This is a genomic window from Pseudomonas sp. NY15374 (assembly GCF_048068255.1).
GTDB classification, from domain to species: domain Bacteria; phylum Pseudomonadota; class Gammaproteobacteria; order Pseudomonadales; family Pseudomonadaceae; genus Aquipseudomonas; species Aquipseudomonas machongensis.
The window spans coordinates 1-57671 of record NZ_JBLUPZ010000015.1 but is presented as its reverse complement, the minus strand read 5'-3'; the positions used below and the strand labels follow the sequence as shown (position 1 = coordinate 57671).

Annotated in this window: 47 protein-coding genes (1 of these 47 running past the window's edge); 28 read left to right on the top strand and 19 right to left on the bottom strand. The window is 62.3% G+C overall.

The genetic code is table 11. The features are described 5' to 3' along the window. Both ACNFHO_RS24735 and ACNFHO_RS24730 read left to right on the top strand, forming a co-directional pair. Positions 1–167, top strand: partial view of a mechanosensitive ion channel family protein gene (locus tag ACNFHO_RS24735; protein ID WP_054894024.1) — the end only. Its footprint begins 676 nt before the window's first position; only the last 167 of its 843 coding nucleotides appear in the window; its start codon lies beyond the left edge, outside the window; its stop codon occupies positions 165–167. 125 nt (positions 168–292) lie between these two features. Next, a complete protein-coding gene (locus ACNFHO_RS24730) occupies positions 293–1537 on the top strand; it encodes an MFS transporter (RefSeq protein ID WP_416767687.1) in 1245 nt (414 codons plus the stop codon). Positions 1538–1672: 135 nt separating this feature from the next. On the opposite strand, the gene ACNFHO_RS24725 is transcribed toward ACNFHO_RS24730, so the two are convergent. Together ACNFHO_RS24725 and ACNFHO_RS24720 are read right to left on the bottom strand one after the other, a co-directional pair. Then, positions 1673–3220 (bottom strand): AmpG family muropeptide MFS transporter, encoded by a 1548-nt coding sequence (locus ACNFHO_RS24725; protein ID WP_054893837.1) that lies wholly within the window; start codon positions 3218–3220, stop codon positions 1673–1675. A gap of 43 nt (positions 3221–3263) precedes the next feature. After that, positions 3264–3617 (bottom strand): MGMT family protein, encoded by a 354-nt coding sequence (locus ACNFHO_RS24720; protein WP_151925154.1) that lies wholly within the window; start codon positions 3615–3617, stop codon positions 3264–3266. 153 nt (positions 3618–3770) lie between these two features. Here ACNFHO_RS24720 and ACNFHO_RS24715 point away from each other — a divergent pair, with 153 nt between their 5' ends. The 5 genes from ACNFHO_RS24715 (at position 3771) to groL (ending at position 8374) form a co-directional block, all read left to right on the top strand. Continuing rightward, positions 3771–4778, top strand: a complete 1008-nt coding sequence (locus ACNFHO_RS24715; protein WP_065864193.1) for a DUF481 domain-containing protein — start codon at positions 3771–3773, stop codon at positions 4776–4778. Positions 4779–4874: 96 nt separating this feature from the next. Continuing rightward, positions 4875–5606, top strand: coding sequence for a HugZ family protein (locus ACNFHO_RS24710; protein ID WP_054893834.1), 732 nt, complete (start codon positions 4875–4877; stop codon positions 5604–5606). A 65-nt stretch (positions 5607–5671) separates the two neighbouring features. Continuing rightward, on the top strand, positions 5672–6133 hold the full coding sequence (locus tag ACNFHO_RS24705; protein ID WP_054893833.1) for an FxsA family protein: 462 nt from the start codon (positions 5672–5674) through the stop codon (positions 6131–6133). A gap of 259 nt (positions 6134–6392) precedes the next feature. Beyond that, positions 6393–6686: a co-chaperone GroES gene (locus tag ACNFHO_RS24700; protein ID WP_029614823.1), complete on the top strand. Its 294-nt coding sequence runs from the start codon at positions 6393–6395 to the stop codon at positions 6684–6686. Between the two features lie 44 nt (positions 6687–6730). Continuing rightward, positions 6731–8374, top strand: a complete 1644-nt coding sequence (groL, locus tag ACNFHO_RS24695) for a chaperonin GroEL (protein ID WP_054893832.1) — start codon at positions 6731–6733, stop codon at positions 8372–8374. 82 nt (positions 8375–8456) lie between these two features. Here the strand turns inward: groL and ACNFHO_RS24690 are convergent, their stop codons facing one another. Further along, positions 8457–9182, bottom strand: a complete 726-nt coding sequence (locus ACNFHO_RS24690) for a phosphatase PAP2 family protein (protein ID WP_416767684.1) — start codon at positions 9180–9182, stop codon at positions 8457–8459. A 189-nt stretch (positions 9183–9371) separates the two neighbouring features. Here ACNFHO_RS24690 and colR point away from each other — a divergent pair, with 189 nt between their 5' ends. The 5 genes from colR to ACNFHO_RS24665 all read left to right on the top strand — a co-directional run bounded on the left by colR (position 9372) and on the right by ACNFHO_RS24665 (position 13138). Further along, entirely contained in the window at positions 9372–10055 is a 684-nt protein-coding gene (colR, locus tag ACNFHO_RS24685; RefSeq protein ID WP_054893830.1) for a two-component system response regulator ColR, read from the top strand. Next, entirely contained in the window at positions 10045–11364 is a 1320-nt protein-coding gene (locus tag ACNFHO_RS24680) for a sensor histidine kinase (RefSeq protein ID WP_054893829.1), read from the top strand. Before colR ends, ACNFHO_RS24680 begins: the two co-directional genes overlap by 11 nt. Positions 11365–11515: 151 nt before the next feature. After that, positions 11516–12196 (top strand): class I SAM-dependent methyltransferase, encoded by a 681-nt coding sequence (locus ACNFHO_RS24675; RefSeq protein WP_112899077.1) that lies wholly within the window; start codon positions 11516–11518, stop codon positions 12194–12196. A 7-nt stretch (positions 12197–12203) separates the two neighbouring features. Further along, entirely contained in the window at positions 12204–12902 is a 699-nt protein-coding gene (locus tag ACNFHO_RS24670; protein ID WP_054893827.1) for a lipopolysaccharide kinase InaA family protein, read from the top strand. After that, entirely contained in the window at positions 12902–13138 is a 237-nt protein-coding gene (locus ACNFHO_RS24665) for a hypothetical protein (protein ID WP_063545994.1), read from the top strand. Before ACNFHO_RS24670 ends, ACNFHO_RS24665 begins: the two co-directional genes overlap by 1 nt. Positions 13139–13184: 46 nt before the next feature. Here ACNFHO_RS24665 and ACNFHO_RS24660 read toward each other — a convergent pair whose 3' ends face one another. From ACNFHO_RS24660 to ACNFHO_RS24620, 9 genes are all read right to left on the bottom strand, one after another. Continuing rightward, positions 13185–16268 carry a multidrug efflux RND transporter permease subunit gene (locus tag ACNFHO_RS24660; protein ID WP_416767680.1) on the bottom strand — a complete coding sequence of 1028 codons (3084 nt, stop codon included), beginning with the start codon at positions 16266–16268 and terminating at the stop codon, positions 13185–13187. A gap of 13 nt (positions 16269–16281) precedes the next feature. Beyond that, a complete protein-coding gene (locus ACNFHO_RS24655) occupies positions 16282–17412 on the bottom strand; it encodes an efflux RND transporter periplasmic adaptor subunit (protein WP_416767678.1) in 1131 nt (376 codons plus the stop codon). 208 nt (positions 17413–17620) lie between these two features. Next, positions 17621–18718: a DUF1513 domain-containing protein gene (locus ACNFHO_RS24650; protein ID WP_054893823.1), complete on the bottom strand. Its 1098-nt coding sequence runs from the start codon at positions 18716–18718 to the stop codon at positions 17621–17623. A 2-nt stretch (positions 18719–18720) separates the two neighbouring features. After that, positions 18721–19785, bottom strand: a complete 1065-nt coding sequence (locus tag ACNFHO_RS24645) for an imelysin family protein (RefSeq protein ID WP_151925147.1) — start codon at positions 19783–19785, stop codon at positions 18721–18723. A gap of 18 nt (positions 19786–19803) precedes the next feature. Next, positions 19804–21231 carry a di-heme oxidoredictase family protein gene (locus tag ACNFHO_RS24640; protein WP_416767676.1) on the bottom strand — a complete coding sequence of 476 codons (1428 nt, stop codon included), beginning with the start codon at positions 21229–21231 and terminating at the stop codon, positions 19804–19806. A gap of 238 nt (positions 21232–21469) precedes the next feature. Continuing rightward, entirely contained in the window at positions 21470–22801 is a 1332-nt protein-coding gene (locus ACNFHO_RS24635; RefSeq protein WP_416767675.1) for an imelysin family protein, read from the bottom strand. Positions 22802–22961: 160 nt separating this feature from the next. Further along, complete coding sequence (locus ACNFHO_RS24630; protein WP_063545989.1) at positions 22962–25013, bottom strand: putative bifunctional diguanylate cyclase/phosphodiesterase; 2052 nt, start codon at positions 25011–25013, stop codon at positions 22962–22964. A 307-nt stretch (positions 25014–25320) separates the two neighbouring features. Next, entirely contained in the window at positions 25321–25917 is a 597-nt protein-coding gene (locus ACNFHO_RS24625) for a superoxide dismutase (RefSeq protein WP_416767674.1), read from the bottom strand. 192 nt (positions 25918–26109) lie between these two features. Beyond that, positions 26110–26709 carry a LysE/ArgO family amino acid transporter gene (locus ACNFHO_RS24620; protein WP_054893817.1) on the bottom strand — a complete coding sequence of 200 codons (600 nt, stop codon included), beginning with the start codon at positions 26707–26709 and terminating at the stop codon, positions 26110–26112. Between the two features lie 126 nt (positions 26710–26835). Between ACNFHO_RS24620 and ACNFHO_RS24615 the strand changes: the two genes are divergently transcribed. From ACNFHO_RS24615 to ACNFHO_RS24605, 3 genes are all read left to right on the top strand, one after another. After that, a complete protein-coding gene (locus ACNFHO_RS24615) occupies positions 26836–27726 on the top strand; it encodes a LysR family transcriptional regulator ArgP (RefSeq protein ID WP_063545988.1) in 891 nt (296 codons plus the stop codon). Between the two features lie 49 nt (positions 27727–27775). Further along, the gene (locus ACNFHO_RS24610; RefSeq protein ID WP_054893815.1) at positions 27776–28771 is read left to right on the top strand and encodes an NAD-dependent epimerase/dehydratase family protein; all 996 of its coding nucleotides are present in this window, start codon (positions 27776–27778) and stop codon (positions 28769–28771) included. 86 nt (positions 28772–28857) lie between these two features. Next, the gene (locus ACNFHO_RS24605) at positions 28858–29676 is read left to right on the top strand and encodes an ATPase (RefSeq protein ID WP_416767673.1); all 819 of its coding nucleotides are present in this window, start codon (positions 28858–28860) and stop codon (positions 29674–29676) included. Positions 29677–29688: 12 nt separating this feature from the next. Here ACNFHO_RS24605 and ACNFHO_RS24600 read toward each other — a convergent pair whose 3' ends face one another. Continuing rightward, positions 29689–30891 carry a DUF2599 domain-containing protein gene (locus tag ACNFHO_RS24600; protein ID WP_416767672.1) on the bottom strand — a complete coding sequence of 401 codons (1203 nt, stop codon included), beginning with the start codon at positions 30889–30891 and terminating at the stop codon, positions 29689–29691. Positions 30892–31357: 466 nt separating this feature from the next. Here ACNFHO_RS24600 and ACNFHO_RS24595 point away from each other — a divergent pair, with 466 nt between their 5' ends. The 5 genes from ACNFHO_RS24595 (at position 31358) to ACNFHO_RS24575 (ending at position 44889) form a co-directional block, all read left to right on the top strand. Then, positions 31358–33367 (top strand): hypothetical protein, encoded by a 2010-nt coding sequence (locus ACNFHO_RS24595; protein WP_063545985.1) that lies wholly within the window; start codon positions 31358–31360, stop codon positions 33365–33367. A gap of 112 nt (positions 33368–33479) precedes the next feature. Continuing rightward, on the top strand, positions 33480–38669 hold the full coding sequence (locus tag ACNFHO_RS24590; protein WP_112899068.1) for a hypothetical protein: 5190 nt from the start codon (positions 33480–33482) through the stop codon (positions 38667–38669). A 93-nt stretch (positions 38670–38762) separates the two neighbouring features. After that, positions 38763–40649, top strand: coding sequence for a hypothetical protein (locus ACNFHO_RS24585; protein WP_416767671.1), 1887 nt, complete (start codon positions 38763–38765; stop codon positions 40647–40649). Next, positions 40646–42493: a hypothetical protein gene (locus tag ACNFHO_RS24580; RefSeq protein WP_416767670.1), complete on the top strand. Its 1848-nt coding sequence runs from the start codon at positions 40646–40648 to the stop codon at positions 42491–42493. The genes ACNFHO_RS24585 and ACNFHO_RS24580 overlap by 4 nt, the downstream gene beginning before the upstream one ends. Positions 42494–42690: 197 nt before the next feature. Continuing rightward, positions 42691–44889: an autotransporter outer membrane beta-barrel domain-containing protein gene (locus ACNFHO_RS24575; RefSeq protein ID WP_416767669.1), complete on the top strand. Its 2199-nt coding sequence runs from the start codon at positions 42691–42693 to the stop codon at positions 44887–44889. Between the two features lie 58 nt (positions 44890–44947). On the opposite strand, the gene ACNFHO_RS24570 is transcribed toward ACNFHO_RS24575, so the two are convergent. The 4 genes from ACNFHO_RS24570 to ACNFHO_RS24555 all read right to left on the bottom strand — a co-directional run bounded on the left by ACNFHO_RS24570 (position 44948) and on the right by ACNFHO_RS24555 (position 49519). Then, positions 44948–46735, bottom strand: coding sequence for a hypothetical protein (locus ACNFHO_RS24570; protein ID WP_063545980.1), 1788 nt, complete (start codon positions 46733–46735; stop codon positions 44948–44950). Between the two features lie 226 nt (positions 46736–46961). After that, positions 46962–48011: an alkene reductase gene (locus ACNFHO_RS24565; RefSeq protein WP_414154191.1), complete on the bottom strand. Its 1050-nt coding sequence runs from the start codon at positions 48009–48011 to the stop codon at positions 46962–46964. 19 nt (positions 48012–48030) lie between these two features. Next, positions 48031–49203 carry an MFS transporter gene (locus ACNFHO_RS24560; RefSeq protein ID WP_054893812.1) on the bottom strand — a complete coding sequence of 391 codons (1173 nt, stop codon included), beginning with the start codon at positions 49201–49203 and terminating at the stop codon, positions 48031–48033. A 13-nt stretch (positions 49204–49216) separates the two neighbouring features. Next, positions 49217–49519, bottom strand: coding sequence for an ArsR/SmtB family transcription factor (locus tag ACNFHO_RS24555; protein WP_054893811.1), 303 nt, complete (start codon positions 49517–49519; stop codon positions 49217–49219). Positions 49520–49671: 152 nt separating this feature from the next. Here ACNFHO_RS24555 and ACNFHO_RS24550 point away from each other — a divergent pair, with 152 nt between their 5' ends. Continuing rightward, the gene (locus tag ACNFHO_RS24550; RefSeq protein WP_112899062.1) at positions 49672–50244 is read left to right on the top strand and encodes an ACP phosphodiesterase; all 573 of its coding nucleotides are present in this window, start codon (positions 49672–49674) and stop codon (positions 50242–50244) included. A 133-nt stretch (positions 50245–50377) separates the two neighbouring features. Here ACNFHO_RS24550 and ACNFHO_RS24545 read toward each other — a convergent pair whose 3' ends face one another. Together ACNFHO_RS24545 and olsB are read right to left on the bottom strand one after the other, a co-directional pair. Then, positions 50378–51169, bottom strand: coding sequence for a lysophospholipid acyltransferase family protein (locus ACNFHO_RS24545; protein WP_416767668.1), 792 nt, complete (start codon positions 51167–51169; stop codon positions 50378–50380). Beyond that, positions 51169–51924, bottom strand: coding sequence for an L-ornithine N(alpha)-acyltransferase (gene olsB / locus ACNFHO_RS24540; RefSeq protein WP_416767667.1), 756 nt, complete (start codon positions 51922–51924; stop codon positions 51169–51171). The genes ACNFHO_RS24545 and olsB overlap by 1 nt, the downstream gene beginning before the upstream one ends. 136 nt (positions 51925–52060) lie before the next feature. Between olsB and ACNFHO_RS24535 the strand changes: the two genes are divergently transcribed. From ACNFHO_RS24535 to ACNFHO_RS24505, 7 genes are all read left to right on the top strand, one after another. Continuing rightward, a complete protein-coding gene (locus ACNFHO_RS24535) occupies positions 52061–52948 on the top strand; it encodes an acyl-CoA dehydrogenase (RefSeq protein ID WP_416767666.1) in 888 nt (295 codons plus the stop codon). A gap of 42 nt (positions 52949–52990) precedes the next feature. Beyond that, positions 52991–54079, top strand: a complete 1089-nt coding sequence (locus ACNFHO_RS24530; protein ID WP_416767665.1) for a serine hydrolase domain-containing protein — start codon at positions 52991–52993, stop codon at positions 54077–54079. Further along, entirely contained in the window at positions 54076–54372 is a 297-nt protein-coding gene (locus ACNFHO_RS24525) for an amidase (RefSeq protein WP_416767664.1), read from the top strand. Before ACNFHO_RS24530 ends, ACNFHO_RS24525 begins: the two co-directional genes overlap by 4 nt. Before the next feature lie 45 nt (positions 54373–54417). Beyond that, positions 54418–54999, top strand: a complete 582-nt coding sequence (locus tag ACNFHO_RS24520) for a YceI family protein (protein WP_054893805.1) — start codon at positions 54418–54420, stop codon at positions 54997–54999. A 1-nt stretch (position 55000) separates the two neighbouring features. Next, entirely contained in the window at positions 55001–56158 is a 1158-nt protein-coding gene (locus tag ACNFHO_RS24515; RefSeq protein WP_054893804.1) for a phospholipase D-like domain-containing protein, read from the top strand. A gap of 79 nt (positions 56159–56237) precedes the next feature. Next, positions 56238–56816, top strand: coding sequence for a DJ-1/PfpI family protein (locus tag ACNFHO_RS24510; protein WP_054893803.1), 579 nt, complete (start codon positions 56238–56240; stop codon positions 56814–56816). Between the two features lie 142 nt (positions 56817–56958). Beyond that, complete coding sequence (locus ACNFHO_RS24505) at positions 56959–57549, top strand: GNAT family N-acetyltransferase (protein WP_054893802.1); 591 nt, start codon at positions 56959–56961, stop codon at positions 57547–57549. The last annotated feature ends 122 nt before the right edge of the window (positions 57550–57671 follow it).

Genomic DNA, 57671 nt, shown 5'->3' with positions numbered 1-57671 from the left:
ACAGTTCGATCACCGTGTCGCTGCGCCTGTGGACCAAGACTGCCGACTATTGGGACGTGATGTTCATGCTCAATGAGCAGGCGCGGGATCGCCTGAAGGCCGAGGGGATCGACATTCCCTTCCCGCAGCGGGTGATTCGCGTGGTGCAGGAGACTGCCGCGCAGTAACCCACGCTGTACAACGGGGCCCCTGTAGGGGCCCTTGTTTTTTGCGCCTTACACTTGTTCACAGCCAAAGCCGGTGATTTCTGGCATATAGCCTGACCCCTTCTGTCTGCACCCGAAACGCCATCATGAAACCATTGTTGTATATCACTCCTCTGCGGGCCCTGTTGTTCGGCCTGACCCTTGCCCTGTTCGAACTGCTGACCTACCTGGCCAGCGATGCCGTCATGCCTGCCATGCCGGTGGTGGTCGACGATCTCAAGGCCAGCCCTGAATTCATTCCCCACGCCCTGAACCTCTACCTGCTTGGCGGCGTAGTACTGCAGTGGCTGATCGGCCCGCTGGCCGACCGCTATGGCCGCCGTCCACTGCTGCTGACCGGCTGCGCCTTCTTTGGTGCGGCATGCCTTGCGACCTTCTGGGTGCACGATATCGGCCTGTTCAATCTGCTGCGCCTGCTGCAGGGCATTGGCCTGGGCTTCGTGGTGACGGTGAGCTATCCGGCGCTCAACGAGGCGTTCAGCGAGGCTGACGCGGTGCGGATGATGGCGCTGCTGGCCAACATTGCGCTGCTCTCGCCGTTGCTCGGGCCGCTGGTGGGGACGTTGATGCTGCAGTGGCTCGACTGGCGCTGGCTGTTCGTCGCCTTCGCGGTGGGCGCGGTGCTGTGCTGGGGGCTGCTGTATCGCCTGATGCCTGAAACGCTCGGGGTCGAGCGCCGTGATGGCTCGCGCCTGGCCTTCACACCCATCCACCTGTTGCCCTTGCTGGCCGGTTACGCGCAGTTGCTGGGCAACCGTCGTTTTGTGGCTGGCAGCGCGGCATTGGGTTTGGTGGGCTTGCCGCTGATCGGCTGGATCGGCCTGTCGCCGGTCCTGCTGATTCATGACGAGGGGCTGAGCACCCTGGAATACGCGCTGTGGCAGTTACCGGTGTTTGGTGGACTGATCCTCGGCAACCTCATCATCAATCGTATTGCGGATCGTTATCCGCTGCCTGCGCTGGTGCGCGGTGCCCTGTGGCCGTACCTGGCCGGGTTGTGCCTGATGGTGCTGGCGACCTGGTTGTGGCCGACGGTGACCAGTGTGGTCGCAGGCATGTCGCTCTATGCACTGGGGTTGGGTGTGGCCAACGCGGTGCTGTACCGCATGACGCTGTTCTCCAGCGAGCAGAGCAAGGGGCTGGTGTCGGCGATGCTGGGGATGATCACCATCGCCTTGCTGGGGCTGGGGGGCGCGGTGTTGGCGATACTGGGTGCAGGGGCGAGCTTGTTGCACTTTGCCTTGGGTGCAGGGATTGCCGGGGCGCTGGCGCTGTGGCCGTTGTGGTTCGTGGTGGGCGGTCGGCCTGGGGAAGGGGCTGTCGTTCAGTAGGCTTGAAAACGGCGTCGTCGTTTTCGCGGGCAAGTCGGGGCGCCGAACCGCCGCTCCCACAAGTACACCATGGGTTTCAAGAGCAGTGGTGTACCTGTGGGAGCGGGCTTGCCCGCGAAAAGGATGAGGTGACTGTCAGGGCTGCTCGGTCACCGAGTTTTCCGCCTGCGCCTGCTTGCCGCGTCCCACTTCCTGGCGCCAGTGCAGCGCGATCAGGATCAGCGTGGGCACGCCCAGCAGGGCCGTGATCATGAAGAAGTTGTGATAGCCGAACTTCTCCACCATCACCCCCGAATAGCCGCCGATCAGCCGCGGCAGCAAGAGCATGATCGAGCTCAGCAGCGCGTACTGGGTGGCCGAGAACTTCAGGTTGGTCAGGCTAGACAGGTAGGCAACGAACGCCGAGGTCGCCATGCCGGAGCTGAAGTTGTCCAGTGAGATGGTCACCACCAGCATTTCCAGGTTCGGCCCCATGTCGGCCAGCATCACGAACAGGATGTTGGTACCTGCCGACGCCACGCCGCCGATGAACAGGATCGGCAGGATGCCGAAGCGCACGATCAGCAGCCCGCCGACACCGGCACCGACCAGGGTCATGATCAGGCCGAAGATCTTGCTGACGCTGGCGATCTGATCCTTGGTGAAGCCCATGTCGATGTAGAACACGTTGGCCATGACGCCCATCACGGTGTCCGACATCCGGTACGTGGCGATCAGCCCCAGCAACAGCAAGGCCTGCCAGCGGTAGCGGACGATGAAGTCGTTGACCGGCGTGAGTACCGGCGCCAGGCCGCGGCGGCCCATGGAAGACAGGCATGCCCAGGTCAGCAGTGCATAGAGGATCAGGCGCAGGAAGGCGCGGTCTTCGAGCAGCAGGTCGAGCATGGTCGAGTCGCCGAACACCACGCTGGCCCAGTCGGTGTTGAACATCTGGGTGAAGCTGGCGGGCACCGACACCAGCAGGATGATCAGCACGAACACCGACACCAGCTGATGCATCAACCCGTAGCGCGCCGCCGACAGCTGCGTGCGCAGCGGCACGGGGGGCTCACGCATCACCAGTGTGGTGAACAGCGCCGGCAGCATGAGGATGCCGAACAGCACGTAGGTGCCGGTCCAGGCTTTGTGCAGGTAGCTGAAACCGGTGGAGCCGAACCATTCGGCGAAGAACAGCGCGCCAGCGGTGGCCAGTAGTGCCGCGACCCGATAGCCAGCCATGTAGCTGGCGGCGAGAGCAGCCTGGCGCTGGTCATCGGCGATTTCCAGGCGGTAGGCGTCGACGGCGATGTCCTGGGTGGCCGAGGCGAAGGCCACCAGTACCGCCAGGGCGATCAGCCAGGACAGGTGTTTCTGCGGATCGCACAGGCCCATGCCCATGAGCCCTACGACGACCAGCACCTGCGACAGCAGCAGCCACGAGCGACGCCGTCCCATGCCGCCGAGCAGCGGCAGGCGCCATTGGTCGAGCAGCGGCGACCAGACCCATTTGAACGCGTAGGCCAGACCGATCAGGCTGGCATAGCCGATGGTCTCGCGGGCGACACCGGCTTCGCGCAGCCACACCGAAAGCGTTGAAAACACCAGCATGTAGGGCAGGCCGGCGGCGAAACCGAGCAACAACAGCACCAAGGTCGACGGGCTGGCATAGGCAGCGAGCGCAGCGCGCCAGGTTTTACGGGGCATGGGCCAACATCTGCCTCAAGTTTGCGAAAACAAAGCGCGCACTCTAACCGCTGTGCTCCATTGGGCGCCAGCCATGGCGCGACATATCCACTCGATTATTGGCCACATTCACGCCCTCTGCGCGCAGCCTGGCGCGTTGTTCGTCACCCGACGGCGTACCCGACGCGAGGCTCAGGCGGCCACCGGCCCCGAGCACCCGGTGCCACGGCAGTCGTGTGTCAGACGGCAGTTGTCCGAGGGTGCGCCCGACCCAGCGTGCAGCGCGGCCAAGGCCGGCCAGTTCCGCCAATTGGCCGTAACTGATCACCTTGCCAGCCGGCACCTGGCCGAGCACCGAATACAGTGCCATTCGTCGGGCTTCGGGATCGTCCGGATGCGGAATCGATTGATCAGACATCAGTCAATTCCTGACCTGAAGGTGAAACAAGATGAAAAGTTGACGGAAATGAGAATTGAACTCGTAGGCATAGGCCCGGTCTGTCCTTGCTCTGGTCGTGGGTATCTGGATAATGCCCGACTTTTTTCGTCCAACCGAACGCAAATTCTGCCTATGTCTTCTAGAGCTTTGCTGTGCCTTTTCGCCGCCACCCTCTCTGCGCCCGTGCTGGCCGACACCGTCTGGATGAAGAACGGTGACCGCCTGAGCGGCAAGATCAAGGTCTTCGACGGCGGCAAGCTGCTGCTCGAAACACCCTATGGCGGCAGTATCGCCCTGGACTGGAAGCAGGTTCAGACCCTCGAAAGCGACCAGGAACTGTTGGTCAAGCAGGACGCCTACTCCGGCGAGAAGGCCAAGTCGCTCAAGGCCGCCGAAGCCGGCAAGGTGACCCTGGCCAACGGCGATGCGCCCAAGACCGTGGAGCTCGCCAGTATCGAGCAGATCATGAAGCCGCGCCCGCTGGTCGAGGACTTCCTGTGGAAAGGTAATGTCGACCTGGCGCTGGACTACAAGCGTGCCGAAAACGACACCGACGACTACGACGTCAGCTTCAAGACCACCGCGCGCCATGGCCGCTGGCGGCACAACGCCGAAGGCGAGTACAACCGCGAAACCAAGGACGATGTCACCACCACCAACAACTGGAGCGCCGAGTACGCGCTGGACCGTTTCCTCACCGAAAAATGGTTCTGGCAGGGACGCCTGGAATACAAGCGTGACCAGATCGAGAATCTGGCACGCCAGCGTACCATCGGTACTGGCCCGGGCTATCAGTTCTGGGACGACGAGCTGGGCGCGTTCTCGCTTGGTTCGCTGATCAACCGCACCGACTACGAATACCGCGATGGCGGCAAGGATAACTTCTATTCGGCAGCGGTGAAGTGGGACTACAACCGCTACCTGATCGGCAAGAAGGTCGAGTTCTTCACCACCGGCGAGCTGGGCAAGCCATTCGGTTCGGTCGCCGATTACTCGCTGGATGCCGAGATGGGCCTGCGCTACAAGGTGACCGAGTGGGCCTCGCTCAACCTCAAGGCCGAGAAGGACCTGATCAAGGGCACCAGCGACAGCGACCTGGACAAGACCCGCTACACCGCAGGTTTCGGTGTGGCCTGGTAAGACCGCTCGCACGGGGCTGTACAGCGCTCCTGTGGCAGGCGGCGGTGATAATGATTATCTTGTCACCCATCCAGTCCGCTGCCCCAGGAGTTCCCCGTGAGTACCAACGCCATCCGCCCCGCCCGGGAACTGCTGCTCGAAGAGTACCGCGGCGTTCTCTCGACCCTGTCCAAGTCCATGCCTGGCTTCCCCTTCGGTTCGGTGGTGCCCTACTGCCTGGACGCCCAAGGGCACCCGCTGATCCTCATCAGCCGTATCGCCCAGCACACCCATAACCTGCAGAAGGATGCCAAGTGCTCGCTGCTGGTGGGCGAGCGTGACGCCGAAGACGTGCAGGCGGTCGGCCGCCTGACAGTGATGGCCGAGGCGCGCAAGCTGACCGACGAAGCCGCCATCGACGCGGCTGCTGCGCGCTACTACCGGTACTTCCCGGATGCCAGCAACTACCACAAGGCCCACGATTTCGACTTCTGGGTGCTGGAACCTGTGCGGCATCGCTACATCGGCGGCTTCGGCGCGATCCACTGGCTCGACGACGTCACCTTGGCCAACCCTTTCGCCGGGGCGGCAGAAGCCAGCATGATCGAGCACATGAACAGCGATCATGCCAACGCCATCGCCCATTACGTCGAGCTCACCGGTCTGCCGCGCAGTGCACCGGCCGAGATGGTCGGCATCGACAGCGAGGGGATGCACCTGCGCATCGGCCAGGCGATTCATTGGCTGGCGTTCCCGAATACTTGCAATACGCCGACACAAGTGCGTGAAGCCTTGGTATTGCTGGCACGCGCCGACCAGTGGCCCACTCCGGCGAAGGTCGAGGGTTGAAATCGCGAGCAGTTGCATCCATCTGAGGTCTTATTGGAAGGTTCTCTTCCGTCGAGGAATCCTTGATGCGTGCTTTTCTACTGCTGTTCCTGATTTTTCCGGTGCTGGAGTTGTTCGTCTTCGTCAAAGTCAGCGCCGCCATCGGTTTCTTCCCGGCGCTGCTGCTGATCATCGCCGGTTCCGCCCTCGGCCTGCTGGTCATGCGCCTGGCCGGTCTGGCGACGGCGCTGCGCGCCCGTGAAAGCCTGCAGCGCGGCGAACTGCCCGCTGAGGACATGTTCCAGGGCCTGATGCTGGCCGTGGGTGGTGGCTTGCTGCTGCTGCCGGGCTTCATCAGCGATGTGCTGGGCCTGCTATGCCTGCTGCCCTTTACCCGCCATCTGGTTGCGCGCAAGTTGCGTCAACGGGCCGAGGCCCAGGCCACGCGCCAGAGGGCGTTCCAGGATGATCCGTTCAACGGGCAGCCGCGCGATGGCGGTCACCGTCCGAATGTGATCGAGGGCGAATACGAGCGCCGCGATCAGTGATCGACAAATGAACCCAAGGGGGCCGCTATGCGGCCCCTGCTTTTTTCGGCGTGTACACGCCGATTAAAAAAATTCCATGGCAAGCCTTGTAATCGAATCGAGCGGCCTCATGTATGTGTCACCGCAAGGTTTCTGGTGGCAACACCAGACATGACACGTGGGGTTCGCAGGCCGCGAGCCCCCTCCGGCAACGCCGGATAGCCTCAACCGCCGGTGTCGACACCGGCCGATGAAAACCACAATTTGGGAGAGATCGACAATGAAGCTTCGTCCTCTGCATGACCGCGTCGTCATCCGTCGCAGCGAAGAAGAATCGAAAACCGCTGGCGGTATCGTCCTGCCGGGTTCGGCCGCTGAAAAACCGAACCGCGGCGAAGTTGTCGCCGTTGGCACCGGTCGCGTTCTGGACAACGGCGAAGTTCGCGCGCTGGCCGTGAAAGTGGGTGACAAAGTGGTTTTCGGCCCTTACTCGGGCAGCAACACCGTGAAAGTCGATGGCGAAGACCTGCTGGTGATGGCCGAGAACGAAATCCTCGCCGTCATCGAAGGCTGATTTCCCCGATTTCCCTGCTAAAGAATTCCAAGGATTAAACGATCATGGCTGCTAAAGACGTAAAATTCGGCGATTCCGCCCGCAAGAAAATGCTCGTTGGTGTCAACGTTCTGGCTGACGCTGTCAAAGCCACCCTGGGCCCGAAAGGCCGTAACGTTGTCCTGGCCAAGAGCTTCGGCGCTCCAACCATCACCAAAGACGGTGTTTCGGTTGCCAAGGAAATCGAACTGAAGGACGCCTTCGAGAACATGGGCGCCCAGCTGGTCAAGGAAGTTGCTTCCAAGGCCAACGACGCTGCCGGTGACGGCACCACCACTGCTACCGTTCTGGCTCAGGCCATTGTCAACGAAGGCCTGAAGGCCGTCGCTGCCGGCATGAACCCGATGGACCTCAAGCGCGGTATCGACAAGGCCACCGCTGCCGTTGTCGCCGAGCTGAAGAACCTGTCCAAGCCATGCGCCGACTCCAAGGCCATCGCTCAGGTCGGTACCATCTCCGCCAACTCCGACAGCTCCATCGGTGAAATCATCGCCGAAGCCATGGAAAAAGTCGGTAAAGAAGGCGTGATCACCGTTGAAGAAGGCTCGGGCCTGGAAAACGAACTGTCCGTCGTAGAAGGCATGCAGTTCGACCGTGGCTACCTGTCGCCGTACTTCATCAACAAGCCTGACACCATGGTTGCCGAGCTCGAAGGCCCGCTGCTGCTGCTGGTCGACAAGAAGATCTCGAACATCCGCGAACTGCTGCCGGTTCTGGAAGCTGTTGCCAAGTCGGGCCGTCCGCTGCTGATCGTTGCCGAAGACGTCGAAGGCGAAGCCCTGGCTACTCTGGTGGTCAACAACATGCGCGGCATCGTCAAGGTTGCTGCGGTCAAGGCCCCAGGCTTTGGCGACCGCCGCAAGGCCATGCTGCAGGACATCGCCGTCCTGACCGGCGGCCAGGTCATCTCCGAAGAAATCGGCCTGACCCTGGAAACCACTACCCTGGAGCACCTGGGTAACGCCAAGCGCGTCATCCTGTCCAAGGAAAACACCACCATCATCGACGGTGCTGGCGTTGACGCCGACATCGAAGCACGCGTCAAGCAGATCCGTGCCCAGATCGAAGAGACTTCCTCGGACTACGACCGTGAGAAGCTGCAAGAGCGTCTGGCCAAGCTGGCTGGCGGTGTTGCCGTGATCAAGGTCGGTGCTGGCACCGAAGTCGAGATGAAAGAGAAGAAAGCCCGCGTTGAAGACGCCCTGCACGCTACCCGTGCAGCCGTTGAAGAAGGCGTGGTGCCTGGCGGTGGTGTTGCCCTGGTTCGCGCCCTGGCAGCCATTACCGAGCTCAAAGGCGACAACGAAGACCAGAACGTCGGTATCTCCCTGCTGCGTCGCGCCGTCGAAGCGCCGCTGCGTCAGATCACTGCCAACGCCGGCGACGAGCCAAGCGTTGTGGCCGACAAGGTCAAGCAGGGTTCGGGCAACTACGGCTACAACGCTGCTACCGGCGAATACGGCGACATGATCGAGATGGGCATCCTGGACCCAGCCAAGGTCACCCGTTCGGCGCTGCAAGCCGCTGCTTCGATCGGTGGTCTGATGATCACCACCGAGGCCATGGTTGCTGACCTGCCGGAAGACAAGCCAGCTGCTGGCGGCATGCCAGACATGGGCGGCATGGGTGGCATGGGCGGCATGATGTAAGCCAGCCCTGGCCCCTAGCTGCATGAAAAAGCCCCGCCTTGTGCGGGGCTTTTTCATGCGCGCGTGTCAGACCTGCGTCGACTCAGGCAATGCCGCGTTCAGCCACGGTCACCCTTGCCATCCCCCTGCGATAGAGCACCAGGTAATAGCAGCCCAATCCGATCAACCAGCAGAACACGGCGGTCCAGACGTTGTGCGAGAGAAAGTGTGCGCCCTGCATCATCCGGCCTACCGATAGCACCACCCCGACACCTGCCGCGAGGGCAAAGGCACCACGTGCCAGGCGTGGCTTGCGGTCACGCAGCACGAAGAACAATGCGAACAGGCTGAAGCCGGTCGCTGCATGGCCGCCGGGCCAGCACAGCCCTGGTTTGTCGGTCGCTGGCCGCGCTTCGAGCAGTTTGCTGTAGGTTTCCTTGCCGCCAAACTGGGTCAGGCTCCACGGGCACTGCACCGCCGTCAGTTGCTTGAGTGGCGTGACAAAACCGGTGGACAGCCCCAGGGCCAGCACCAGGCAACCCAGTTCGCGCCGCCAACTGCCCAGGCGTGACCAGAAGAAACTGGCGATGAACGCCACTACCGCCAGCAGCCCGACACCGATCACCGTCTGCTTGACCCGGTCATGCAGGATGGTCTCCAGGAAGTAGCTATGGCGCCCGATGAATTGACCCACGGACGGATCGAACATCAGGTTGGCCACGTCCATGTCCAGCGATGTGGCCTCGAGCAGCAGCAGAACCAGTGCGGTAGCCAGGGGGATGCCAAGGTACAGCCAGAGGTTGATCGGGCGGGGTCGGGCGGTGTGCATGAAGGCTCCACAGGCAAGGGGGAAGGCACGAAAGATCGGGCATTTTCGGTCCGCGGCTATGCTCTGTGTGTGAAGGATCAGTGAAAAAAGCGTCAGTTACGCTGTTTTTCCACCAAGGCTGGCGATGCCTGGCCAATGGCCGTAAGCTGCGCCTGCCGCGCACAGCGAAGCGCCGCACAGGAGACCCCGATGCGCATTCTACTGGTTGAAGACAACCGCGATATCCTCGCCAACCTGGCTGATTACCTGGGCATGAAAGGCTACACCGTCGACTGCGCCCAGGACGGCCTGTCGGGCCTGCACCTGGCCGCGACCGAACACTATGACCTGATCGTGCTCGATATCATGCTGCCTGGCATCGATGGCTACACCCTGTGCAAGCGCCTGCGCGAAGACGCCCGCCGCGACACCCCGGTGATCATGCTGACCGCCCGCGACCAGCTGGACGATCGCCTGCAGGGCTTCCGTTCTGGGGCCGACGATTACCTGCTCAAGCCTTTCGCCCTGTCCGAATTGGCCGCGCGCATCGAGGCGGTGCTGCGTCGCGCCCAGGGCGGTGGTCGGCGTACGCTGCAGGTGGCAGACCTGAGCTACGACCTCGACACGCTGGAAGTCACCCGTCAGGGCAAGCTGCTCAAACTCAACCCGGTCGGCCTGAAGTTGCTGGCGGTGCTGATGCAGAAGAGCCCGCACGTGCTGCGCCGCGAAGTCCTCGAAGAAGCCCTGTGGGGCGACGACTGCCCCGACAGCGACAGCTTGCGCAGCCATGTCCATCAACTGCGCCAGGTGATCGACAAGCCGTTCGAAAAGCCCCTGCTGCATACCGTCCATGGCGTCGGCTATCGCCTCGCCGAGGGTCGCGATGGAGTTTAAGCAGAGCCTTGCCCAGCGCATCATCATTGCCTTTGCACTGATGAGCGCGCTGGTCGCTGGCGCGTTTGCCTTCGGCATCGTCGCCACTGTTCACCTGGTCGAAGAGCGCCTGATTTCCTCGGTGCTGGGAGGGGATCTGCAGCGTCTGCTGCGCATGGACAGCGTCAGTGACTGGAGCCACCGCCCGCGCCCTGACCAGTTGTTCTACTTCAGCGGCGGTCGCGATGATTTCGAGTTGCCCAAGGACCTGCGTCACCTCGATGCCGGCTTCCATGAAGTGTTCCGCGACCAGCTCTCCTACCACGCCATGGTCGAGGTCGTGGACGGTCGTCGCTATGTACTGTTGCAGGACCAGAGCGATTTCGAGGAGCGTGAGCGGGTGCTGTTCGCCGTGGTGGTGGTGGGCTTCCTGCTCAGCCTGGTGCTGGCGGCATTCCTTGGCTGGCTGCTGGCGCGTCGGGTCATGGCGCCGGTGATTCGTCTGGCGCGTCAGGTTCGCCATCGTGACCAGTTGCTCGGTTTGGCGCCGCCGCTTGCGCCGGACTATGCTGCCGACGAAGTCGGGCAGTTGGCGGTGGCGTTCGACGATACCCTTGGTCGCTTGCGCGATGCGTTGACCCGCGAGCGACTGTTCACCAGCGATGTCAGCCACGAACTGCGCACCCCATTGATGGTGCTCGCGACTTCCTGCGAACTGCTGATGGAGAACACCGGCCTGGACAGTCGGTCACGCGCCCAGGTGGAACGGATCGCCCGTGCCACCGAGGAGATGCGCGAGCTGGTCAAGACCTTCCTCATGCTGGCCCGCGCCCAGCGTGACGAAGGTGCGGTGGCCTCGCGGGCCAGCCTGCGCGAGGTTGCTGATGATCTGATCGGCGTCTGGCGCGACACCATCGAGCAGAAGGGCCTGACGCTCTACTACGATGGCCGTGTCAGCGCCAGCCCAACCTTGTACAACGCCACTTTCCTGCAATCGGTGATGGGCAACCTGCTGCGCAACGCAGCGCATTACACCGATACCGGTTATATCCGCCTGAGCCTCGAGGCCCGCGGTTTCAGTGTCGAGGACAGCGGCGTGGGCATTCCCGAGGAGCAGCGCGAGGCTATGTTCAAGCCCTTCGTGCGTGGCGACGAGCGGCGTGGCGAGGGGCTCGGCCTGGGGCTTTCGCTGGTGCAGCGGATCTGCGACGACCAGGGCTGGCGCGTGACCCTGACCGCCACCGCGCCCCACGGCTGCCGCTTCCAGGTAGACCTGAGCCAGGGCACCGCGCTGGCGCATGAGCAGGAAATCGACACGACACTGCAGTAGAAACCGGGGCCGTACGGCGGCCCCGATGCAGAATATTGTGTAATGATTCGTAAGATTTAACCCTTTCGTGTGACAGTTTTTTCACATGGCGATGACCTGATGCCAACGCTTGCCCACCTAATGTGGTCGGCATTGAGTCAGGAGATGTCCCATGCGTAGCCCTATCAAACTCGAATTTTCCGAAAAGTACGATCAGCAGCACGCCCGTGAGTACTTCATCAAGCATCAGGATGGCCTGGCCCGTCGCCTTTCCCACACGCGTGACGAGCAACTTGCTCGCCGCGCCCTGACACTGGCCGGCGAGCCGGGCCTGGTGCTCGACCTGCCATGCGGCGCCGGCCGTTTCTGGCCGCTGCTGGCAGAAAAACCCAACCGCGTGATCATCGGTGCAGACAATTCCGCTGCGATGATCGAGACAGCCTGTGCGTCGCAACCGCCAGCGGTGGTCGAGCGGGTACGCCCTTTGCAAACCTCAGCCTTTGCCATTGACCTGCCGGACAACTCGGTAGACAGCATTTTCTGCATGCGATTGTTCCACCACATCGGTGATCCGGCCCATCGCAAGACAATTCTTTCTGAATTTCAAAGAGTTAGCCGCGATAGCGTGATCCTGTCGCTGTGGGTGGATGGCAATTTCAAGGCATGGCGGCGCAAGAAGCTCGAACAACGACGCAGCGCCAAGGCGGAGCAGGACAGTTACCAGAATCGCTTTGTGTTACCTGCTGCTACGGTTGAAGAAGAATTTGTGACAGCAGGCTTCAGGATTCAGGAACGTCTCGACTTCCTGCCGTTCTATGCCATGTGGCGAGTCTATGTATTGCGAAAGGGGTGAGGGATTCATGGCAGCAACTCAGGGGCAGGTGTCGCAATTCGACTACTACTGGCAACAGCAGGGGGAATGGGTCGAGGAGCCCAATCAGCGACGTGGCGGTGAAAGTGGCGTGCAGCGCCTGGATGATGGCAACGGCCATCTGCTCTATGCCAAGCGCCAGGTCGGGCATATCTACCGCAGCCTGCTGCACCCCTTCGGCCGCCCCACGGTATTGCGCGAGCTGGACGCCCTGAACAGCTTCGAGCAGTTGGGAGTGCGGGTGCCGCGCATCGTCTTTGCTGGTGCAGAACGCGATGCCGAGCACCAGTGGCGGGCACTGTTGGTCAGTGAAGCGCTGGATGGATTCGTCGATCTCGACACCTGGCACGCCCAGGGCGCTCGCGAGCATTACCCGCAGGTGCTGCATGAGCGCATGCTCAAGGACCTGGCTGACAACCTGGCGCGGATGCATCTGGGGCACTGGCAGCACGGCTGCCTGTACGGCAAGCATGTGTTCGTCAAGGTGAGCGGTGAAGGTGAGCAGGCGCGGGCCGAAGTGGCCCTGCTGGACTTGGAGAAGTGCCGCCGCCGCATCAGTTGCCAGCGCGCGGCCTACAACGACCTGCGCCAGCTGCGCCGCCATTCGTCGTTCAATGAAGCGGAGTGGCAAACCCTGCTCTACTTTTATGAGAGGGCGTTTGGCAGCGCTGTCAAAGGGTTAGGTTGATGAAACTAGAAATAGCTCGAGCTTTGTTCCTGGTGGCCGCGCTTGGCGTGACCAGCGTAGCCGTGGCGGCCTGGGAGGTGCCACGGCCTACCGTGTTCAGCAAGAGCGATGCGGCGGGGCAGTGCGCCACGCCGCGGGTGATAAAGCCAGAGCAGGCGCAGGCCCCGGCCCAGCCGGATCATGATCTGCTGTTGTTCCTGTTCGGGATGCGCCAGGGGCTGCGGCCGTTTGGTTGAGCCCCAGGCACGAGGCCCCGCAGATGCGGGGCCTTGTTGTTTCTGGCTAATGGGTTTGTGGTTTTTCCAGGCTTGAGGTTGTGCCGCCGCTCCCCTGGCGCTCATCCGCCACCGTCCGATGCGCCAGCAAGGTGTATACGCAGGGCAGCACGAACAAGGTGAACAGCGTGCCGATCGACATGCCGGTGGCAATCACGATACCGATGTCGAACCGGCTCACGGCGCCGGCACCCGTCGCCAGGATCAGTGGCACCATGCCGAATACCATTGCTGCGGTGGTCATCAGCACCGGCCGCAGACGGATCGCCGCGGCTTCCTCGATCGCCTCGCGCACCCCCAGGCCCTTTTCCTCGCGCAGCTGGTTGGCGAACTCGACGATCAGGATGCCGTGCTTGCTGATCAGCCCGATCAGGGTGACCAGCCCGACCTGGGTGTAGATGTTCATGCTCGAGACGCCAAGAAACAGCGGCAGCAGTGCGCCACAGATCGACAGCGGCACGGTCACCAGAATCACCAGCGGGTCGCGGAAGCTTTCGAACTGTGCTGCCAGCACCAGGAAAATGATCGCCAGGGCCAGACCGAAGGTCACCCACAGGGCGCTGCCTTCCTGGACGAACTGCCGCGCGGTGCCGGCATAGTCGAAGGCGAAGCCCTCCGGCGCCTCCTCGCGGGCGATGCCGCGGATGGTATCCAGCGCCTCGCCCATGCTGACCATCGGTACGCCCTGGATGATCGCCGAATTCAACTGCTGGAACTGGTTGAGCTGGCGCGGTCGGGCCCGCTCGCTGAGGGTGATCAGGGTCGACAGGGGCAGCAACTGGTCCTGATCGTTCTTCACGTAATAGTTGTTCAGCCAGCCGGCGTTGTCGCGGTAGGCCCGCTCGACCTGGGCGATCACCTTGTAGCTACGCCCTTCGAGGGTGAAACGGTTGATCTCCGCCTCGCCCAGCAGGGTGGCCAGCGTTCCGCCGAGGGTATCCATCGACACCCCCATCTGCGCCGCCTTGGCCCGGTCGATATCGACCACCACTTCGGGCTTGTCGAAGGCCAGGTCGATGTCGAGGAAGGCGAACTTGCCCGAGGCCTGGGCGCGCTCCTTGACGCGCTGTGCCACTTCCAGCAGGGCTGGGTAGTCGCCTGCAGTGTTGAGCACGAACTGGAACGGCAGGCCTTCGCCAGTGCCCGGCAACGATGGCAGGTTGAAGCCGAAGATCTGCAGCCCGCCGATGTCCTCGAGCTTGGCCTGCACCAGCGGCAGCAGTTGCATCTGCGTACGTTCGCGCTCGTTCCAGGGCTTGAGCAGAAAGCCGCCGATACCGCTTTGCACACCATTGAAACCGTTGATCTGGAACGAGGAGTAATACTCGGGGAAGGTCTTGAACAGCGGTGTGAAACGGTCGGTATAGGCGTTGAGGTAATCCAGGTTGGCCGGCTGCGGCGAGCTGCTCATCATGAAGATCACCCCCTGGTCTTCGTTGGGCGCCAGCTCGTTCTGGGTGAACTTGAGCAGTACCGGGATCAGGCACAGGATGATCACGGCGAAGACGATGACCACCGGGCGGCTGTCGAGGGTGCCGTGCAGCAGGCGCTGGTAACGCACTTTCAGACGCTCGAAGATCTGGTCCAGGCGATGGGCCAGGCCTTTCTCGCTCTGCTCGGGGCGCAGCAGCAGGGCGCACATCATCGGTGACAGGGTCAGGGCCACGATGCCGGAGATCACCACCGCGCCCGCCAGGGTCAGGGCGAACTCCTTGAACAGCGCGCCGGTCAGCCCGGTGAGGAAGCCGATCGGTGCGTACACCGCCGCCAGGGTGATGGTCATCGACACCACCGGCATGGCGATTTCCCGCGCGCCTTCGAGGGCAGCGTCGAACGGCGTCTTGCCCTCTTCGATATGGCGATGGATGTTCTCCACCACGACGATCGCGTCATCCACCACCAGGCCGATGGCCAGGACCATGGCCAGCAAGGTCAGCAGGTTCAGCGAATACCCCATCATCTGCATGAAGAACAGCACGCCGATCATCGACAGCGGGATGGTGATCACCGGGATCAGCACCGAGCGCAGCGCACCGAGGAACAGAAACACCACGACGATGACGATCAGCACCGCTTCGCCGAGGGTCTTGATCACTTCATCGATGGAGGCCTGGATGAACAGCGTGGCGTCGTAGGCGATGGAGACTTTCAGTGCCGAGGGCAGCTGGCTTTCCAGGTCTGGCATGATTCGCCGCACCTCCTTGATCACCTCCAGCGGGTTGGCCGATGGCGTGGCCTTGATGCCGATGTACACCGACGGGATACCGTCGAAGGAGCTGACCGTGTCGTAGTTCTCCGCGCCCATCTCGATGCGCGCCACATCGCCGAGCAACACACGACTGTCGCCGACGGTCTTGACCGGCAGGGCGGCGAAAGCTTCGGCGGACTTCAGTTCGGTGGTGGCATTGACGCTGGTGACCACGTATTCGCCCTTCACCTCGCCGGCGGCAGCCAGGAAGTTGTAGCGGCGCACCGCGCTGGTCACATCGGTGGCCGAAAGGCCGAACCCGGCCAGCTTCACCGGATCGACCCAGATGCGCATGGCGAACACCTGGTTACCGAGGATTTCGGCTTCGGCCATGCCTGGCAGGGTCGCAAGCTTGGGCTGGATGACCCGTGACAGGTAGTCGGTGATCTGCGGGTTGCTCATTTCGCTGCTGTAGAAGCTGATGTACATCAGCGCCGAGGCATCGGCCGCCTCCTTGCTCAGGACCGGGTCTTCGGAGTCCTGCGGCAGTTTGTTGCGCACCTCGTTGGCCTTGGCCAGCAGTTGGGTGAACAGGCGATCCGTGTCGGCACCGATGCGCGCGTAGACCGAGATCACCGAAAAGTTCTGGCGGCTCACGGAGGTCATGTAGTCGATGCCGTCGGCACTGGCCAGGCTCTGCTGCAGCGGTTGGGTGATGTAGCCCTGGATGGTCTCGGCGTTGGCGCCGGGATAGGCGGTGGTCACCGTGATCAGGGCGTTTTCCATCTGCGGGTACTGGCGGATCTGCAGCTTGCTCCAGGCCTGGAAGCCGAGCAGCAGGATCAGCAGGCTGACCACGCTGGCGAGTACGGGGCGGCGGATGAATGGGTCGGTGAATGCCATACCAGCCTCCGCGTCAGTGGGGGGGCGCCGCGCCTTGGGCGTCGGCGGGCGACAGGGGCGGGTCCTGGCTGATGCGTATCGCAGCGCCCGGGCTGAGCTTGAGCTGTCCGGCGGTGACCACCTGTTCGCCAGCCTGCAGCCCCTTGCGCACCACCACCACGCCATCGCGGCGCTCGCCGGTCTGTACGGTGCGCTGCTCGGCGACCAGATGTGCCTGGCCGTCGTCGGCCTTCTTCTCGCCGACCACATACACCGAGTTGCCGTAGAGGGTGTAGGTGATCGCGCTCTCCGGCACCACCACCTGCAATTGCGGATCGGGCAGCAATACCAGCAGGCTGGCGAACATGCCCGGTAGCAGCTTGCCATCCGGGTTGGCCAGGGTGGCGCGCAGCAGCAGGTTGCGCGTGCTTTCCTCGACCTTGGGGTTGATTGCGCTGAGGCGGGCAGGGAAGGTCTGGCCGGGGAAAGCCGCCACCTGCACCAGCACCTGCTGGCCGAGGGACAACTGCGGTAGCGCCTGTTCGGGTACGTTGAAGTCGACGTAGAGGCTGGAGAGGTCCTGGAGCGTGGCAATCACCGTGCCGCTGGCCAGATAGTCGCCGACATCCACCTGACGTATGCCGATGGTGCCGCTGAAGGGCGCCTTCATGCTTTTCTTGGCCAGCGAGGCCTTGAGCTGTTCGACCACGGCCTGGTTGCGCCGGTACTGGGCGGTGAGGCGGTCGAATTCACCGCGGGAGATGGCCGAGTCGCCTACCAGTTGGCTGCCGCGGCCGAAATCGACCTTGGCCAGGCCCAGGTCGGCCTGCGCGGTGCCCAGCAGCGCGGCCTCCTGTTCGCTGTCGAGTTCCAGCAGCAGTTGCCCGACCTTGACCTGTTGTCCGGAATCGAAATGCAGGTGCTTTACCGTCCCGGCCACTTCCAGGCTGAGTTCGACGCCCTGCAGCGCCTTGAGGCTGCCGACCGCCGGCAGGCGTTCCTGCCACTGGCGTTGCTCGGCCTTGGCGGCAGCAACGCTGATCGCGGGTTTGGGAGCGGAAAAGACCTGGATCTGGCGGTAGATCGAAAAGGCCTTGATGCCCCCCAGGGCGAGCACGATCAGCAGCACCACGGCCAACATGATCAGCATGCGGCGGCGTAGCATGGTCCGGTTCCTTGGATGTGATTGTTATGGGTATGGCACGACCACGGGCGATCCTGCCCACGTGCGGATGAAGGCAAGTATTGACTGTTTTTCGGGAAGTGGGAGATGTATCGACTGGGCAGGCCCTATCGCAGGGCGAGCCTGCTCCCACTACCCGTGGATGCCAGCGGGCTCGTCCCGCGATAGGGCCGCTGTGGCCAGTGCTGAATCAGACCAGATGCAGGTGATTGTCCCAAAGCCCGGATGGCAGATTCATGGGCTGACCGACCAGCTCGGCCTTGCGGCAGTCGTAATAGCGGCAGCGCCCCTGCCCCGAGGTGACGACGAAGCCGTCCTTCACCGCGCCGACCCCGGCGCAGTCGGGCATCGGCGCATCGAGCTTCACCGCGCCGCTGTCCAGGTCCCAGATGAACAGGCGGTTGGCCCGCGGCGCGGTCAGTGCCACCAGGCGCAGGTCACTGTGCACGGCGACACTGGCGGTGTACTGGGCCATCGACTGCAGTTGCCGCTCCGGCACCGGGAAGGCCTTGAACGCCTCGCCCGGACGCTTGATCGCCAGCAGTTCGGCGGTTTCTTCAGAACCTCCCATGAACTGCTGGCAGGCAAGGACGGTGCCGTCGTTGCCCACCGCGAGATGGCGCACGCTGTTCATCTGCTGGGCCAGCGTCTCCTTGCTAAGCAGCGTGCCATCACGCTGCATCAGCACCAGGCTCGGCTCCATGGCGTCCAGGTTCATCTCTACCCGGCTTTCGGCCTCGGTGCGGATGCCTCCGTTGGCCACCACCAGGGTTTCGCCGTCGGGCATCCAGGCCACTTCATGGGGGCCGACGCCATGGGTGGGAATCTCGCCGCTGTGTACCAGGCGCTGGCCCTCGAAACGGTAGACCCCGAGCACGCCGCGCCCGGGGTCGGTGGTGTCGTTCTCGGTGGCGTACAGCCACTCGCCATCCTTGTGGATGACGGCATGGCCATAGAAGTGCCGGTTCGGTTGCGAGGTGATCGTCTGCAGCAGACGACCGTCGCGCAGGTCGATCAGGTAGCTTTCGGTACCTGGTCGACGGGCGACGAACAGGGCGACCGGCTGTTCGGGGTGATGAATGATTGCATGGCAACGCTGGGCCACTTGGGTGGCAAACACCTGGGTGCCGTCGAGGCGGTAGCCTACGGCATGGTGGCCGCCATCGGCATCGTCACGCGCCGACAGCAGCAGCGGCTCGCTGCCCTTGTTGCGCAGCAGGGTCCAGCCGCCGAGCGTCAGGGCGCTGAGCAGCACGCTACCGAGTTTGAGGGCCTGGCGTCGCAGCATGATCAGTCACCGTCGTTGGCATTGAAGCCCAGCTGGATATTCAACGCCTTGGCCAGCTCGCCTTCGTGCAGGCGGTGGACGACGTTGAGGCTGTCGTAGATCTGGTTGAGGGTCTGCTTGCCGGCATCGTCGGCGAGCAGTTCGCCCAGGGTCTTCTGGTTGTCAGCCAGCAGTTTGGCAGCGCTGGCGTAGGCATCGTCGATCTTTTGCGCCAGCGCGCTCTGATCTTTACCCAGCAGACCGCGCAGGCCTTTGTTGTCGACCCCGGTCCAGACGGTTTCGGCGGCCTTGAGCGAAGCCTCCAGGCTCTTGAGCGAGGAGTGGCTGCGCCAGGCTTCGGCTTGCAGTGGCTGAGGGATACCCTTGCTCTGACGGCCCATGGGGGCGCCGAGTTTCTTCTTCAGCGTGTCCAGGGCGGTGACCTGCGCGCGTAGCAGGTCGGCGATCGCTTCATGCGAGTCGGCGTAGCGCTGGTTGGGGAATTTGGTCATCTGCGACAGCATGCCATCGGTGCTGTTCCAGCTCTTGAGAATGTCTTCGGCCAGGGCTTTCTGGTGCTCGGCGATGGCCACCAGCAGCGGGCAGTAGCGGGCTTTCTGCTCGGCGGTGGCGATGTCCGGCTTGCTGTCGAAGAGGATGTACTCGTAGGCCGACAGGCCACGGACCACGACGCTGGCCTTGCCGAGGCTGTCTGCGTCGACCGGCTTGTCGCCGCTGACCAGTTGCTCGACCTGGCGGCCGACCAGGTTCTTCTTGTCAGGCCAGAACTGCACCTGCCAGGCGCGGTTGCCTTCGGCCAATGGGCCGACCAGCAGCGGCTGCAGTTCGGCCCAGGCCTTCTGCGCGTTGAGGAAGTCGGCGCGGGCGGTGTCCAGGCTCTGCTTGCCTTCGCAATAGGCCAGGGCGCTGGCAGCCAGTTGGCGGTCGGCCTCGACCCAACGGCTGTAGGTCGGCAGGATCACCTGCTGGGCGATGGCGGCGGAGGTCACGGCTTGCGGGTCCTGCGGCGAGCAGGCGCCCAGGGCGATGGCGGCGAGGCTGGTGAACAACAATTTGGGTCGGAACATGCCCGGCTCCTTGCGCGTTTAAAGTGAGTTCAGGAAAGCCAGCAGCGCGGCGCGTTGCTCGGCATTGAAGGTCAGTACGTGACGGCGTGCAGCCTCGGCTTCGCCGCCGTGCCAGAGCACGGCCTCGAGCAGATTGCGGGCGCGACCGTCATGGAGGAATTGGGTGTGGCCGCTGACGGTTTCGGTCAGGCCGATGCCCCACAGCGGCGGCGTGCGCCAATCCTGGCCACCGGCGGCGAACTCGCTACGGTTGTCGGCAAGGCCTGGGCCCATGTCGTGCAGCAGCAGGTCGCTGTAGGGGCGGATCACCTGGTTGGCCAGTTCTGGCTCGACGTTGTCACTGCCCGTGGTGAACTGAGGTGTGTGACAGCCCTGGCAGCCCGCCTGGAAGAACAGGTTCTTGCCGGCCAGCACCTGCGGCGAATTCACCTCGCGGCGTGCAGGCACCGCCAGGTTGCGGCTGTAGAACGTCACCAGGCGCAGGATGTTGTCGCTGACTTCCTTTTCGCCGTTGTCACCGTCGCCGTTGGGCGCGGCGCGGCATTCGACCTGTGCCGGCGTGCAATCGTCCTCGGGCTGGAGGGTGCTGGTCAGGCCCATGTCGCCAGCGAAGGCGTGGACGTTCTGCTGGTTGACGTTGGGTTGCCCGGCTTTCCAGCCGAAGCGGCCGACCACGGTCTTGCCCTGGGCATCGTCCCAGACCCGGTTGGCGCGGCCGCGGATGCCGTCGTTGTTGCGATCATCCGGGTCTTCGTTGGCCAAAAGCGCAGCCTCCGGGATGGCCTCGAGCAGTCCGAGGCCGATCATGGGCGGGGCGACGCGGGCGGAGATGCGTGTGTCCGGGTGCATCGGGCCGTAGCCGAGCTGGGTGATCTCCACGGTCGGGCGGCGCAGTTCGACTTGGTGGCCATCCTTGAAGGTGACGGTCTCGCTGTCGTAGCTGACCCGCACCTTGCCTTCCGGAGCTACGCCGGGGATCGACATGTCCTGCAGTTGCGTACCGTAGACCGGTTCGGGAACCACCCCGAGGCGTTCGATTTCCTTGATGAACTGCGGCTGGTCGGGGATCGACAGGCGCACCAGCATGGACACGGCATTGCGGGCCTCGGCCTCTGGCGGATGACCTCGGCCGTCACGGATGTGGCAGTTCTGGCAGGCATTGGTGTTGAACAGCGGGCCCAGGCCATCGCGTGCAGTGGTGGTCGAAGGTGCGATCACCCAGGGATTGCGGAAGAAGCTGTTGCCGACGCTGAAATCCAGGCGGCGCTCGGGTGTGAGATTGGCCGAGGGCATCGAGAAGGCGTTGCGGTCGCTGCGCAGGATCGTCGCCTTGCCGCCGGACAGCGCTTCGCCGGGCTCGGCCTGGGTGAAACGCGGAGCGTCGTCACAGGCGGCCAGGACGGTGACCAGCAGCAGAAGTGGGAGTCGGAACAGCGACGAGGACATCGAGAATCCTGGGCGTGAGCGAAAAACCGGCGTGCAAGCTTAGCAAAATGGGGATGTTTGAATAAGAGCAATTTGCAATTGCCTGCTGAATCCGCTGGCGGCCCTTTCGCGGGCAAGCCCGCTCCCACAGGCACCAGTGGCAGCGGGCTTGCCCGCGAAGGGGCGGGTTTGGTCAGCGCAAACCCGGATATGAAAAAGGCGACCCGAAGGCCGCCCCTTTCAAACCTTCACCCTGGCATCAGAACTCGTGGTCTGCGGTGTCCGGGTTCAGGTTGTCGATGCCCAGCTTGCCGGCGGCCTGCTCGATGGCACCGGTCTGCTTGACCAGCGCCGCGATGGCGTCACGCACCACCTGGTTGCCTGCAGCGTTATCGGCAGCGATCAGCTGGTCGTAGTGCTCGCCCTTGAGGGCGTGGTCGACGATCACCTGGATCTTCGCTTCGGTGTCCTGCAGGTCGGCCTTCAGGGTGGCGTCGGTGGCCGGGTCGATCTTGGCCACCAGCGACGACAGGCTAGGGCCGCTGACCTTGGAGCCGTCCGGACGGGTGTACTCGCCCAGGTAGATGTTGCGGATGCCCTTGGCGTCGTAGAAGTGCGACCAGTGGGTGTTGTCGCTGAAGCAGTCGTGCTCGTCTTCAGGCGAGTTGGCTTCCAGCGAGACCTTCATGCGCTCGCCCGCCAGTTCGCCCAGCGACAGGCTGCCCATACCGAACAGCATCTTGCGCAGGCCATCCTTGACCGGCTCGGCTTCCAGCGAAGCGCGGTAGTTGTCGGCGACGTTCGGCGCCCAGTTGCCGACCATCTCTTCGAGGTCGCTCACCAGCAGGTCGGTGACGGCTTTGAGGTAGGCGCGGCGACGGTCGTTGTGACCACCGGTGGCACCCTGGCCTTCGAGGTAGTCCGACGCCGGACGGTTGCCTGCGCCTGGGCCCGTGCCGTTGAGGTCCTGGCCCCAGAGCAGGAATTCGATGGCATGGTAGCCGGTGGCGACGTTGGCTTCGGAACCACCCAGCTCGTTCAGGCTGGCCAGCTTCTCGGGCGTGATTTCCTTGACGTCGACCTTGTCTTCGCCGACCTGGATCTCAGGGTTGGCGATGATGTTGGCGTTGGCAGCCGGGTTGCCCAGGGCGTGCTCGTAGCTCTTGTCGACGTAGTCGATCAGGCCTTCGTCCAGGGGCCAGGCGTTCACCTGACCTTCCCAGTCGTCGATGATGGTGTTGCCGAAGCGGAAGGCTTCGCTCTGCAGGTAAGGAACGCGGGAAGCGACCCAGGCGTCCATGGCGGCTTTCAGGGTCTCATCGTTGGGCTTGGCCAGGAACGCGTCGATGGCGGTCTGCAGTTGCTTGGCGGTGCTCAGCGAGTCGCTGTACACGGCATGAACCATTTCGGCGTAGTGCTTGACCACGGCCTGGGCAGCGGCTTCATCGACAGCCCCAGGTGCGGCAGCAGTGCTGGCGGCAGGTGCCTGGGCTTGCGGAGCGGCGGCCTTGTCGTCCTTGCCTTCGCCGCAGCCGGCGAGAGCGATGGCGATGGCCAGCAGACTGGCGGAGGCCAGAGGCATTCGAATCATTGTTGGTTTCCCTGCGTCGTTTGGTTGGACCATGTGTTGGAAGCGCTGCACCGTGGCACGCGAAACCGCAACATAATGCGAAAGATTTGCATTTGGTGTAAAGGGTTGGCCGTGCTTTTCGTGCAAATGTCGTTTCCAGGGTCGTCAATGACGACCACGCTCAGAGTGCCGAGACCTGGTTGCGTTGGGCGTGCTTGAGGAAGGCGGTCAGCTCGCGCGAGGGCAGCGGCTTGCTGTAGTGGTAGCCCTGACCCTCATGGCAGCCCTGGGCGATGATGTAGGTTTCCTGCTCGGCGGTTTCCACGCCTTCGGCGATCACCTGCATGCCCAGGCTCTTGCCCAACTGGATGATGGCGCGAACGATGGTGGCGTCGTCATCGTCGTCCAGCAGGTCCTGGACGAAGCTCTTGTCGATCTTGATCTTGTCCAGCGGCAGCGACTTCAGGTAACTGAGCGAAGAGTAGCCGGTGCCGAAGTCGTCGATGGCGATCAGCGCCCCTGAACGGCGCAGGCTCAGCAGGTGTTGGGCGGCGGTGCTGATGTCTTCCATCAGGCCGGTCTCGGTCACCTCCAGCTCCAGGCTGCGCGGCGGCAGGCGATAGGCCTGCAGCAGGTTGTTGACCACCCGCGGCAGCTCGTTGTGGTGCAGTTGCACGGTCGACAGGTTGACCGCCATGCGCAGCTCGCTGAAACCCAGGTCGTGCCACTCGCGCAACTGGCGGCAGGCCTGGTCGAGCACCCATTCGCCGATGGCGATGATGTTGCCGTTCTGTTCGGCCAGCGGGATGAACTGGTCTGGCGGTACCATGCCTAGCTCCGGATGCTGCCAGCGCAGCAGCGCTTCGACGCCGACCACGCGGTGGTCGCGGTAGCTGATCTGCGGTTGATACACCAGGTAGAGCTGGTTGCGCGGCAACGCCTCGCGCAGGTCTTTTTCCAGCTCTCGGCGCCGACGCATCTCGCTGTCGACGCTGGCGATGTAGAACTGATAGCGGTTGCGCGAGCGGGCCTTGGCCAGGGTCATGGTCTGTTCGGCCTTTTGCAGCAGCTTCTCGGTGCTGTCGCCGTCTTCGGGGAACAGGGTGATGCCGATGGTGGCACGCAAACGGATTTCCTGATGATCGAGGGCGAAGGGCACTTCCAGGTCGTCGAGAATGCTCTGGGCCAGCTCGGCGGCCTCGTAGGGCTGCTCGATGTTGGCTTGCACCAGTGCGAACTGGTCGCCACCCAGGCGGGCGAGGGAACCGAGGCGGCCGCTGTGGGCGCGCAGGCGGTCGGCCAGGGCCAGCAGCAACTGGTCGCCGACCTGGTAGCTGAACTGCTCGTTGATGCCCTTGAAGTCGTCCAGGCCCACGCACAGTACGGCCACACGGTGCTGCAGGCGCCCGCCATCGACGAGAATCTTGTCCAGTTGCTGTTGCAATTGCTGGCGGTTGGGCAGGCCGGTAAGGAAGTCGTACTGGGCCATGCGCTGCAGGCTGTTTTCCGCCTCGTGGCGCAAATGGGTGTTGCGTTCGATGGAGGCCAGCAACTGGTTGGCGGTGTCGACCCACAGGCCCAGTTCGTTGCGTTCGTGGCCCTTGAGTTGGGGAATCTGGTGCTGGCTGGGGCGGTCGGGGTTGATCTGGGTGAGATGCTCGATGATTTTCGACAAGGGTTTGGTCAGCAGCCAGTGGTACACGAGGTAGAGCACCAGGCCCATGGCCAGGGCGCGCAGCACGCCGGAAATGAAGATGATGACCGCATTGACCAGAAAGCCCTCGCCGTAGCTGGCGGTATCGAGGGTGATGCTCAGGTCGCCGTAGTATTCGCTGTAGGGGCCGCGGCCGACCAGTTGGGTGGTGTAGGTGCGCTCCTGGCCGAGGATCAGGTCGGTCAACCAGCGCAGGGGCATGTCCTGCAGGGGGCGGGACTTCTGCGCGAGCATGGTTTCATTGGGGTGGCCGATGGAGGCCATGCGAACCGATTCGTCCTGGAACAGACCCTCCATGACCTGCATGCCCATCTCTCGGTCGAGGCTGTAGACCGCTTGGGTGGAGGGGTCGCGGAACATGTCGAGGATGCGCTGGGCATCGTTGTTGACGGCCTGGCGGGTCTTGTAGGTGTCATAGACGATCTGCGCACAACTGAGAACGACGCCCACCGCGAGCGCCGACAGCAGCACGACCCTGAGCAACTTGACCGACAAGCTGTTCCGAAATTCCAGCTTCAATGGGGTTTCCTTAATCCATGCGCATGCCATTATTTTGCCATCAACCTTGGCAATACACTATCGACCGATTGCCGCGGCAGGCGAGGGGCCCGTCGCTGGATGCACCCTGAGTACTGTATCGGTTATGCGGCCTTGCGACTTGAATGTCCTGCATCAACTTTCCAGAAGGTTGATGTTAGCGCGCTATTGAGGGGGAGCAAGAGAGGGCGCGCGGGAGGCTTGAAAATTAGCCGTGGTTTTTCCGTTTCCTGGACCCGGGAAACAAAAAAACCCGGCCAGGGCCGGGTTTTTCAGAGCGCTGAACGAATCAGGCCTTGAAGGTCTTGCCTTCGAACTGCTCGGCAACGAACCTCCAGTTGACCAGGTTCCAGAACGCCTCGACGTACTTCGGACGCAGGTTACGGTAGTCGATGTAGTAGGCGTGTTCCCAGACGTCGCAGGTCAGCAGCGGGGTGTCGCCGCTGGTCAGCGGGTTGCCGGCACCGATGGTGCTGGCCAGGGCCAGGGAACCGTCAGCCTTCTTCACCAGCCAGCCCCAACCGGAACCGAAGGTGCCGACCGAAGTCTTGGTGAACTCTTCCTTGAACTTGTCGAAGGAACCGAAGGCAGCGTTGATGGCTTCAGCCAGGGCGCCAGTCGGCTGGCCGCCGGCGTTCGGTGCCAGGCAGTTCCAGTAGAAGGTGTGGTTCCAGACTTGAGCTGCGTTGTTGAAGATACCGCCCGAGGAGGTCTTGACGATTTCTTCCAGCGACTTGCCTTCGAATTCGGTGCCTGGGACCAGGTTGTTCAGGTTCACGACATAGGTGTTGTGGTGCTTGTCGTGGTGAAACTCCAGGGTTTCCTTGGAGATGTGCGGCTGCAGGGCATCGTGGGCGTAGGGCAGCGGCGGCAATTCAAAAGCCATGGTGGATCTCCTGATTCAGGTCTGTTTGCGGTTTGCGCAAGGCCGATCACGGGCGGCCCGATGAGCGTCGGCGAGTTTGTACTCTTTGCGACGCAAGGGCTGGATCATAGCACCAGCCCCCGCGCATAACCACGCAACAACTATAGGGAATAGAGGTTCCAGAGCGGTTGGGCCCCGGCGACCAGTGGGGAATCAGCCGAGGATCAGTTGCGCGGCGACGGCGAACATCATCACCGCCACCATCAGGTCCAGCAGCCGCCAGGTCCCGGGGCGTGCGAGCCAGGGTGCGAGCCAGGCGGCGCCCAGGGCCAGGGTGAAGAACCACACCAGCGATGCGCTCGCCGCTCCGGCGACGTAGGCCCCGGGCACCGTCTGCTGGGCGCCGAGCGAGCCGATCAGCAGCACGGTGTCCAGGTAGACGTGGGGGTTGAGCAGGGTCACCGCCAGGGCACTGAGCAGCACTGCCCGGCGTGAACGCAGGCCTTGGCCTTGCTGCTGTTCCAGGCTCTGCCTGGAGCAGGCCCGCTGCAGGGCCTTGGCGCCATACCAGATCAGGAACAGCGCACCTCCCCAGCGTGCGGCGGCAAGCAGGGTCGGGTTGTGCGCCAGCACCGTCGCCAGGCCGAACACTCCGGCCGCGACCAGGATCGCGTCGCACAGCACGCACAACAGTGCCACCGGCAGGTGATGTTCGCGGCGCAGGCTCTGGGCCAGGACAAAGGCGTTCTGGGTGCCGATGGCCATGATCAGGCCGAAGGCCACCAGCATGCCGTTCAGGTAACTCTGCCACATAACGGGAACACTCCACGGGCGCCACCTTTGAAGGGCGACGCGGATTCACAAGAAGATGCTGGCCATTGTCGGCAAGGGCGCTGTATAAGAAAAACAAATAGTACTCATCCGGCATTAGGAAAATCGATGTTCGACTACAAGTTGCTCGCTGCCCTCGCCGCCGTGATCGAACAAGGCGGGTTCGAGCGCGCCGCCCAGGTACTGGGGCTTTCGCAGTCGGCCATCTCGCAACGCATCAAACTGCTGGAGGCGCGTGTCGGCCAGCCGGTGCTGGTGCGTGCCACGCCACCGAGCCCGACCGATGTCGGTCGCCAGTTGCTCAACCACGTGCAGCAGGTGCGCCTGCTCGAGCGTGACCTGCAGCGCCAGGTCCCGGCGCTGGATGAAGAGGGCATGCCCGAACGTCTGCGTATCGCCCTCAACGCTGACAGCCTGGCGACCTGGTGGGCCGGGGCGGTGGGGGATTTCTGTGCCGGGCAACGCTTGCTGTTGGACCTGGTGGTCGAAGATCAGGAAGTCGGTCTGCGGCGCATGCGTGCCGGCGAGGTGGCGGCCTGCCTGTGCGGTAGCGAGCGCCCGGTGGCGGGTGCGCGCAGCCAGCCGTTGGGGGCGATGCGCTATCGCGCGCTGGCAAGCCCGGCGTTCATGGCGCGGTATTTTCCGCAGGGGTTCGAGGTGGCGCGGCTGGCCCGTACACCGGCGGTGGTCTTCGGGCCTGACGATTTCCTGCAGCACCGCTACCTGGCGTCATTGGGGATCGAGGACGGTTTCCTGCATCACCTGTGCCCGTCGTCCGAGGGTTTTTTGCGTCTGACCGAAGCCGGGCTCGGTTGGGGCCTGGTGCCTGAACTGCAGGCCCGCGAACAACTGGCCAGTGGGCAGTTGGTGGAAATCTGCAGCGATACTCCCATCGATGTGCCGTTGTACTGGCATCATTGGCGCAACGGCGGGCAACTGCTCGCACAACTGACAGAACACCTGCGCCAGGCGGCGCCAGGTTGGCTGGTGCCGTTGTAGGCACGGGCGGCGTCAACTGCATCTGTAATCTGGCAAGGCGGAGTCTTACATGCGAATTCTGGTCACCGGCGCGAGCGGCTTCATTGGCGGGCGCTTTGCGCGTTTTGCCCTGGAGCAGGGCCTGCAGGTGCGGGTCAACGGCCGCCGTGCCGAAGGCGTTGAGCACCTGGTCAAGCGCGGGGCGCAGTTCATTCCAGGCGACCTGGGCGACGCCGAGGTGGCGCGCCGTCTGTGCCAGGGCGTCGACGCCGTGGTGCATTGCGCGGGGGCGGTGGGCAACTGGGGGCGTTATCAGGATTTTCATCATGGCAACGTGGTGCTCACCGAGAACGTGGTCGAAGGTTGCCTCAAAGAACATGTGCGGCGCCTGGTGCACCTGTCGTCGCCGTCGATCTACTTCACTGGCCGCTCGCGCCTGGACATTCGCGAGGACCAGGTGCCGCGGCGTTTTCACGATCACTATGCGCTGACCAAGCACCTGGCCGAGCAGAAAGTCTTCGGTGCCCAGGAGTTCGGCCTCGAAGTGCTCGCCCTGCGTCCGCGCTTCGTCACCGGCGCAGGGGATGCGAGCATCTTCCCGCGGCTGATGCGCATGCAGGGCAAGGGACGTCTGGCGATCATTGGCAATGGCCTGAACAAGGTCGACTTCACCAGCGTGCACAACCTCAACGAGGCGCTGCTCAGCGCCCTGTTCGCCGAAGAGCAGGCGCTGGGCCAGGCCTACAACATCAGCAACGGCCAGCCACTGCCACTGTGGGACGTGGTCAATTATGTAATGCGCCAGATGCAGTTGCCGCAAGTCACCCGCTACCGCTCCTATCGCCTCGCCTACAGCCTCGCAGCTGTCAACGAGGCTGCCTGCATGCTCTGGCCCGGCCGGCCGCAACCCACCCTGACACGTACCGCGATGCAGGTGATGAGCAAGGATTTCACCCTCGACATCAGCCGCGCCCGGCATAATCTCGACTACCGCCCCAAGGTCAGCCTGTGGACCGCGCTGGATGAATTCTGCGGCTGGTGGAAGCACCTTCCGGGGCAGCAGTGAACCTGTCGGGCGGAAGATGGTCATCAGTGCGCCGCCCGGGCGGTTTATAATATGTCTCTTTGCTATTAGTGCGGTCGAACCTACCCATGCGCAACGATGCCCACGATGATTTCGATGATGTGCCGGTCCTGAGGGCGGGTACGCCTGACGATGATGAACTGCTTCCGGCTCACGTGGCCCGCGGCCGCCAGAAAGCCGCGCGCCCGGCCAGCAGCGGCCCTTTGTGGGCGCTGCTGCTGGCCTCGTTCATCGCCCTGGCCGGGCTCGGCTGGTGGAGCTTCCAGCAGATCTCGCTGATGGAGCAGCAATTGGTGGCCACTCAGGAGAGCTTTGCCCGCATCAGCGAGGAAGCTGCCGGCCGCCTGCAGGCGATCAGCGGCAAGGTCGATGCCAGCGAGTCGAACAGCAGCACTGGCAGCGAAGCCCTGAAACTGCAGATTCGCCAGTTGCAGGCCAGCCTTGCCGAGCAGAGCAAGCAGCAGGAAGGCGTCGCTGGTCAGGCCGGCGATCTGGGCAAGCGCCTGGAGCAGGTGCTGGCCGATACCCGCGAGCAGCAGAAGGCGGTGACCGACCTGCAGACCCAGTTGCAGGCGCAGCTCAAGGCCGTGAATACCGAATTGGCGGCGCTCAAGTCGGGCCAGGTCGATGGCGGCAAGCTCGATGGCCAGCTCAAGAGCCTGAGCAGCGAGGTGGCCGCGGTGAAGAAGCAAGGCGCTGCGATCGAGAGCCTGGAGCAGGATGTACTGGTGCTCAAGAGCCAGGCGGACAACCGTCCAGCCAGCGCGGCTGCCGGTGGCGCGTCGGTGCAGGAGTTCGATGCCTTCCGTGGTCAGACCACCCGCAGCCTCAACACCTTGCAGAGCCAGATCCAGAACCTGCAGCAGCAGATCAACGCGCGGCCTTGACCGCGTAACGTTTCAGAGCAGATTGCAACCGGCCTTGAGGTAGTCTTCCAGGGGCCGGTTCGGTCGGAACGGCTCAAGGTTCCATTCGGGTTTGTCGTGGGCAATACGCATGTGGCAGATCATCTGTTGTGTCATGCCGCCATTGTCATTTTGTACCCACTGCCAATCATTGCTGAATTTTTGACGCATTTCCTGATCTGCGGCGTTCTCCGCGTCCGCTGAAGGGTTTGCTTTCACTGCTCTGGCGCAATCTGTCGGAACCAGTCCAAGCGCCCATTCTTTACGTCCCGGATTGACATCGCTGCGCTCGAACCAGTGCCCAGAGACGAAGTAACGCGCACAGATCACATCACCCAGTCTGGCCTGGGACGCTTCGACATAATCGAAACGGGCATCGCGTCCAGATTGTGGCAATGTCAATGTGATGATGGGGACGAAGTTACCGGTTTCCTGATAGAACGCACGTTGATCCTGCTGCGCCTTGTGCAACCCCAGCGGCCTGTCGTGCAGGTAGAAGAACGCCTGGATCGGCAGGCGGGTCGGGATGTCCATATCCCAGGTCCCTGCGCGCAGTTCGTTGTTCTGCTTGTAAGGCGTTGCTGGCAGAAGCCCGGTGGCCTCCACTGCGGCATTGAACCCGCTCACCGCGATCTGTCCAAGCCCATTGGCGACCGAAAAGCCGCATTGCCTGGCGGGATGATTGCCGTAGTTGGCAAGCCAGCCCTGGGCTGTAGTGATGCCCTGTAGATGGCAGGGGCGACTGCTGGCGCCCCCCTCTTGCGACGGCCCGCAACCCTTCTCTGGGCGTGTTTGCCGCCCTCCGTCGGCCGGAAAGATGCACAGGACCTGCAAGGCTTGGATACCTGCGGGCCGGGCGTCTCCAGGATAGATGATGTAGCCGTTGGTGTCGTTGAAGGCCAGGCGGTTGAAGGTGGCATCCTTGGCCAGATACATGTAGGCGGTGCCGCCATTGTTTCGCTCTTCGGGCGTCGGGTTCCAGCTTTTTTCCTGAGTCAGTTGGGTTGTGCCTCGAAGTATCACGCCAGCGCACAGGAAGCGGGGCTTGTTGGTGCTGCCGCAGTTGACGGGGGTCTCATGGTAGCGGGCCTGCAGCGCCTGTGCTGTTTCTGGCCCTGGGTCCGCCAGTGCTGCGTGACCAATAGCCAGGCTTGCTGCCAGTAGGCTCAGGTTGAGGGTGACTGGGTGCGAATGCATAGCGGGTCTCTTGAAAGGTTGATGGGACTGTTCGCGCCCTGTCAGTGCGACGCTCATGCCGTACTGCGAAGACCCTAGGTAAAAGTGTCTATCCGAGCAACTGATAAATATGACAGGTGAATGCCACCGTCGAGTTGTCGGGCACCTAGTAATTTTGTCAGGTGTGCAGGGCTCCGGTTCTTGTTAGATTTTTCTTGCGACTTTGCGATAGGGAAACAGCCAGCGCATGTTGGAATATGGCGCGCCCTCGATGGGGCCAGTAACTATGTTTAGTCCAATCATCCACCGTGCTTTGCTCCGCATAGTGTTCACGTATTCCTACTGCTGAGTTTACTGCGCATACGTGGCACGGATTCACTGGCAGAGCGGTGTGCCTGTATTTGGAAACTTTCAGACTTCTCGAAATGACTACTGCAGTCCAGCGCACCGTCGTTTCACAAAAAAACCGACTCTATGGAGTTACATCATGACCGGATACACCAAGTTCGTGGAAAGAAGCAGTGTCCAGGCCAGGCCAGGTGCCCGCTCTGTCAAGCTCACCCAAGACCCAGGGGTTCTGGACCTCAACCCGATGGAAATCGCGGGCTTGATCGACGATGTGATACTTCCCGTGGCCGCTCAAGGTAGCGACCTTCAGGTGCTTATTCCTAATTGGCCTGAAAGCGAAGATGGCTATGAACTGATCTTGACGTGGAACGGCACCCAACTCACAGGCCCGGAAGCGCGTCATATCATCACCGCTGCAGAGCAAGCAGATCCGAAGTTCAAGTTTTCATTAACTTTCCTCGCCACCCATTGGAGCTCGGTCACACCGGAGCAAGACGTAACTTTCACCCTCGGCTATGTCAATATTCCTCATCCGGACACTACCCCCGATCCTGGCCCAACTCGCCCTTTGCGCATCGATAAGTTGCCACCTGGTGGCAGCACCCCCGAAACGCTTGCAGCGATCGAGTTCCCTACTGCGGTCGAAGCTCGTAATCGAATTCTCCTTACCGACTTCGTAGCGGACCTGCTGCCGACTCAGATCAAGGGTTATATTAATCAAGAGGCGGGAGATCAAATTACTGTCACCGCCACTGACGGTGCGACACCTGTGACATTTGGCCCTTTCACCGTCCTCGGGGCAAACCGGTACACCGATGCACAGTTTGAGCTCGCGAAGCTGCAGACGCTGCCGGACTTGACGCCTATCACCTTCACCTATCAAGTCGTGGACAAGGCAGGCAACCGTTCTATCGTGTCGCAGACTCGTACACTTGAGCTTTTGCTGGAGAACGTCCCCGCCACTCCTCTGCCAACGCCGATCGTACCGATTTACGACAGTGAAGGCCTGATTCTGGATGAGCATGCCAGGGCAGGGGTGGTGGTACAGATTCCTTTGTTCGATGAGGCCACGGTCGGCGATCAGATCATTGTCATCTGGGGCTCGCAACGGGCCGATGCCGCGACCATCACCAGCATCCCGACAACTGAACCTCTGCTTGAAGTGCAGTTGCTCTATAACCTGCTCATCCGTGACGTCCAATCCGGCTCGGTCAACGTCACCTACGAGCTCTGGCGCAGCGGATCCCTCATTGGCCAACCGGACACACCTGCCGTTGTCGAAGTCGAGTTGAGAGTCCCAGGAGGCCCGGACCCTGATCCGGAAACCCCTGAAAATGAAAACCTCAAGCCTGCGGATATTGTCGGGGGCGCTTCGGGTGGCACGAACGAGCTGTCGCCTGAGGACCTGAAGGTTGACGCGATGCTGTTCATTTCTCCTGAAACGGTCGACGGCAAGCCTCTTTTCGAGGCCGGCGATATCTTGGCCTTGCTGTGGGGCGCACAACCTGCTCAATCACTGGCCCCGGTTACTGCTGCAGAAGCTGCGGGCTCCGACGCTCTTGAACGGGTCGTGCCCTCTGCCCTTCTCCAGGCCGAAGGCAGTGGCACGGTAGCGATGCAGTACACGGTCGCTCGCGAATTCGGCGCAGGTGGGGAGCAAAACGCCTCGCTCTCGCCGGCGCAAGACGTGAATGTGCTCAACGGCGATGATCTGCCGGGCGGTGGGAACCCTCCGCCTCCACCGGTATTCACTCGCTTGAATTCAAATGGTGCGATTGGGCGTCCAGAAGCTGCATCTGACCTGCCGTTGCGAATCCCTGCCTACGTCAACATGGCGGTCGGTGACCTGATCGAAGTTTATCTGAGCGCAGACACCTCAGTGGGGGCTGTTCCGGGTGCGGATATCCCAGAGGCGACCGAAACCCTGCCTGTGATCACCGTCGTGCAAAAACACATCGATGACGGCTATATCGACGTCCAGATCGCGCGAGCGTGGGCGTTCAAAGTGTGCCGTGGTTCCGCCACACCTCATTACACAGCCACCAATCCGTCTCTCACGCCTTTGATCCCAGTGAAGTCCGACTCTAATCGGACGCCTGTATCGGTCCGTGAAAGTGGAGCGCCCACTTGTCCGATCCCCGCACCGTAGATCGATTGTGCCTACTGAAAAGCCTTGCAGGTTTATGCAGGCCACCGTTCGATGAGCGTATCTGACAAACGCGGCCGCCAGTAGATTCGGTGGCCAGCGTCAGGAGTTGCAAATGAGCCAATATCGATCCCACCCTTCGGTGCAGTCGACACGCAGGGCCCCTCCAGTTCTTCCGCCGCCGGTTATCCCTGCTGCCCATGACGGCCGTGGGCTGGGCCTTTATCTGTTGGACGATGAGCAGCGTCCGCTCGCCGTAACCATACTTGCGGTGCATCTGGAAAAAGATGACATCATCAAGCTGTACTGGAACGATATTCTGCTGGACACCCAGGCTTATGTTCCCAGTGATGGGTCCCAAATGACATTTCTGGTAGCGCCGTCCCGCATACCAGAGGGCAGCGGGCGCGTGCACTACACCTGGGAAGATCCCCTCGCGCCAGTACCTGACCCCTCCACGCCTCTGGATGTAGTGGTCAAGCGTGCGGTTCCGGGCGGCACCGATCCGGACCCCACCACCGAAATCAACGAAAACCTCACGCCTCCCCAAGGCATCCCCTCTCTGATCGATGCCGAGCAGGCGACGAAGGGTGTCGATGTCATCATCGGCTCTTACCAGAACCGGAGCGTGGGAGACACCGTGTGGCTCAGTTGGCACGGTCAGATACTGCAGAAGGATGTTCCCCCTGGCGTTCAGTCTTTCGAGATCCACGTTGATCAGGATGTCATCGAGCGCGCTGGCGAAACCGATCAACTGGTGGTGCGCTACGAGATCCGCGACGAGGTCAACAACCGCTCGAAATGGTCACCCTCGGCCGGTGGCGAGGTGGATCTGGGCAGTGGTGCGCTGGATGCCCCCCACGTTCCAGCTGCCGACGCTCAGGGGCGTGTGGACTACGAGGCGTTGACTGGAGATCTGGACGTGGTGCTCGGCCCTTATACGGGTATGAAGGTCAACGATTTCTTGGTCCTCAACTGGAAGGGTGAGGGTGCAGGGGGGCAGTTGCTGCCTGAAGTCAATATCCCCCATACAGTCGTGGATCAGGACTTGCCCGGTGGGGCTTTTGTAAAAGTGCCGAAAGCCGCAGTGGCTGCGGTGCTACAGGGCCAGGTGCGGCTGAGATACCAGCTCGTCGGTGGCGCCAACCCGGTATCTCGCAACACCAGCATCAGGGTCACCGGGCGTCTTTCGCTCCGGCCGCCCAAAGTGTTGGAAGCCGAGGATTCGGTACTGGACCCTGTTAAGGTGCCCCCGCAAGGGGTCAATGTGAGGATTGAACAGTACACCAGCATGGCAGAGGGTGACCTGTTGCTCATCGAGTGGGTGGGCAGGACCCGCTCCGGGGGTATCAGTTATCACTACAAAGAGGTCACCGTGCAGGGCGTCCAGGTGGGCAATCCCATCGAGCAGTTGTTCGATAAAACCCTTGTCCAGCACATCGCTGGGGGCTCGCTCGAGCTCTACTACACGCTCACTAGTGTCGGTGGTGCCAGATCCGCCTCTGACAAGCAGAGCCTGACGGTGAGAGAGAGCTCAACCATGCCGCGTCCAGATGTGCTCCACGCACAAGGCGATGTGCTGGATCCTGCGGATGTACCCAACGGCACCACGGTGACATGCCGCAAAGGTTTGTTCACGGCGGGTGATGAGCTTGAGATGTCCTGGGTCGGCCCTACACAGACCGAGGGTGACGACACGTATTACGAACGCAGAAGCCTTAGTGCCAATCAGGCTCAGCAGGACCAGGATTTCACCATCGACTCGAAGTACATCATCCGCAACAGTGAAAAGGATGTATACGTCTTCTGCCGGATGATGAACCGGCAACTGGACTCCGAGATCTTTGCGCTGAAGATTCGGGCCCTGTCCACCGAATTGCTGCCTCCCGAAGTCAAGGAGGCTGCCGGTGGCAAACTCGATCCCATGCAAGCAAGAAATGGTGCTCATGTGACGGTGCGCTATCCAGGCATGCAAGCGAGTGATCGTATCGAGGTCAGATGGCTTGGCGTGGGGGCCCCGTCGGTGCCAGAGGTCGGTGGCGACGCGAAGGGTTTCGTTGATGTACCGATCCCGGCTGCCACTGTGGGCAGAAGCATCGGTCGCACGGTCCAGGTCAGTTTTGTTCGCATCCGGGATGGGGTTCCCACCCCGTCGCAGGTACTGGAGATGGTAGTCGATGCCCTTGATACCAGCGTCTTGAGCGATCTTGAACTCGATCATGACAACAATGGGCAGTTGGATCTGGATACGTTCCAGGGCAGCCCCTCCCTGCGCGTCGGGCCTTGGCCTTTTATCGCAGCAGGCCAGCGTTATTGGTTGGTAGGGACTGGCGAGAGCGCTGACGGGGGCGCTTATCGACACGAGTTCAGATCTCATATCCCAGTTGTTGCGGGGGAGGTCAGCCGTGGGTTGGTAATGGAGGTGTATCGAAACGAACTGGAGAAGCTCGCGCCCGATAAAAAGTTCACCTTGAACCTCATGGTCAATTTCCAAGGCGAGAATGACCCGTTCAACGCCCAGGCGTTCGCCCCTTGCGAAGTGGTGGTGACAGGCGGAGTGGGTACAGGAGATCTACCCCCGCCTGTCGTGAGCGGCACCACTGGGGACGTGTTGGATCCGATCACCGCGCGCGCGGGTGCGCGGGTGCGGGTCACCTATCCGCAAATGTCGGCCAATGACCAGATCGCGCTGAGTTGGAAGGGCGTATCAGGCGTGGGGACGCCGTCGATCAGTCCGGTTCCTGGCGATTCGCGTGGCTATGTCGATATCGATGTGCCGGCGAGCGCGGTCGGAGCCAACATCGGCAAGACCGTCGAGGTGAGTTACACCAGAACACGTAATGGCTCCACGCGTCCCTCGCAACTGCTGCCCTTGCGTGTCCAGTATCTTCAGTCTCGGGATCTGGAGCGCCCGACGCTCGATGAAGCGCCCAATGGAGAGCTGGATCTGGACAGCTTTGCTGGGAATCCTACCTTGCGTGCCAAACCTTGGCCGTTTATCGCTGCAGGACAGCGTTATTGGCTGGAGGGCGCTGGTACGCTCAAGGGCGGCGCTGCCTATGAGCATTTGTTCCGACAGAACGTCACAGTCACAGCGGCTGAAGTGGGCACTGGCCTGGTCATTACGCAAATCGCCCGATCAGAGCTTGAAAAGCTGGAGTTGGACAAGCCTCTGCGCTTGACACTCAAAGTCAACTTCGAGGGTATCAATGACCTGACGCAGACGCAGGGCTTCCCGGTACTGGAGGTGATTGTCAAAGAAGGCGCAGGTAATGGGGAACTGCCCGCGCCCGTGGTCGAGGATGCGGCTTTGGGCGTACTCGATCCGATGGCCGCGCTCAACGGGGCGAGGGTGAGAGTCGCCTACCCGTCCATGCAGACCACAGACACCATCCAGCTCAAATGGCTGGGTAGCGCAGGTGCGGGAACGCCGACGCTGCCTGATGTCGGCGGGAGCAGCAACGGTTTCGTCGACATCCCAGTGCCGGTTACCGCAGTGGCCGCCAATATCGGCAAATCAGTCGAAGTCCACTATGTGCGCAAGCGCAATGGTACGGAATTGGAATCCGAAGTGCTCGACCTGCGGATCGACTATCTCCAGCCGACTGATCTCGATACTCCTGTCGTCAAGGAGGCCAGCAACGGTGTGCTCGACCTGGACAGTTTTACCGGGCCGGCAACGTTCCTGGTCGAGCCCTGGCCCTTCATCGCCGCAGGCCAGCGCTACTGGCTGGAAGGCAAGGGCACCGAGAAGGGAGGGACTCCCTATACCTACCTGTTCAGAACCAACGTGACGGTTCCGCAGGATGCCGTGACCAAAGGATTGCAGCTACCCAATCTCTATCGCAGTGAACTCGAAAAGCTTGAGGAGGGCAAACCGTTCGACCTCACCTTCAAGGTCAATTTCGAGGGTGTGAACGATCAGCCCAACACTCAGGCATTTCCGCTGGCAACAGTGAATATCGAGCGTGGGACAGGTGCTGGCGAACTGCCTGAGCCTGGGGTTGAGGGTGCGACAGCCGCAGGTGCACTCAATCCGATACTGGCACGGACCAAAGCAGTAGTGAAGGTCGAGTATCCGCAAATGCTGCAAAGCGATCGGATCGCCTTGAAGTGGGTTGGAGTATCAGGGCCTGGGACGCCGACTATTGCGCCTGTCGATGGACGCACGGCGGGCTTCGTCAATATCGATGTGCCGGCCTCGGCTGTAGGGGCGAACATCGGCAAGACGATCGAGGTCACTTACACACGCACGCGCTCTGGTCGTGACCTGGACTCGAAGGTGTTGTCGCTGAGAATCCAGTATTTGCAATCCACCGACCTGAAGACGCCCGTGCTCAAGCAGGCGGCCAATGGCGAGCTTGACCTCAAGAGCTTCACGGGTGACGCCCAATTGGATGTCGAGCTCTGGCCGTTCGCCGCTCAGGGGCAGCGATACTGGCTTACAGGGCGCGGTACGTTGAAAGCGGGTGGAGACTACGAGCACGCCTTCAGGACCAATGTGACCCTCAGCGCCAATGATGTCAGCAACGGGAAACTCGAACTCACGATTCAGCGCGACCAGTTGAACCTGCTCAAGCTGGATGCGGAACTGAGTCTGACGCTTCAGGTGAACTTCGAAGGCATCAATGACTTGCCCAACTCGCAGGGCTTTCCGCCGACGCGGGTCAAGGTCGTTGAGAAGGGGCTGCCGGTTGCGGAGGTCGAGAAGGCCACTGGCCCGAACAAAGACCAACTGGACATGAACGACTTCTACAACGCATCCAGTGTCAGGGTAACGGTGCGCAAGTACGCTGGCATGGCTGCGGGGGATACGGTGATGTTGCGCTGGCAGAACCCGCGTTCGACCTGGCGCTCAGATATCGTCACCGTGGGGGCGTTGATTGATCTCACATTCCAGGTGCCGAGAATGGAACTGATCGATTCGATCGGGCAGACCGTCCCGCTCGACTACACCGTCATACGCGGTGGTGTTGGAAGCCGGGAATTTTCCGAGGTGTTGTCGCTGGTTGTCGCGCGCCAGCCGATCCTGCTCGGCCCGCCTACCTATACCGCTGCCAGCCGTACGCTCACGGTGCGTTATGCCCAGGCTGCCGTGAATCATACGGTCAAGGTGCGTTGGGATGGCGCGGTGCTCAGGGAAACAGACACCCAGCTGGTGAACCCGAACGGCAACCCGTTCGTGATCGATCAAGCCTGGGTCACGGAAAACGCTGGGAAAACAGTGCTGGTGAACTACAGCATCTCTCGGCAACTGCCTACGGAGCGCCTGCTGTTCTCGCAAGTGTTGCGGTTGCAGCTCTAGACGGCCATTACCCGCGAGGCCAGAAGCAACTCACCCCCTCTGACCCAGTGAAGGCTCTGGCGGGGTGAGTGTTGCCGCACCTTAGGAGTTCTTATGATGAACATCATGCGATGCGTTCGTAGCTTGCTCATGCTTGTGGGCATTTGGGCGCTGGCCGCTTGTAGCACAATTCGCACGGCCTCGGATGACACGCAGAGCTCGGTTTTTGCTAGCGGTGTCGCATCAGCGGGCTTCACCGTTCCTGCGCCGTTATTGGTTCAAGGGCAGGTCATCAACCGTCGGCATACACTGGGACTGGACAACTTCACCGACTACGTGACGGTTCATGTCAGCTTTCCCGATATGGCGGTGGGTCATGTTGTCGGCTTGCGCTGGAAAGGTGCCGGCGAGTTCAATGCTCCGACCCAACGGATTACCCAGGTTGGCACTCAGGTCTTCAGGATACCCAGGGCGGAGGTCGCCAAGGATGACGGTCGCACGGCTGTATTGACGGCAAGCGTGGGAGGAAATGGACTTCCCTCGCTGATCATTTCCGATCCGTTGACGGTGGCGGTACAGACCAACCTGGCCTTACCCATCCCCACGCCTGTCGTGAGCGGTCTGAATGCCAATGGCGAATACGACCTGAGCCAGGGCGATGCACAGGTCGTTGTCGATTACCCGGGCATGAAAGTGAACGACACGATACGGCTGCTCTGGAAAGGCAAGCAGTCTCACTGGAGCCCGGTGTTCAAGGTGCAGAAGGTAGAACCCGCGAGGCTCAGTATCACCACCACTCAGATGTCCGACGACAAGGACAGTGCCGCTGTGGTGACCGCCAGCGTCGGCGCAGGTGGGCCATTGCTGATTTCCCAAGGGGTGAGCGTCAAGATTGTTGGCGAGCGGTCTAGCTTGTCGGCGCCCGTGGTGACCCAGGCAACCCCTGGGCGGTTGGACCTCAACGACGTGGCGGACAAGGTGACGGTGGTCTTCGATGATCCGGGAACGGTCTCGGGCTCGACGGTAAGGATCCTGGTCAAGGGCAAGGCGGAGCATTACACGCCAATCGCTACCGCTACCGGCCCTGGTCCTGTTACCTTTCAAATCGATCGCAGCGTGTTCGCGAATGATAAAGATGGCGATGTTCTGCTGACGGCCAGCCGCGGCGGCAACGGTACACCGATCGTGGTCTCGCCCCCTCTCACGTTGACGATCGTCCAGCCCAGCGGGGCAGATATCCTTGCTAGCCTCGATGCACGCTATAACAGCGTTGGTGCCTGCGGCAACAATCGTTCGGCGTTCTACTGCAACGGCGTGCTGGTGCGTTCGGTAGATAATGGCGCCTTCGATCCCTGGGATCCGAGCCCCAACCAGACAAGAATCGGTGCCACGTCATTCTCCTACATGCGCAAGGATGCAGTGGTCCGTGATACGTATCGTTTAGCGGGCTTCGTTTTCGCCAGCCTTGACGACGCCCAAGCGCTGGGCAAGCCGGTGCAGCCGCTGTGCATCTATCCCTTCGATGCCTCGACTGGTGTAGATCAGGCCGGCACCAAAGGTTGCGGCTCACGCGGTATTCCCAGTACCAGCCCCACCGATCTGAGCACCTGTGCCATGACGCCCACTCCGGCGACCACTCTCGCCACATGGCAGGCCTACACCCGGACGATCCCCGGGCAGTCCCGGCAATGCTCGTTGAGCGTACAGGTTCCGGCGCAGTTCGAGCTCTCCCTGGAGGCCAGGCGCAATCCTACGCCAAATCTCAACAACAGCTGGAACGAACTGATGATCGAGATCTGGCCAGTTGGTGCTGGGCAAAAGCTTCCCATAGTGGCGTTCTTTTACAAGGCCGGCCAGGCGGCGAGCTTGGCCAATGCCAAAACCTTCCAGCAGAAGTTCCGGGACAAGACGCAGCGTTGGGTTCCGGTGATCTCGGTCAACTTCAGTAACCAGGTTGCGCCGTTCGCATACAACCCCGCGGATCAAGGAGTGACACCTTGAAAGGCAACATCTGGATAGTCATGAGCAGCGCCGTACTGCTGGCAGCGGCGGGTTGCACGGGTAATGCTCAAAACACCGGCCTTGGCCAGCAGGTGGGACTCGCGCGTTTCGATGTTCCGGCGCCGATTCTGGTCGAGGGCCGTGAGCAGGTTATCGGCCTTGACAACTTCGGTGATCAGCTCAGCGTGCATGTGAACTATGCGTCAATGGCTGTAGGCCACACGGTCGGGTTGCGCTGGCGAGGCAAGGAGCTGCGTGATATGCCATTGCAGACCGTCGGACAGGTGGGTGCGCTCGTATTCAAAGTGCCTAGAAGTGTGGCCCAGAACGATGTTGGCAGTACCGCTCGGTTGACCGCCAGCGTCGGTGTACCTGGCTCGCCATTGATCATCTCAACTCCGCTCGATGTCCAGGTGGTGCAGTCGCTGCCTTTCGAGATTCCTGCGCCGAAGCTGGTCGGGATCAATGCCGAGGGAGACTATCGCTCTGGCAACGATGACGCGATGGTCAACGTCGACTACCCCACAATGAAGGTAGGGGACACCGTTGGCCTCAGGTGGAAGGGACGTGAAACCACTACGTTGCCGGTGCAGAGGATCGGCAAACTGGGGCCTGTGACGTTCAAGGTGCCGGTGAGTGCTGTCAGCCGTGATGTCGGTAGCGCGGTGATGATCTCTGCCAGTGTGGGAGGGGATGGTAATCCACTGCGCATTTCCCAGGCGGTCAGTGCACGGATATTGGCGCAGTCGCCGCTTGAAGCACCCATCGCCGAGCAGGCGGTGCAGGGTGAGCTTGACCTCAATCGGATCGCAGCGAGTACACCGATCAAGGTGCAGGCTCAACGCTTGCAGAAGGACGACATCGTAGGTATGCGCTGGCAAGGGGTAGAGCGTCTGGACCTGCCCACGCAACGCTATGGCGGCACAGGCGATATCCTTTTCCAGGTCAACAAGGATGCTGTCGTCAAGGACCTGGACAAGGCCGTGCGCATTACCGCGAGCCTGGGACGTGGTGGTAATCCTCTGGTGATCTCCGCGCCCCTGGATCTGAAGATCGTCAAATCCGCATTGCCCCCTGGAGAGATCGTCGCGGCACGCTTGAATGAACGTTATCGGGCGGTGCCAGCCGCCTGCAACGGCAACACGCCAGCTTATTACTGCAGTGGTGTGATAACGCGGGGCACGACCAACGACGCGTTCGATCCATGGAATCCAAGTCCTGGATCGGTAAACCTGGGGTCCGTGTCGTTTTCGTTCATTCGTATGGATTCCCATACGCCTGGTCTCTATGGACGCAGTGGTTTCATCTTCACGGATCAGGAAACTGCCATCGCGCAAGGCAAGGCCCAGACCTTGCGCTGTATCTACCCCTACAACGCAAGCACTTCGACGAACGCCAATAACAATGGATGCGGACTGCGACGTACCCTTGATGCCGTCGACCAGAGTTCCTGCGCGGCGATCAACGTTACCACGGCAGCACAATGGGTCAATCATGCGCGTGGCGTGCCTAGTTCAGCCTACCAATGCTCACTTAGTACGCAGGTAGCTTCCCAGTTCTTGGCCTCGCTGCAAGCGAGGGCTACACCTTTACCTAACATGACTTATGGCTGGAACGAAATTCTCATCCAGACCTGGCCTCAGAACATCGGCGATAGATTGCCTATCGAAGCCTTCTACTACATTGCCAGCAAGGCCGGGGGAGCGGCGGACGCCAAGGTGTACCAGACAAAGTACAAAACCCGTACCAATCTTTGGGTGCCGGTGATCCGGCTGGATGACAGCCAGTATGGTAAGGGTGATCCCTTCACATACCTGTCTACAGACCAGGCGGTGCAGCCCTGAAGCGATTGGAGGTTAAAAATATAGGGAAAATCCTACATAGCTGATGGGAAAGGATTTGGATAATTCGCGGCCATCCAGCGTTTCACCATGATCTGCTCAGGCTCGACTGCACCTGGGCCTGAGGGTGGGGAGGCGATCCGCAGCCCTCAATTGCGCTCAGCGTAATCAGGACGGCGACTCAACACAGGAAGCCAAGCATGACACTCAACTCGCACAAATCACACTTGTCCTTCGTCGCTACCCTGGTTGCGATGACTGTTAACGGCATCGCCCATGCAAAGACCCTCGACGGGGAAAGTGCCCGGGTGGACGTTCCGGAATCCGAGTTCTATTTGTTGCTCAACGGCTCTCGCCTTGAGGTGAGCTCGAGCGGCAGCATTCTTGATGTAGAGGCGCGTAATGGTTCCCAGGTGGTCGTCGATGGAGGCGTGATACAAGGGCGAGGTCCAGCCACCGGCCTTGCTTTGAACGATGGCAGCTCGGCGCGTCTGAACAATGCGACGGTCACTGGTGGTACCTATGGTGCGAGCGGATCTTCAGCCGCAACGATGAGTGCCACCGGCGGCAGCATCACTGGTCAGAACGGCTTGAGTTTTTCAGGTGGGAGTACGTTGGACCTGGCTGGAACCTCCGTCACCGGGACCGGCGGCGTCGGAGCATTCGTACTGGGTTCGACACTCAACGCTTCCCAAGGTACGGCTATCACCGGCGCAACTTCGGGTATCGAAATACGCCAGGACCGAAACACTGCCGCGCCCGAGGCGCGGGTCAACCTCGACAGTTCCACCGTGGTCGGCCAGAACGGTGCCGCCATCGTTGTCAGGGACAGTGGCAACGGCAACAAGGGCACAGCGCACATCCTGGTTGGCAACAAGAGTCAGCTCTCGGGCAGCAACGGCAACATTCTCGAAGTCAATCGTGGCATGACGGCAGACTTCGTGGTCGACGACAGCACTCTTCAAGGTGATATCGTGGTCGATTCCACCAGTAATGCAGACATCACCCTGCGCAACCAGGCGATGTTGACCGGCAACATGACCAACGTGCGAAGCCTGGGAATCGACAATGCCACCTGGGTCCTGAGTCAACTGCAGACGGACGGTGTGAAGGACCTTTCGCTCAATGGCGGCAGGGTAGTGCTCAATACCGATGGCACGGTATCCGAGGGTTTCAAGACACTGACGGTCGATAGCTTGTCGGGCAATGGCGTGTTCGTGATGAAGGTCGATCTGGCCGAGTCCGAAGGCGACAAACTGGTGGTGAGGAATGAAGCGAATGGCAATCACCAGTTGAGCGTCAGCAGCACCGGCAACGAACCCCAGGCGGGTGCCCAGCCGCAGCTGTTGGTCCAGACCGGGGGCGGTAGTGCACAGTTTGGCCTGGAACATGAGGTCGACCGCGGCGCGTTCGTCTACACCCTGGAAAAAGGTGAAACCGATGACAATTGGTACTTGGTGCAGAAGCTTGCCGACGATGGCGGCCCGATCGTCACCCCAAGCACTCGCGTAGTACTCGGATTGTTCAGCGCGGCACCGACCGTCTGGTATGGCGAGCTGTCATCGCTGCGTACCCGCATGGGCGAGTTGCGCCTGGGGCAGGGTCAGGGTGTCTGGATGCGCAGCTATGGTAATCGCTTCAATACATCCGCGGGCAGTGGTGTCGCCTATCAGCAGAACCAGAGCGGCCTGAGCATCGGTGCCGACGGAGCAGTGCCAGGCCACGATGGACGCTGGCTGGTCGGGGTCATGGGTGGTTACAGCGAGTCCGATCTCAACTTCAGCCTGGGATCGTCCGGCAAGGTCAAGAGCTACTATGTGGGTGCCTATACCACTTGGATATCCGACGCCGGCTATTACGTCGATGGCGTAATCAAGTACAACCGTTTCGACAATCGCGGCGACGTAACCATGAGTGATGGCGTGCGAGCCAAAGGCAGCTACGACAACAGTGGCCTGGGCGCCTCGATCGAAGTCGGCAAGCACATCAAGCTCGACGACGGCTGGTACGTGGAACCCTTCACCCAATTGTCGACCCTGTGGGTTGGCTCTGACAGTTACTCACTGGACAACGGTTTGCGAGCGCGCAGTGAGGGTGCCGATTCGGTACTGGGCAAGTTGGGTGCCCAACTCGGGCGCAACATTCAGCTTGAGGGTGGCGCAACCCTGCAGCCCTATGTGAAAGCAGCTTCTGCTCATGAGTTCATCAAGGGCAACAAGGTCAGGGTCAATGACAACCGCTTCAGCAACGATCTTTCCGGCACCCGTGGGGAGTTTGCCGTAGGCCTGGCGGCTCAGGTGTCCGAGGTATTGCAATTGCACGGCGAGTTCCAGTACAGCAACGGCGAAAACATCGAGCAGCCCTACGGTGTGAATCTTGGCCTGCGTTACAACTTCTGAAAACGCCCGAGTCCGCGCACTGACTTGGGTGCGCGGGCTCGAGTTCTTGCCTCAGGGACTACTGACGGACCGTGACTGTCGACACCGGAAAGGCCAATGCGCGTGTCTTCCGATCGTTGCCTTCGAAGTTCACCCAGGTTTCGAAGCGCAGTTCACTGCCCGATTCGAGTGAGGCCAGATCACGTCTCTCGAGTTTGTAGACCAATGCCAGCCCCGCCTGTTCGGCCGTTATGACGTGCGCCTCGGCAAGTTGTCGACTGAAAGGGCCTCCCGTCGCCAGCGTGCCGCTGACAGTAAGCCATAGTCGTTGCCCTGCAGCCATGAAGAACCAATCCTCCAGCACCAATGCCGCATCTGCTGTGAAGCGTTTGAGGTCCAGTACCCCATCCGTGGCCTGCTCTGGCATTGGAGCGCGTAATATTTCTGGCGAAAAGGGCAGTACCTCCAGCGTTAAATCCTGGCTGCTGGCCTCGGGAATAGTGGGGTCGGCGCGAATCAGCCGGTAGTTCAATACCAGTGAGCGCCCCAAATGCGATGCTAGCACTGCGTGTGGAACGGTCATGTACTGAGTCTGGGTGGCGCTGCCTGATGCGTAGCCTTCCACGGGGACGTATGTTCCTGGACTCTCCTGGTAATAGAGCACCAGTGTGTCGCTCGGGAGCATGCCGGGGTAACGGATCTTCGCGATTGCCGAGCCTAGAGCATGCAGGGGGGCGAGCTTGCCTCCGACTGCCTGGACGATGGCCAGGGCAGGCAGGGCCGTTGCCGGTTTGATCACCACCCGCAGATTCATGATGGGAAATGCCTGGGACGAAGCGGGATCATTGGCTCCGTCGAAGGTGACCCGTAACGAGAGTGTCAAGGTGCTGTTATCACGCAAGCCCTCCAGGTCCCTGCGCGCCAGTGGCAAGCGCAGTCCATCGGAGAGGTGTGATGGTGTGATGGACAGGCCGATAGCAACAGGTTTGGCGTACTCTGAGCCATCGCTGTTCTCGCCCTTTGCTTCCATCCAGCAGCGTTGTCCGACGGCAATCAGTGGCCAGGGTGAGGCTATGAGGTTGGCATCCGAGGCGAAGGTACTGAGGTCGAGTATTCCGTTGCGACTTTCGTCCGCGTCCGGGGAGGGGAGGTCGGTATCGGCGAAGGGTGATACCGTCAGTGTCGTCCGGGCTGACTCGATTCGGTCTGCGCCTGGTGAGACAACGCTGTAGTACAGCGTCACGCTTTTACCGACATTTGCGCCCACCACCGAGGCGAGAGTATCGAAGGACTGGCTTCCCGATCCACTGCCTGGTTTGGACTGTGGATCGGGGGTCCCTGCGCCAGGTGTGCCTTGCCAGTACATCGTGATGGTCTGGTCTGTCCGCATGTCGGGATAAGTGACCAATACTTCGACTCCGTCCTGTGCCACCATGGGGTCGAGCCTGTCCCCAGGCGCCTGTACCACGCTAGGTCGGGGGTAGTGGACCTGTGTACTGCCGATCCTCAGGACCAGTTCTTCCGAGGGAAGGCGCTGTCGTTCTCGTTCGATTTCGTATTTCACCCCGACCTGTTTTCCCTCGCTGGCAGTGACGAATCTTTTCGGGACGGGAAAAGGTATCTCGCGCCCCGCATTTGCCTGGTTGATCGGAATGTAGTCGGTGAGGGAGTCGTTCTCGTCGTTTTCCGGCCCAGTCCAGAACGCATGGAGCGTGTCCCCGACCTGGGTGTCTGCCGTTGCCGGTACCCGGAGCGAGGTGCCACCGGCGGGGACTTTTTCAGGGTCCAGTTCCCCCCTTACGGAATAGTCCACTGTGGGGCGGGGCAGTAGCGCGTTTTGTGCATGAAGGTGCGGCGTTGTCGACATCATCTACTCCCGGTGCGGGCGCGGGTTTGCGTGACGTCCTATTCAACGGTGTGAACGGCTGATTGGAAACTGGCAAAAATATTAGGTAGTACGTGCCGGGCTTGCGCCGCGACAGTCAATGTCAATGGTCGTGATCCGACCGGATCCTTATCTGGGGCCTGCCAAATGCGTCAGGTCGACTGGCGGCAGAGAACGAGCCGGCAAGGCTCATTCTCTGCGGCGCGCATTACAAACGCGGATAATCGATGTAGCCCACTGGCCCTTTGCCGTAGAACGTCTCGGGGTGCGGCTCGTTCAGCGGCGCATCGGCTGCCAGGCGTGCTGGCAGGTCTGGGTTGGCGATGAACGGGATGCCGAAGGCGACGGCATCGGCCTTGCCGCTGGCCAGTGCTGCGTTGGCGGTGGCCTTGGTGAAGCGTTCGTTGACGATGTAGGGGCCGCCGAACGCCTCTTTGATCAGCGGGCCGATGCTGTCGTCGGCTTCTTTTTCCCGCGAGCAGATGAAGGCGATGCCGCGTTTGCCCAGTTCACGGGCAACGTAGGTGAAGGTCTCGGCGCGGTCGACGTCGCCCATGTCATGGGCATCGGCCCGTGGTGCGAGATGCACGCCAACGCGCTTGGCGCCCCACACACCGACCACCGCGTCGGTCACTTCCAGCAGCAGGCGGGCACGGTTTTCCAGCGAGCCGCCGTATTGGTCGGTGCGCTGGTTGGTGCTGCTCTGCAGGAACTGATCGAGCAGGTAACCATTGGCGCCATGGATTTCCACGCCGTCGAAACCAGCAGCCTTGGCGTTCTCGGCACCGGTCCGGTAAGCCTCGACGATGTCAGCGATTTCTTCGGTTTCCAGCGCACGTGGAGTCGGGTAGTCGCTCAGCGGACGCACCAGGCTGACGTGGCCTTTGGGCTGGATCGCGCTTGGCGCCACCGGTAGCTCACCGTTCAGGTACGACGGGTGGGAGATGCGCCCGACGTGCCACAGTTGCAGGAAGATGCGCCCGCCGGCGCCATGCACGGCCTGGGTCACGTTGAGCCAGCCACGGACCTGGTCGTTGGACCAGATGCCGGGGGTGTCGGGATAGCCGACGCCCATCGGCGTGACCGAAGTGGCTTCGCTGAGGATCAGGCCGGCGCTGGCGCGCTGCACGTAGTACTCGGCCATCAGTGCGTTGGGCACGCGGCCCTCGTCGGCGCGGCAGCGGGTCAGCGGGGCCATGATGATGCGGTTGGGCAGCTCGAGGTCGCCCAGGGTGATCGGATCGAAAAGCGTGGTCATATCGCAAGCCTCGCGTAGGTCAGTTGGATGCAGCGGCCAGTTCGGCGTCGTTGTCGCCGCGCTGGTTGAAAGTGATCAGGGTGACGATCAGCGCCAGGACAGCCAGGGCACCTGCAGCCAGCGGTACGCTGGTCAGGCCCAGGCCATGGGCGATGACGCTGCCGCCGACCCAGGCGCCCAGGGCGTTGCCCAGGTTGAAAGCGCCAATATTCAGGGTCGAGACCAGGTTCGGCGCATCCTTGCCGTAGGTGACCACGTTGACCTGCAGCGCCGGAACGGCGGCGAAGGCAGCGGTGGCCCAGAGGAACAGGGTGATTTCGGCGGGCACCAGCGCGTTGCTGGTCCAGCTGAACAGGGTGGAGACCACCGCCATGGTGGCGAACACGCCCACCAGCGTGGCGGCGAGGCGGCGATCGGCAAGCTTGCCTCCGAGGATGTTACCCAGCGTCAGGCCCAGGCCGATCAGCACCAGGGTCCAGGTCACGCCGCGTGGCGATACGCCGGTAACATCACCGAGCAGTGGCGCGACGTAGGTGAACAGGGCGAACACCGAGGCCGAGAACAGTACGGTCATGCTCAGCGACAACCAGATCCGGGCACCCTTGAGGGAGGCGAGTTCAGCACGCATGTCGACCTTTTCGGCATCCTGTTGCAGGGGCAGGAAGCGGATCAGGCCGATCAATGCGATCACGCCGATGCCGGTCACGGCCCAGAAGGTCGAGCGCCAGCCGGCGACCTGGCCCAGGGCGGTGCCCAGTGGCACGCCGAGCACGTTGGCCAGGGTCAGGCCGGTGAACATCAGGGCCACGGCCGAGGCGCGGCGGTTGGCCGGCACCAGGCTGGCCGCGACCACCGAGCCGATACCGAAGAAGGCACCGTGGCACAGGGCGGTGACCACGCGGGCGAACATCAGCAGGTTGTAGTCGCTGGCCACTGCACACAGCAGATTGCCGACGATGAACACGCCCATCAGCACCACCAATGCCGCCTTGCGTGGCAGACGGGCCGTGGCCAGGGCCATGAACGGCGCTCCGATCGCCACGCCCAGGGCGTAGCCGGTCACCAGCCAGCCGGCGCCGGGAATGCTCACCCCCAGGTCGCGCGCCACATCGGGCAGCAGGCCCATGATGACGAACTCGGTGGTGCCGATGGCAAAGGCGCTCAGCGCCAGGATCAACAGTGAAAGGGGCATTGCAAGGTCCTTGTCAGAGCTCTTGGCTCATCTGCTCGAGGAAGGCCTGGATGGTTTCCTCGTTGCGCTTGAAGAAATGCCACTGCCCGACCTTCTGGCTGCTGATCAGACCTGCGCGCTGCAAGGTGGCCAGGTGGGCGGAGACGGTCGACTGCGACAGGCCGCAGCGTTGATCGATCTGCCCGGCACAGACGCCGAATTCGGTGCTGTGGTGCTGGTCGGGGAATTGCGCCGCTGGGTTCTTCAGCCAGTTGAGGATGTCTCGGCGGACCGGATGGGCCAGGGCTTTTATTATTTCGTCGAGGTCGAGAGGCATGGTTGGGCTCGTGGTGTGTAGCGGTATATCGCGATAGGGCGAAATATAAATCGGTATTTCGCGATATACAAATATGAAGAGGTTCTGAGCTCAGCTGAAATCGCTATATCGCGTTATAACGATATAAATGTCCACGGTGATAGAATGCCGCCATGAACTACCTCGCACACCTGCACCTTGGCGGCTCCGCGCCGCAGCAACTGCTCGGCAGCCTGTACGGCGATTTCGTCAAAGGCCCGCTCGAAGGGCGCTTTGCGCCTGAGCTGGAGGCGGCAATCCGGTTGCATCGACAGATCGATCGCTACACCGACAGCCACCCGCTGGTGCTGGCGGCGCTGGCGCGTTTCCCGCGGGAGCGTCGGCGGTTTGCCGGGATTGTGCTCGACGTGTTCTTCGATCACTGCCTGGCACGGCACTGGGCGGATTACGCCGATCAGCCGCTGGCGCAGTTTACCGACAGCTTTTACCGGGTACTGTTGGCCGAGCCGCAGTTGCCGGGGCGCTTGGCACGCATTGCGCCGTTCATGGCAGCGGATGACTGGCTGGGAGCCTATGGTGATTTCGCCACGCTGGAGCAGGTGTTCAATGGCATTGCCCGGCGCTTGTCGCGGCCGGAAGGTATGGCTGGGGTGATGGATGAGCTGGAGCGGCTGTATGAGCCGTTGCTGGCGGATTTTCGTGAATTTTATCCTCAGTTGCAGGTGTTTGCGGCTACGGGGCGTTGAGGGTTTGAGGGCTGTCAGGGCCGTATCGCGGGGCAAGCCCGCTCTCACAGGTAGCCCATTGTTTTTGGAGACAATGGGGTACCTGTGGGAGCGGGCTTGCCCCGCGATAGGGCCGGTCGACCCACCCCAGCAATCAGGCCGCCCTGGCCTGCCGACGCGGCACCGCCACCTCGACGTCCTTGACCCCGAACAACGCCACCTGAATCGCCTGCTGCGCCATGAACGCCAGCGCCGCACGTTCCTTGCCCTGACTCTCCACCGGCGCCAGCAGGTGAATCACCACCTCCCCCCGCTCCCGGCCAAACAGGCGCATCAAGTGCGAAACCAGGTCATCATCGCCAATGAACGGCGCGATTGGGTCCGGTTCACCGTTGCGCAGGTATTGGATCGCCACTGGCTGCACGGGTGTGCCTTGGTCGATGGCGCCGGCCAGCAGGCGTCCGTGGAAGGTGCGCAGGGCGCGGCCATCAGTGGTGGTGCCTTCAGGGAAGATCAGCAGCGGTCGGGCCTGGCCCAGTTGCTCGCTGATCTGTTCGCGCAGACGCTGGGCATCACCGCCGCCACGGCGAATGAACAAGGTGCCGGCCTTCTCCGCCAGCCAGCCGGCCAGCGGCCATTGGCGTACCTCGGCCTTGGACAGGAACGACAGGGGTCTGAGCATGCCCAGCAGGGGAATGTCGGTCCAAGACACGTGGTTGCTGACCCACAGCATCGAGCGCTGCGGCAGTTCACCGACGACCCGCACCTCGAAGGGCAGGGCGCCGATCAGGCGTTTCATGAACAGGCAGGTCCAACGTTGCCGTCGCTCAAGGGAGGCGTGCACGCCCAGGCGTTCGCCCAGGGCGATGACGCTGGCCATGGCCATTCCCAGCAACAGCACCAGCACCAGACGCAGGAGGCGGGCACAGGCCCGCAGGCCCGGCATCAGACTGCCGCCTTGAAGTGGCGGGCGTAGCGCGGGCAGAGGTCATCGCGCTTGAGCAGGATGAACACGTCGGCGACCTGGAAGTCTTCGTCCCAGCAAGGCTCGCCACAGATCTTCGCTCCCAGGCGCATGTACGCCTTGAGCAGCGGTGGCATCTCGGTGATCACGTTGTTCGGCAGGGCCAGGCTGGGGAGCGGCTTTTTCGGCTCGGCGCGCAGGTGCTCGGTGCACAGGTAGCGTTCGCGCAGGCGCTGCATGATTGCGTGGGCCTGGATGCCGCCGTCCTGCATGGGGATGCTGGCGCAGCCCATCAGGTAGCTGTAGCGACCTTCGTTGAGCACTTCGGCAAGCTCCCCCCAGAGCACGGCGATGGTGCCGCCGTTGCGGTAGTCGGGGTCGACGCAGGTGCGGCCCAGCTCCAGGATCGGACCTTGCAGTTGCAGCAGGCCGTGCAGGCTGAATTCTTCTTCACTGTAGAAGCGGCCCAGGCTGCTGGCGGCCTGGTGGTCGAGCAGGCGGGTGGTGGCGACCAACTGGCCGGTGGCCAGGTCGCGCACACCGATGTGGCGGCAGTGGATATCGTAGTCATCCATGTCCAGGCCCCGTTCGGCGCCCTTGAGCTTGGCCTTGAATTCGGCGCTGAACACCTTGAAGCGCAGGGCCTGTGCTTCCTGCAGGGCCGCAGCGCCGACCAGGCGTTCGGCTTGCAGACGGCGTTCAGTGCTGTTGTCGCCAGAGCGAGCGATCCGAGTCATTGCGAGTCTCCATAAGCCAGCCAAATAGGGTTGCGGCCGGTCGGCTTTGTTGTGCAAAGTCAGCCTAGGTAGGCGCGGTGTCACCTCCATGAATCTTTGGTGATGCTTGCGTGACACGCCTCACGAGGAGCATTCGATGACCTGGTTGCAACGACTCAACGACCCGCTGCGCCAGGCGCTGGCGGCCACCTTGGGCGAGACCTACGCGGCCACGCTGGAGCGCCTGGGCGCTGTCACGCCGTTCGAGCTGGCGGCGCTGGGTGGGCGCGCAATGGACACGCCGGGATTGGCCTTTCTGATCGGTTACCAGGCAGCCTTGCGTGTGCTCTGGCCCAGCGCGCCTGCTGGATTGGGGGCCTTGTGCGCTACCGAGCGGCGCAGTGTGCGTCCGGCCGACATGCACACCCGCCTCGACGGCTTGCGGCTGAGTGGTCGCAAGGATTTCGTCACCGCCGGCCTCGACGCCGAATGGCTGCTGGTGGCGGCCCGCAGCGAAGCGCAGGGCGAGAGCGCGCGGCTGAGCCTGGCGGTGGTCTACCCTGGTGAGCCCGGCGTGACCCTCGAAGCGTTGCCGACCCTGCCGTTGATGCCTGAGGTCGGCCATGCCCGTGTCGAACTGAAGCACGCGGCCTGCGAACTGCTGGCCGGTGATGGCTGGGATGCCTATGTCAAACCGTTCCGCTCTCTGGAAGATCTCTACGTACTCACTGCACTGCTCGGATGGCTGCATGGCGTTGCCCAGGAATGCGCCTGGCCGCAGGCGTTGCGCCTGCGCCTGATCGGATTGCTCGCTGCCTGTGCCGAGGCCAGTCGGCAGTGCGCCGACAGCGTGGGCTGTCATCTGTTGCTGGCCGGTCTGTTCGCCCAGTTCCAGGCACTGCGTACCGATATCGACAAGGCCCTGGTCGAAGGACCTGAACACTGGATGCAGCTCTGGCAACGCGACCAGGGGCTGCTGGCGCTGGCGTCTGCGACCCGGGAAAGGCGCCTGGCCAAGGCCTGGGCGGCTGCAGGATTGTCATGAAGCCCAGGCATGCTCCGCCGATTGACCGCGCGTGAGGTATCGATGGGCAGACTGAAGGTGGTGCTGGGTATTGTCGGGCTGATCGCCCTGCCGGTGTTCGCCGAGCAGTGGCCGGGCAGCCACTGGCAGCAGGATCCGACGCAGTACGACTGGCAGGCTGTCGACGCCTATGCCTTCCCGCTGCGCGACGATGCTGTTCGCAGCGGTGTGCGCAGCGATGCACTGTTGATCATTCGTGACGGTCGCATCCTGTACGAGCGCTACGCCGCCCCCACAAGTGCCGATACCCCGCACCTGACCTGGTCGATCAGCAAGAGCGTGCTGGCCACGCTGTTGGGTGTTGCCCGCGGCGAAGGGCGTTTTCAGCTCGATGACCCGGCCGCCCGCTATTACCCCGCCCTGCGTGAGCATCCGCAACTGCGCCTGGTCGACCTGCTGCACTGGGCCAGCGGCCTGGCCTGGCAGGAAGATTATGAATATGCGCCGCTGAAATCCTCGGTAGTGGCGATGCTCTATACCCGCGGACGCAACGACATGGCGGCCTACACCGCAGGTATGGCGCAGGCCGAGAAACCGGGTGAGCATTTCGCCTATTCCAGCGGCGACAGCAACCTGCTGGCGGCGGCCTTGCGCGGCATGCTCGCGCCGGATCAATACGCCGACTATCCCTGGCAGGCGCTGTTCACCCCGCTTGGCATCACGCATGCGGTGTGGGAGCGCGACGCTGCGGGTACCTATGTCGGCTCCTCCTACCTCTACCTCAGTGCTCGCGATCTTGCGCGCATCGGCCTGCTGATGCAGCGCGACGGGCGTTGGCGTGAGCGGCAACTGCTCCCTGCCGACTGGGTGGCCTTCAACCGCACCCTGTTCACCCATGCCGAGCCGGTGCCGAGCGATGCCAACCCCGGTGGGCACTGGTGGCTGAACCAGCCACTGCCGGGCAACCCGACGCCCTGGCCGGACGCACCTACCGACACCTTCGCCGCCCTCGGTCACTGGGGCCAGGCGCTGTACGTGCTGCCCACGCAGAAGCTGGTGATCGTACGCTACGGCGACGACCGCGACGGCAGCTACAGCCACAACGAACTGCTCAAGCGCGTGCTGGCCGTGCTGGCGAAGGAGGGCGCATGAAGCGGGTCTTGTTGGTGGTGCTGCTGGTCCTGCTGGCCTGGGGATGGAGCGAACGTCAGGCCCTGTCGGATTTCCCGAGCATTCTCCCGGCGTATTCGGCAAAGGAGTACTGCTCGTGCCGCTTCGTCATGGGGTTTGACGAGGCCTATTGCCGGGCTTATGTGAAGCAGTACCTGCCGCTGGGGCGCCTGGAAGAGGACAGCCGCGCACGCAGCGTGCTCGCCGAAGGCCTGGGACGGCGTAGCCAGGCTAGCTGGCAGGGGCCTCGCGAGGGTTGTCGCTTGCTGCCGTGAAGGCCCGCAGGGTAAGGTGGCTGGCCTTGCTTCACGAGGTTTCACATGTCCACTTTGCTCCGCCTGCTACCCGCCCTGTTACTGGCCCTGTGTCTGCCCGCCCATGCCAACTGGCACCTGGACGGCGAGTCCTCGCGCCTGTCGTTCATCACTGGCAAGAACGGCGATACTGCCGAGGTGCACCGCTTCCTGGTGTTGCACGGCACCATCGACCGCAAGGGTGTGGCTGGCTTGAGCATCGAGATGGATTCGGTGAGTAGCGGTATTCCGCTGCGTGACGAGCGCATGCGTGACGGCCTGTTCGAAGTCGAGCGCTTCCCCGAAGCGACGGTCAAGGCCCAGCTCGACCTGCGGCCGATCAACGACCTGGCCAACGGTGCCCAGCTGGAGTTGCGCCTGCCACTGACCGTGACCCTGCACGGCCAGTCTCACAACTACAACGCGCTGCTGCTGGCCACCCGCCTCGATGAGCGGCGCTTCCAGGTGGTGACCCTCGAGCCGCTACTGTTGCGGGCCGAGGATTACGGCTTGCTGCCAGGGCTGGAAAGCCTGCGCAAGTTCGCCAAGCTCAAGTCCATCAACCCGTCGGTGCCGGTGAATGCGGTGCTGATCTTCACCGCACGTTGACATGCCAGGGCCAGTCTTCCCCTGGCGGGATGGCAACCAGTTCGAACTGCTGATCGACGGCCCGGAATTCTTTCCGCGCATGCTCACGGCGATCGTGCGCGCCGAGCGCCAGGTCGATCTGGAACTGTACCTGGTGGAGGCGGGGGCCTGTGCCGATGCGGTGGTCGAGGCCCTGGAGTCGGCCGCCTTGCGTGGTGTGCGGGTGCGTTGCCTGTTCGACGACTACGGCGCCCTGGCTTTCCCTTCGGCACTGCGCCAACGCTTGCAGGCCGCCGGTGTCGAGCTGCGGCTGTACAACCGCCTGCGCTGGCGCCGGGGCCTGCGCAACCTGTACCGCGATCACCGCAAGCTACTGCTGGTGGATGAGCACTGGGCGGTGGTGGGTGGTACCGGGGTGACCGACGAATTCTGGACACCGGGTCAGGAGGCGAGCGAGTGGCATGAAGTGATGGTGCGCATGGAGGGGCCGGTGGTGAGTGACTGGCAGGTGCTGTTCGACCGCCAGTGGCACGCCAACCACCGTCGTACCGCCTGGCGCCCGCCCGAGAACTTCGGCCTGTCGCGCCTGCCGAAGATGCCGGCGCAGGGGCAGGGCCTGGGCCGCGTGGCCTATGCCGACGCGCGCCAGCACCGCGACATCCTGCACTCGCTGGTCCGTGCGCTGAACAGTGGACAGCGTCGCATCTGGCTGGCGACGCCGTATTTTCTGCCGACCTGGAGCGTGCGCCGCTCGCTGCGCCGGGCGGCGCAAAAGGGCATCGACGTACGCTTGCTGCTCACGGGGCCACGTACCGACCACCCTTCGGTGCGCTACGCCGGCCATCGTTACTACCCTCGCTTGCTGCGCGCCGGGGTGAGGATCTTCGAATACCAGCCATGCTTCCTGCACCTGAAGATGGCCGTGGTCGACGACTGGGTCAGCATCGGCTCGTGCAACTTCGACCACTGGAACCTGCGCTTCAACCTCGAAGCCAACGTCGAGGCCCTCGACCCGCCGCTGACCGCAGCGGTGCTGGCCAGCTTCACGCGGGATTTCGCCGTGAGTGAGGAGGTCGATCTGGATCACTGGAAGGCCCGACCGCTGTGGCGGCGGGTGCAGCAGCGGATCTGGGGCTGGCTGGATCGTCTGGTAGTCAATCTGCTGGATCGCCGCAACTGAGACCTGCGCCGTATATCGGTCATGGACAAAGCGGACTATCGTGCAGTGATTGTTCCCTGCAAACGAAGGAGTGAATGCGATGACGGCGAAGAAGATTCTCATGCTGGTGGGCGATTACGTCGAGGACTACGAGGTGATGGTGCCGTTCCAGGCTTTGCAGATGGTCGGCCACACAGTGCACGCGGTATGCCCCGAGAAGATCGCCGGGCAGACCGTGCGCACGGCCATCCACGACTTCGAGGGCGACCAGACCTACAGCGAGAAACCTGGGCACAACTTCGCCCTCAACTTCGATTTCGTCCAGGTGCGTGCCGAAGGGTATGACGCGCTGCTGATCCCCGGTGGGCGGGCGCCGGAGTACCTGCGCCTGGACGAACGGGTGCTGAAACTGGTCAAGGAATTCGACCAGGCGGGCAAGCCGATCGCGGCGGTGTGCCATGGCGCACAGTTGCTGGCGGCGGCCGGGGTGCTCGAAGGGCGTGAATGCAGCGCCTATCCTGCGTGCGCGCCGGAGGTGCGGTTGGCCGGGGGACGGTTCGTGGATATCGCCATCGATCAGGCGCATGTGGATGGCAATCTGGTGACGGCACCGGCATGGCCGGCGCATCCGGCGTGGCTGGCGGCTTTTCTCAAGGTGCTGGGCACGCGTATCGGCTGATTCGCGATAGCGCCGGGTAGCGGTTCTGGAGAAATACCCGTCGCGCAGGGGAAAGGGCGCATGGCGCAGCCGATGTTAGGGTTTCCCCTCAGGCCCGGCTTGGCCGGGCGCGTCACCCACATCGACAGAGCGATCGCCCCGCATGGAAATCCGCCTGCTCCACGGCGCTGCCATCGCGCCTTACATCGATGACATCGCTCGCCTGCGCCTGACATTGCTACGCGAGTTTCCCTACCTCTACGAGGGTACGCCGGAGTGCGAGGCCGATGCGCTTCGCCGCTACATCGACTGCGAGTGCAGCCTGGCGATCCTGGCGGTGGACGAGGGGCGGGTGGTCGGTGCCTCGACCGGTCTGCCGCTGAGTGACAAGAGCGAGGCGTTGCGCCAGCCGTTTCTCGAGCAGGGGCGCGATCCGCGTACAGTCTATTATTTCGGCAAGTCGGTGTTGCTGCCGGCTTATCGCGGGCGGGGATTAGGTGTGCGTTTTTTCATCGAGCGTGAGTCCTATGCGCACAAGTTGGGCGGCTTTCATTACTGTGCGTTCAGCGCCGTCGAACGGCCCAATGGCCATCCGCGACGACCCGACGACTATAAGCCGCTACATGGTTTCTGGCGTAATCGTGGCTTTCTGCATCAGCCGTCCATGCGTGCGTCGTATGCCTGGCGCGATCTTGATGAAGCGGATGAGTCAGACAAGACGCTGTCGTTCTGGCTCAAGGATCTGTTGCTGTGATCCTGTGCTGAAACGGCAGCGCCCCGTTCGCGGGCAAGCCCCGTCCGTGGATGTGCGGGCTTTCCCCCCCACGGGGCGCGGCTGGTTCAGCCCGGGCTGAAAGCAGTCTTACGTAACATAAA

What these genes read in the sequence shown, in the direction of transcription:
- ACNFHO_RS24720 (WP_151925154.1), bottom strand. Translation starts at nt 3,617, where the DNA reads ATGTCTGATCAATCGATTCCGCATCCGGACGATCCCGAAGCCCGACGA.
- ACNFHO_RS24535 (WP_416767666.1), top strand. Translation starts at nt 52,061, where the DNA reads ATGACCTGGTTGCAACGACTCAACGACCCGCTGCGCCAGGCGCTGGCG.
- ACNFHO_RS24625 (WP_416767674.1), bottom strand. Translation starts at nt 25,917, where the DNA reads ATGGCTTTTGAATTGCCGCCGCTGCCCTACGCCCACGATGCCCTGCAG.
- ACNFHO_RS24565 (WP_414154191.1), bottom strand. Translation starts at nt 48,011, where the DNA reads ATGACCACGCTTTTCGATCCGATCACCCTGGGCGACCTCGAGCTGCCC.
- ACNFHO_RS24655 (WP_416767678.1), bottom strand. Translation starts at nt 17,412, where the DNA reads ATGCTACGCCGCCGCATGCTGATCATGTTGGCCGTGGTGCTGCTGATC.
- ACNFHO_RS24725 (WP_054893837.1), bottom strand. Translation starts at nt 3,220, where the DNA reads ATGCCCCGTAAAACCTGGCGCGCTGCGCTCGCTGCCTATGCCAGCCCG.
- ACNFHO_RS24530 (WP_416767665.1), top strand. Translation starts at nt 52,991, where the DNA reads ATGGGCAGACTGAAGGTGGTGCTGGGTATTGTCGGGCTGATCGCCCTG.
- ACNFHO_RS24520 (WP_054893805.1), top strand. Translation starts at nt 54,418, where the DNA reads ATGTCCACTTTGCTCCGCCTGCTACCCGCCCTGTTACTGGCCCTGTGT.
- ACNFHO_RS24730 (WP_416767687.1), top strand. Translation starts at nt 293, where the DNA reads ATGAAACCATTGTTGTATATCACTCCTCTGCGGGCCCTGTTGTTCGGC.
- ACNFHO_RS24590 (WP_112899068.1), top strand. Translation starts at nt 33,480, where the DNA reads ATGAGCCAATATCGATCCCACCCTTCGGTGCAGTCGACACGCAGGGCC.
- ACNFHO_RS24715 (WP_065864193.1), top strand. Translation starts at nt 3,771, where the DNA reads ATGTCTTCTAGAGCTTTGCTGTGCCTTTTCGCCGCCACCCTCTCTGCG.
- ACNFHO_RS24640 (WP_416767676.1), bottom strand. Translation starts at nt 21,231, where the DNA reads ATGTCCTCGTCGCTGTTCCGACTCCCACTTCTGCTGCTGGTCACCGTC.
- ACNFHO_RS24645 (WP_151925147.1), bottom strand. Translation starts at nt 19,785, where the DNA reads ATGTTCCGACCCAAATTGTTGTTCACCAGCCTCGCCGCCATCGCCCTG.
- ACNFHO_RS24595 (WP_063545985.1), top strand. Translation starts at nt 31,358, where the DNA reads ATGACCGGATACACCAAGTTCGTGGAAAGAAGCAGTGTCCAGGCCAGG.
- ACNFHO_RS24705 (WP_054893833.1), top strand. Translation starts at nt 5,672, where the DNA reads ATGCGTGCTTTTCTACTGCTGTTCCTGATTTTTCCGGTGCTGGAGTTG.
- ACNFHO_RS24600 (WP_416767672.1), bottom strand. Translation starts at nt 30,891, where the DNA reads ATGCATTCGCACCCAGTCACCCTCAACCTGAGCCTACTGGCAGCAAGC.
- ACNFHO_RS24585 (WP_416767671.1), top strand. Translation starts at nt 38,763, where the DNA reads ATGATGAACATCATGCGATGCGTTCGTAGCTTGCTCATGCTTGTGGGC.
- ACNFHO_RS24545 (WP_416767668.1), bottom strand. Translation starts at nt 51,169, where the DNA reads ATGCCGGGCCTGCGGGCCTGTGCCCGCCTCCTGCGTCTGGTGCTGGTG.
- ACNFHO_RS24560 (WP_054893812.1), bottom strand. Translation starts at nt 49,203, where the DNA reads ATGCCCCTTTCACTGTTGATCCTGGCGCTGAGCGCCTTTGCCATCGGC.
- ACNFHO_RS24620 (WP_054893817.1), bottom strand. Translation starts at nt 26,709, where the DNA reads ATGTGGCAGAGTTACCTGAACGGCATGCTGGTGGCCTTCGGCCTGATC.
- ACNFHO_RS24660 (WP_416767680.1), bottom strand. Translation starts at nt 16,268, where the DNA reads ATGGCATTCACCGACCCATTCATCCGCCGCCCCGTACTCGCCAGCGTG.
- ACNFHO_RS24670 (WP_054893827.1), top strand. Translation starts at nt 12,204, where the DNA reads ATGGCAGCAACTCAGGGGCAGGTGTCGCAATTCGACTACTACTGGCAA.
- colR (WP_054893830.1), top strand. Translation starts at nt 9,372, where the DNA reads ATGCGCATTCTACTGGTTGAAGACAACCGCGATATCCTCGCCAACCTG.
- ACNFHO_RS24650 (WP_054893823.1), bottom strand. Translation starts at nt 18,718, where the DNA reads ATGCTGCGACGCCAGGCCCTCAAACTCGGTAGCGTGCTGCTCAGCGCC.
- ACNFHO_RS24525 (WP_416767664.1), top strand. Translation starts at nt 54,076, where the DNA reads ATGAAGCGGGTCTTGTTGGTGGTGCTGCTGGTCCTGCTGGCCTGGGGA.
- ACNFHO_RS24610 (WP_054893815.1), top strand. Translation starts at nt 27,776, where the DNA reads ATGCGAATTCTGGTCACCGGCGCGAGCGGCTTCATTGGCGGGCGCTTT.
- ACNFHO_RS24605 (WP_416767673.1), top strand. Translation starts at nt 28,858, where the DNA reads ATGCGCAACGATGCCCACGATGATTTCGATGATGTGCCGGTCCTGAGG.
- ACNFHO_RS24555 (WP_054893811.1), bottom strand. Translation starts at nt 49,519, where the DNA reads ATGCCTCTCGACCTCGACGAAATAATAAAAGCCCTGGCCCATCCGGTC.
- ACNFHO_RS24510 (WP_054893803.1), top strand. Translation starts at nt 56,238, where the DNA reads ATGACGGCGAAGAAGATTCTCATGCTGGTGGGCGATTACGTCGAGGAC.
- ACNFHO_RS24665 (WP_063545994.1), top strand. Translation starts at nt 12,902, where the DNA reads ATGAAACTAGAAATAGCTCGAGCTTTGTTCCTGGTGGCCGCGCTTGGC.
- ACNFHO_RS24675 (WP_112899077.1), top strand. Translation starts at nt 11,516, where the DNA reads ATGCGTAGCCCTATCAAACTCGAATTTTCCGAAAAGTACGATCAGCAG.
- ACNFHO_RS24690 (WP_416767684.1), bottom strand. Translation starts at nt 9,182, where the DNA reads ATGCACACCGCCCGACCCCGCCCGATCAACCTCTGGCTGTACCTTGGC.
- ACNFHO_RS24505 (WP_054893802.1), top strand. Translation starts at nt 56,959, where the DNA reads ATGGAAATCCGCCTGCTCCACGGCGCTGCCATCGCGCCTTACATCGAT.
- ACNFHO_RS24700 (WP_029614823.1), top strand. Translation starts at nt 6,393, where the DNA reads ATGAAGCTTCGTCCTCTGCATGACCGCGTCGTCATCCGTCGCAGCGAA.
- ACNFHO_RS24615 (WP_063545988.1), top strand. Translation starts at nt 26,836, where the DNA reads ATGTTCGACTACAAGTTGCTCGCTGCCCTCGCCGCCGTGATCGAACAA.
- ACNFHO_RS24575 (WP_416767669.1), top strand. Translation starts at nt 42,691, where the DNA reads ATGACACTCAACTCGCACAAATCACACTTGTCCTTCGTCGCTACCCTG.
- ACNFHO_RS24680 (WP_054893829.1), top strand. Translation starts at nt 10,045, where the DNA reads ATGGAGTTTAAGCAGAGCCTTGCCCAGCGCATCATCATTGCCTTTGCA.
- groL (WP_054893832.1), top strand. Translation starts at nt 6,731, where the DNA reads ATGGCTGCTAAAGACGTAAAATTCGGCGATTCCGCCCGCAAGAAAATG.
- olsB (WP_416767667.1), bottom strand. Translation starts at nt 51,924, where the DNA reads ATGACTCGGATCGCTCGCTCTGGCGACAACAGCACTGAACGCCGTCTG.
- ACNFHO_RS24635 (WP_416767675.1), bottom strand. Translation starts at nt 22,801, where the DNA reads ATGATTCGAATGCCTCTGGCCTCCGCCAGTCTGCTGGCCATCGCCATC.
- ACNFHO_RS24570 (WP_063545980.1), bottom strand. Translation starts at nt 46,735, where the DNA reads ATGTCGACAACGCCGCACCTTCATGCACAAAACGCGCTACTGCCCCGC.
- ACNFHO_RS24550 (WP_112899062.1), top strand. Translation starts at nt 49,672, where the DNA reads ATGAACTACCTCGCACACCTGCACCTTGGCGGCTCCGCGCCGCAGCAA.
- ACNFHO_RS24515 (WP_054893804.1), top strand. Translation starts at nt 55,001, where the DNA reads ATGCCAGGGCCAGTCTTCCCCTGGCGGGATGGCAACCAGTTCGAACTG.